Genomic DNA, 54701 nt, shown 5'->3' on the forward strand with positions numbered 1-54701 from the left:
ACGTCGTCCTGCTGCGGTGGGATCTCGCCGCCGTCCGCGACACCGTGGCGGGGCTCCCGGACCGGGGCGGCTGCGAGGTCACCTTTGACGCGCTGGGCGCCTTCCGGCGGGGCCGGATCTGCCTCGTTCCCGCCGTGCCGGCAGAACTCATCGCGCGGCAGCAGGGCGTGGTCGAGGCGGTCCGTGCCACGGGTGCGCTGGTGCACGCACACTATGAGATCGACGCGTGGCTGCCACACTGCTCGATCGCCCCACGCGCCCGGTCCGAGCAGTTGCCCATTGTCGCCACTACCGTTTACGGCTTCCTCCCTCTCACCGCCCGGATCACCCGCGCTGCGCTCATCGACAGCGCAACCGGGCAGCTGTGGCCGCTGCCGAACGTGCCCTGACCGCCCAGACGGATCGTACGATTGCCTGGGCAGCCGGGTGCGTCAGCAGGTTACCGACACTGTGAGCGCGGCGGCCGGCCTCGACGCCGTCGTAACAGCGTGACGTAGGCGGCCCACTCATCTCCTTGAATACCCTCACTGGGCATCGCTCCACACCCCGAAGGTTGCACCGGCCAACGTACGAAGCCGACACAGGGCGCGGCACCGGTTTCAGGCGTCTTTCCGGCGGACGGGACGTTGCATCGTCTGGAGATTGGGCTTCAAGCAATCCAGCTTTCGCCATATCACGCGGGTCCCCCAACGCACCGCCCCAAACGCCTGGGCACAGCCGCTGGTTTCCTGGCATGCTCTTGTCCCCACTAGCCTTTCGGCCTCAGGTAAGCCATCAGACCCAGGAACCTCCCTCCGAATTCCTCCCAGCTGAACTGGGGATACAGCAAGGCGCCTCGTGGCGCACTACGTCTCGTCGACGTACCACCTGTCGCCGGGTGCGTGCCGGCAGAACCGGGCCGCGTCGGCCAGTAGCGGCGTGAAGCGTTGCACCCAACGGAAGACGGTGACGTGGTCGACCTCGACACCACGCTCGAGCAGCAACTCCTCGACGTCGCGGTAGGACAGGTTGTACCGCAGGTACAGCCGGACCGCGACCACTATCACGTCCGGCGGGAACCGGAACCCGCAGAACGCCGACCGTACCGACAGGGCAGGACGCCAGCGGTTGGAGACCTTCACGACTCAAGCGTGCCCGACCAGGGCAACGCTCAACGCAACGGAGCCGCATCGATGGATCACTTTCAAACAGGGGTGAATCAAGCACCGTCGATGCTTCCCCCATCTGAGCCGAACCCCGCACACGTTCTCGGCGTGTCGCCCCGGCAACCCACCACCAAGATCACAAAAAGTGCGAAACACGAGGGATCATCGGGCTCGGCCTGTCCACCGCGGCGGTCGGGGCGCTGCTGCAGACCCGCCGGCGCTGCAGGTCGTGCTCGGCGGGGTCGGGCTGTTCGGGGTGAGCCTGCCGTGGATCGTCGTCGGCTTCACCACCCTGCTCCAGCGGGTCACGCCGGCCCACCTGCAGGGCCGGGTCTACGCCGCGGCGAGCACCATGATCACCGTGCCGCAGACGATCTCGATCGCGCGTGGGGCGGGCCTCGTCACGGCGCTCGGGTACCGCATCCTGCTCACCACCGCGGCCGTGGTCACCGCGCTGGCGTCCGGCTATCTGCTGCGACCGTCAGCGGATCGCGAGCGGGTTGATCGGGGAGCCCACGCCACCGACGAGGGGTAGCGGCAGGGCCACGAACATGAACTCCCACACGCCGTCCGCGGCGCACGCCTCGGCCAGGTCGTCCAGGCAGAGCAGCTCGGCCAGCAGCAGCCCGAGGTCGCGCAGCGCGGCCAGGTGCAGCGGGATGCGCCACGAGCCGGCGGTGGCGTCGAGCGCCTCGACCGCCGAGTTGTCGGCGCCGACGAGGCTCACGTCGTGGCGGGCCAGCCACGGCACGCACGACACATCGAGGCCGGCCTGCGGTGCGGTGACGAGGCTGCCGGCCACACCGTCCCAGCTGCCGAGCACGCCGGTGCGCACGAGCAGCACGTCGCCCGGGCCCACTGTGGTACCGGTGGCGCGCAGGACGGCGTCGAGCAGCGCCGGGCCGATGACCGTGCCGGGCGGCACCACGGGCACGCCGAGGTGGCGGGCGACGTCGACGAGCACGCCGCGCCCGACGATGCCGTCGATGAGATGGTGGATGCCGAGCCGCCGGGCGCCCTCGGCCGCGGTGACGAGGCCGGCCCAGTAGCCGTTGTAGAGGGTGTCGCGGTCGGCGACGTGGGCCAGCCCGTCGAGCTGGGTGTAGGTCTGGGTGCCCATGACCAGCAGGTCGTCGGAGTACGCGGGGTGCGCCGCGGTCCGGGCGACCACACCGTCGGCCGTGGTGGACGTGCGCACCACCATGGCGCGCGGGACGGCACCGGTGGGTGGGCCGCCGATGGGGAGTCCCAGGGAGTACCGCCGGCCCGTGCGCACGGCCGCGGCGGCCGCACGGACGGTGTCGTCGGTGATGAGATTGGCGGTACCGCACTGGTCCGCCGCGCCCCAGCGGCCCCAGTTGTTGGCGCGGCGAGGCCGGGCGCCGCTCACCTTGCCGTGCCGGTCGACGGTGTACGACGGCGGCCGCCACGGCGACAGCGGCGGTTCGGGCACGTCCTGCGGGTTCACGGCGCCTCCTCCAGCACACGGATCGGTTGCCCGGCCAGGAACGCCGCGACGTCCTCGACGAGCTGCGGGAAGTACTGCGCGTACGACTCGCGGGTGACGTAGCCGACGTGCGGCGAGAGCACCACGTTCGGCGCCGTGCGCAGCGGGTCGCCGGGTGGCGGCGGCTCGGTGTCGAAGACGTCGAGGGCCGCGCCGGCCAGCCGCCCGGCCCGCAGCGCCGCCACGAGCGCGGCGGTGTCCACGATCGGGCCGCGGGAGGTGTTCACCAGCAGCGCGGAGGGTTTCAGCAGCGCGAGCTCGGCGGCGCCAATGTAGTGGCGGGTCGACGGCGCCAGCTTGATGTGGACGCTGAGCACGTCGGCGCCGGCGAAGAACGCCTCCTTGCCCGGCGCGTCGACGCCTGCTGGAACCGCGGCCAGGCGGCGGCTCCACGCGGTGACCCGCATCCCGAGGGCGTGCGCCACCGGGATCAGGCCGCGGCCGATGTTGCCGAGGCCGACGATGCCGAGCGTCCTGCCATGCAGTGTGGTGCCGAGGCCGTCCTGCCACCCGCCGGCGCGCACGAGCGCGTCGTGCCGCGGGACCCGGCGGGCCAGTGCGAGGATGAGCGCCCACGTGTGTTCGATCGTGGCGACCGCGCCGGCCATGCCGGTCGTGCCGCAGACGGTGATCCCGCACCCGGCCGCCGCCCGCAGGTCGATGGCCGCGTTCGCCATACCGGTTGTCGCAATGAGGCGCAGCCGGGGCAAAGCGCGCAGCACATCGCCGGGCAACGCTGTGCGTTCGCGCATGGCGACGATCGCGTCGAACGGTTCGAGCGCGCGGGTGACATCGGCCGGTGAACCGAGTGGGGCTCGGAAGACGGTGATCTGTACCGGCAGCGACGACCAGTCGGCGAACTCCCCGGAGACGCCCTGGTAGTCGTCCAGAACGGCTAGGCGGAATGGGCCCATTGCCGCCTGCCGCTGCCGTCGACCACGATCCGGCCGGGGCGCAGGCCCGGGAAGTGCGCGCCGACGACCGGCGTGCCGTCGCGGATGAACTCGTTCACCAGCCGGACCTGGGTGTCGCGCGCCTGCTGCTCGTCGACGTCGACGACCCGGGCCCAGGCGTCGTCGAGCAGCTGCACCGGGTGGTGCACGACGTCGCCGATGAGCACGGTCCGCTCACCGCGGGAGCTGAGCACCACGGTCGTGCAGCCGGGCGTGTGTCCGGCCGCCACGACGGCGTCGACGCCGGGCGCGAGGGTCTCGTCGCCGCTCCAGGTGGTGAACCGGTCCGCGATCGGTGCCAGGGTGGCGGCGGCGACCTCGCGATAGCGGGCGTCCTGCGTCCCGCTGGTCTCCACGAAGTACCGCCAGTCGGCTGTATGGCAGCGATAGACCGCGTTCGGGAACGTCGCGACGCCGTCGACCGCCGACCAGCCGATGTGGTCCATGTGCAGGTGGGTGAGCACGACGTCGGTCACGTCCTGCGGGCCGACGCTGGCGCTCGCCAGGTTGTCCATCAGCCGGGTGCCGCTGACCGACGCGGGGGCCTGCGGCCCGTACCCGGCGTCGACCAGCAGCACGCGCTCGCCGGTGCGGATGAGGAACGTGCCGACGGGCATCTCCAGGCGGCCGTCGGGCAGGCACAGGTCGCGGTGCTCGGCCCAGTCCTCGTCGCGCCCGCCCTTGCCGAGCTCCTCGGGCCGCTTGCCGCCGGCGAGGTACAGCTCGGTCGGCCGGACATGGCCGATGCCGTCGGGCACGCCGACGACGTCGAGGTCACCGACCTTCATACGCACCGCTCCCGGGGAACACCTGCCGGTAGGTCTGCACGTGCGCGGCGATCGCGTCGCCGAGCCGCTCGCGCAGCGGCGTCCGCTTTCCCGCGGCCTTGAATTCGGCGGTACCGACGACATCGAGCGACGCCAGTTCGTACACCGCGAGGTAGGGATGGTCGGCCTGGGCCGGGTGCACGCCGAACCCGGCGTCGTCGTCGATGGCGCGGAACCGCCGCGCGCCGAGCACACCGGGCACCGCGAGCATCGCCGGGAGGTGCTCGTCGTCGTACCAGCGGGTGAAGTCGTCCTCGACGGCCGCGTCGGCCCGCATGAGCACGTGGAAGAGCGCCGGCCCGGCCGGGTGCTCCGGCTCCGCCTCGACCGGCCGGATCTGCTGGAACACGGTCCGGCCGAGGTCCAGGCCCATGGCCGCCTCGAGGGTCCACGGGCTGGGGTCGGTGGAGAGGCGGTTGTACTCGTCGCTGCGCAGCGGTTCGTCGCCGGCCAGCTGGTACAGCGTGAGGAAGTTGAACTCGCTGGGTGACGAGTAGGCGTTCTCGACGCGGGCGAAGCGGCGCCCGCCGAGGATGCCCGGCACGTCCACCATGTCGGCCAGGTGCTCCTCGTCGTACCACGCCTCAAAGCCGGGGACGCGGTCGTCGGGGACGGTCCAGCGCAGGTGCAGCAAGACGTCGCCGATGGCTTGTCCGGTCACGTTCACGCTCCTTCCTTTGCGTGTTCGCGTGTGCTGTTGCGGTTGTTCGACCAGTTGCGCATCGCGTGCAGCGGACGGTGGGCGGTCGTGCCGGCGTCGGCGACGATTGATTGGCCGGTGATGCAACGGGACTCGCCGCCGGCCAGCCACGCCACGACCGCGGCGATGTCCTCGGGCCCGGCGGCGTAGGGCAGCAGCCGCTCGGCGGCGAACTCGTCGAGGTGGTGCTCGCTGAGCGCGGCGAGCGCGGTGCCGGTCAGGATGAGTCCCGGCGTGACGGCGTTGCAGCGGATGCCGTCACGGCCGTACATGGTGGCCACGTAGCGGGTCAGGGCGAGCACCGCGGCCTTCGACGAGCCGTACGCGGCGCGCACGTCGTCGCCGACGAGCGCCGAGACGGAGGCGACGTTCACGATCGCGCCGCCGCCGCGGGCCCGCAGCGCCGGCACGGCGTGCTTGCACGCCAGGTACGTGCCGCCGGCGTTGACGGCCATCGTCCGCTCCCACACGTCCAGGTCGAGGCCGACGAGGTCGCCGTCGCGGCGGTGCAGCTCGGGCTGGAGCGCGGCGGCGTTGTTGACGAGGATGTCGAGACCGCCGAAGGCGCCGACGGCCGCGGCCACCATCGCGGCCACCGACGCCTCGTCACTCACGTCGACGGCAACCGCGACCGCGACGTCCTTGCCGGCACCGCCGGCCGCCGCGGCGATCTCGGCCGCGGCCGCAGCGTTGATCTCGGCCGCGGCCGCGGCGGCACGCTGGCCGTCGATGTCCGCGATCACCACGCGCACCATCGCGGGCCAGCCGAGCCGCGCAGGCCCGCGCGCCGCCGGCGGCCCCGGTGACGATGGCGACGCGGCCGGCGAACGGGCCGGTGACCGCGCCCGCGGGCGAGACTGCCGGCACCTCAGACACCGATGCCGGTCTTTCGCTGGCCGAGGTACGAGGCCAGCAGCGTGTCACGGTCGTGCAGCTCGTCGACCGGGGCCTGCATGACGATCGCGCCACCGTTGAGCACCGCGGCCCGCTGGCAGACGCGCACCGCGACGTGCACGTTCTGCTCGATGACGAGCAGCGCGACGCGCGAACGGACGGCGACGAGCGTCTCGGCGACCGCCTCGACGACGACCGGGGCCAGGCCCAGGGACGGCTCGTCGATGAGCATCATCCGGGGCGCGGCGACCAGGCCCCGGCCGATGGCGGTCATCTGCTGCTCGCCGCCCGAGAGCGCGAAGCCCAGCCGCCTGCGCAGCGGCACCAGAGCCGGGAACAGGTCGTACACCTCGTCGAGGCTGAAGCCGCCGGCCCGGCCCTGCCGCGCGGTCATCCCGAGCAGCAGGTTCTCGTGGACGGTCAGGTCGACGAAGACCCGCCGGCCCTCGGGCACATGGATCAGGCCGCGGCGGGCGACCTGCTCCGCGGCCAGGCCGGTGAGGTCCTCGCCGTCGAAGCGCAGCGCGCCGGTGGCCGCGGTCAGCCGGCTGATCGCCCGCAGCGTCGAGGTCTTGCCTGCGCCGTTCGGGCCGAGCAGGGCGACGGCCTCGCCGGCGCCGACGGTCAGCGACACCCCGCGCACGGCGTGGGTCGTGCCGTAGCGGACGTGCAGCTCTTCCACCTCAAGCATTGCCGGCCACCCCCAGGTAGGCGTTGATGACCTGCTGGTGCCGCCAGACCTCGTCCGGCGGGCCCTGCGCGATCACCTTGCCGAGCTCCAGCACGACCAGCCGGTCGCACAGCGAGTCCAAGAAGTCGATCTTGTGATCGACGACGACCACCGCGAGCCCCGCATCGCGCGTTTCGCGCAGCAACTGCGCGAGTTGCGCGGATTCGGCGTCGTTGAGCCCGGCGCTGGGCTCGTCGAGCAGCAGCACCTTCGGCTCCGCGGCCAGCGCCCGCGCAAGTTCGAGCAGCCGGCGCTGTCCGTAGCTGAGCGTTTTCGACGACGTGGACGCGTACTCGGCCAGGCCGACCGTCGTCAGCGCGCGCAGCGCGGCCGCTTCGCGGCGGTGCTCCCGGCGGTGCATCGCCGGTCGGGCCAGTACCGCGCCGACCAGCCCGACCAGGCGCCCGTCGGGGCTGGACAGCAGCACGTTCTCCAGGCACGACAGCTCGTCGAAGATCTGCGGTGCCTGGAAGACCCGGGCGATGCCGGCCGCGCGGGTCGCGGCGGGGCGGCTCAGCCGGACCCGTCGCCCGTCGACGGTCAGCGCACCCCGGGCCGCCACGACCCCGCAGACCGCGTTGAGCAGCGTGGTCTTGCCGCTGCCGTTCGGGCCGACCAGGCCCAGCATCTCCTTCGCGCCGACCTCCAGGTCGACGCCCGCGACGGCGCGCACGCCGCCGAAGTCGACGGTGATCCGCTCAGCCCGCAGCATCGGTGCTCCTCCCCGACGGGACCGGCGAGACCCGCGAGACCCGCGAGACCCATTTCAGCAACTGCCGGACGCTCTCGGCGATCCCGTTCGGCAGCGCCAGCACGACGGCCAGCAGCAGCACGCCGTACACGATGCTGCCGAAGCGCTCGATGTCGGAGAGCAGCTTGGGCAGCGCGACGAACACCGCCGACCCGATCACCGGCCCCCACAGCGAGTCGGACCCGCCGAGCAGCAGGATGAGGAACAGCCCGATGGTGAGGTCGATGCCGAACGAGTCGGAGCCCATCACGCCCTGCCAGTGTCCGATCATCGCGCCGGACAGCCCGCCGAGCGCCGAACCGAGCATGAACAGCACGATGTGCACCCGGTTCGCGCGCACGCCGGCCAGGTGGGCGACGGTGAAGTTGTCCCGGGCCGAGATCGCCTCGCGGCGCATCGGCGAGCGCTCGATGAGCGCGCCGACCACCAGGCACGCCGCGAGCGCCCCGAGGAACAGCCAGAACACCTCGGCGTCGCGGCGGAACACGTAGCCGAACAGCTCGGGCGCGCCGATGCCGACGGTCTGGCCGTTGGGTCCGGTGAAGCCGTCAGCCCGGGCGAACACGATGATGCCGACCTGGGTCACGGCGAACGTCGCGATGGCGAAGTAGAAGTGCTGCGCCTTGCGCACGAGCGTGCCGACGATGCCGGCCGCCATGGCGGTGGTCGCCATCGCCACGCCGATGCCGGCGATGAACGGATAGCCCTCCCTGGTCACCCACGCCGACAGATAGCCGCCGAACGCCATCATGAACGTCTGGCAGAACGCGAACCGGCCGGCCAGGCCGAAGATCCAGTAGAAGCCGATGGCGGCGACGGAGTACATCATCCAGAGGTTGACCAGGAACTGGTTGGCTCTGGAGGTACCGCCGATGGCCGGGCCCGCCAGCGCCACCACGACCACGAAGGCCGCGATGGCGAGCAGGTGGCGGCGGCGGTCGTGCGGCTGCGGCCGCAGGAACCACAGCGGCGGCCGGGGCGCCGGCCGGACGGCCGACGCCTCGGGGTCGATCTGCACGGTGCTCACAGCCGGCTCCTGGTGACGTTGACGAGACCCTGTGGGCGGAACACGATGACCAGGAACAGCACGATCGGCGCGAGCATCGTGGAGTACGACGGGAAGAGAAGCCCGCCGACCAGCTGCTCGATGAGTCCGATCGCGAGCGCTCCCAGCACGACGCCGGTGAGGCTGCCGAAGCCGCCGAGCACCGCCGCCGCGAAGGCCGTGATCATCAGGCCGAAGCCGAGGTTGAGGTCGACCGCGCCGAGCGGGGCAACCAGCAGCCCGGCCAGCCCAGCCAGCACCGACGAGATGACGAACGCCGCCATGCCGATCGCCTTCGTCCGCACGCCCTGGAGGCGCGCGGTGTCCGGGTCGGTCGCCAGGGCCCGGACCTGGCGACCGAACGACGTGCGGCCGAACAGCAGCAGTAGTGCCACCACCGCCACCACCGCGACCGCGACGATGAGCAGCCGCTGATGGGCGATGGAGGCGCCCGCGATCCGTAGCGCGCCGTCGCCGGCCGGGCTGGGCAGGGTCTTCGGGGTCGAGCCCTGCCACACGGCGATCAGGCCGCGGATCACGGTCGCCGCCGCGAGGGTCGCGATGACCACCACGATGAGCGGCTTCTTGCGCAGCGGCGCGAACGCGGTCCGCTCGATGAGCAGGCCGACGGCCGCCATCACCAGCAGCGCCAGCAGGTAGCCGGGCAGTACTGGCAGCCCCAGGTCGGTGGTGGCCCACACACCCAGGTAGGCGCCGAGCGTGATGAGGTCGCCGTGGGCGAAGTTGACCACGCCGGTGGCGTTGTGCAGCACCAGGAAACCGAGCGCGGCGATCGCCAGGACGGCGCCCGAGGCGATCCCGCTCGCGGTCAGCGCGATGACGTTGTCCACAATGGCCTGCCTTCCCGCAGTACCGCTAGCTCGTGGCGGCCGGCAGCTCTTCGAAGGTGTACCGCTTGATTTCCTTGGACGAGCCGTCCGCCGCGTACTGCACGATGGCCATGTCGCGGTTCATCATGTGGGCGGCGTCGGCCTTGTAGCTGCCGGAGCAGATGACGTTGCCGGTCACGCTGATCTCGCTCATCGCCTTCTTGATGGCGGCGGGATCGGTACCGCCGGCCTTCTCGATGGCGGCCTTGGCGATCCAGACGGCGTCGTATGAGCCGGCCGCCAGGCTGGTGGCCACCTCGTTGAACTTCGTCTTGTACTTCTCGCCGAAGGCCTTCACCTTGGCGTCGGTGGAGCTGGCCGGGTCGCACGGGACGACCGCGTGCAGGTTCTTCAGCGGCTCACCGGTGAGCAGCTTGTTGTTCACCGCGAGCGTCGCCGAGCTGCTGGAGAAGACCGGCACGTCGATGCCGTTCTGCAGGAACTGCTTCATCTCGATGGCCAGCGGGTTGGGGAAGGTGAAGCTGATGACCGCGTCGGCGCCCTTCATGGCCAGCACGTGCTGGGTCAGGTCGGTCGCGGTCGCGTCGTAGGTGCGGCTGGCGAAGGGCGTGAGGCCCTTGGCCTGCAGCAGGGCGGTCTGGCTCTTGATGTTCGTCGTGCCGTAGGCCTCGTTGGTGCCCATCAGGCCGACCTTGGTCGCCTTGAGGTCCTCGAGGATGTACCGCACGGCGGTCTGGTTCTTGAACTCGTCGTAGGGCTGCACGTACCAGGCCCACTCGCTCGCGCCCGCGCTGCCGAACCGCAGTGCGGTGCTGGCGCTCGCGGTGGCGATGAGCGGGATGCCGCTGCGGTCGATCTGCCCCTTGGCGGAGATCAGGGCGGTGGCGGACGGGAAGCCGATGAGCATGTCGGGGTCTTTGTCGACCGCCTCCAGGAACTGGGCGGTGGCCTTCTGCGGGTTGAGCGGGTCGATCGCGACCCGGTCGAGCACCACCTTGCGGCCCATGATGCCGCCGGCGGCGTTGATGTCCTCGACCGCGAGGGCCGCACCGTCGTGGTAGTCGTTGATGGCGGCGGCGCTCTCTCCCTTGATCTCCCAGAGCCCCACCAGTTTGATCGTTTGTTCGGTTGCTCCGCCTTCGTCACCCGAATCACCTCGGCGGAGGAAGATGATCACCTCGCTCGCCAGCGAGGTGTGAGGCGTATCATCAACCAAGCGTTTGCTCGGTGTCAACGCGATCAGCCAGTTCTCCGCGTGATCCGGGCCAGCTCGACCAAACGTTCGCCCAAACGTTCCAGTGATGAACGGTCGCAGCGGTGCTGCGGCACGGCGATCACCACGACCGTCGCCGAGCCGTCGGGCGCCACCGGCAGATGCGTGGCGACCGCCCACAGCGGGCTCGCCGGGTGGAGCTGCATCGCATAGCCCCGGCGCTCGTAGTCGGCCCGCCGTGGCAACCAGGCCTGCGCCGGCTCGTCGCCGAGCAGCTCGGCGACCTCGGGGTCGCCCATCCCGGCCAGCAGCGCCTCCCCCGCCGCCGTCTCCAGGTCGATCGTCGTGCTGGTGCCGACCGGGAACGTGACCTTCAGCGGCTGGGTGCTCTCGACCGCGTCGACGACGAGCAGCCGGTCGCCGTCACGGACCGACAGCAGCACTGTCTCGCCGCTCTCGGCGCTGAGCTGCCGCAGCAGCTGGTGGGCCTGCTCGCGGGCGGCCGCCTCGGCGGCGAACGCGCTGCCCACCGACAGCGCCCGGCCGGTGACCACCCAGCGCACGGCCGGCGGCTCGCCGAACTGGCGGATCCAGCCCTCCTCACCCAGCGTGATCAGGGCGCGGTGCACCACGCTCTTGTGCAGCCCCATGAGCCGGGCCACCTCGCTCGCACCGACCGGCTGGTGCCGCGAGACGAGCTCGAGGACGCGCAACCCGGTCGCCAGCGACTGGACTCCCTTGACAGCCATGAAATCCGACGCCTACCGTCCCGAGCACAATAGAGAGACGGCGTCTCTCTAGGAGAGACAATTTAGCCTCATGAGGTGAGGTCGTCAATGACCCTGACCGCCGCCGCCACCGCCGAGGACTACGACGTCACGTCGGACTGGCATGTCAGCAACCCGTATCCCTTCCTGCGGCGCCTGCGACAGTCGCGCCCGCTCTACTACAGCGACAATCTCGGCGCCTGGGTGCTCACGCGTTACGACGACGTGCGCGCCGCCCTCGCCGACAACGAACGGTTCTCCTCCGACGGCATCCTCACCGCGGCCCACCGGCTCGAGGACGACGTCCGCGAGATGCTCGGCTCCCAGGAGGCGTTCCTGGGCCGGTTTGTCGCCAACGTCGACCCGCCGACGCACACCCGGCTGCGCGGGGCGGTCGCGCGGGCGTTCACGCCCCGCGCGGTCGCCAAGCTCGGCGACCGGTACCGCGAGCTGATGCACGAGTCCGTCGACCTCGTCGTCGCCGACGGCCGGGCCGACCTCGTCGCCCACTTCGCGACGTTCGCCCCGGCCCGGCTCATGGGCATCTTCATCGGCCTGCCCCGCGAGGACGAGCCGCAGGTCCATGCCTGGGTGCACGCCTGGTTCCAGCTGTTCCTCGCCCGGCACGACCCGGCGATCTCCCGGACGCTCGCGCAGAGCTTCCTGGAGTACCTCGCCTACGTCGACCGGCTGATCACCGCCCGCATCGCCGAGCCGCGCGACGACTTCGCCGGCCTCATGGGCCGCCTCGTCGACGGCACCCCGCAGGGCCTGGACCGCCTCGACGTGGTCGAGCAGATCAGCGCCCTGCTGCTCGGCGGCAACGACACCGTGCCCAACGGCGTCGGCAGCTCGATCTACCGGCTGCTCGACGGCGGCCACTGGCCGGCCGTCGCCGCCGACCCGCGGCGCATCCCCGGTGCCATCGAGGAGGCGCTGCGCTACGACGGCGCGGCGACCGGCATCTTCCGCCGCGCGGCCCGCGACGTCGAACTGCACGGCACGACGATCCCGGCCGGTGCGTTCGTCTTCGTCAGCCAGGACTCCGCCGGGCACGACGAGACGGTGTTCACCGACCCGGAGACCTTCGACCCTTCGCGCGCGAACGCCGGGCAGCACATGGCGTTCGGCCACGGCATCCACCACTGCGTCGGCGCGGCCCTCACCCGGCTGGAGATGAGTATCTCGATCGAGGTCTTGTCGAGCCGGCTGCCGAGCCTGCGCATCGCCCCGGACCAGGAGGTCCGCCACCGCCGCAGCGTCACCGGCCGCGGCCTGGAGCGGCTCATGGTGGAGTGGGATGAGCGGGATTGAGGTGGACCGGGCCCGGTGCGACCTCTACGGCACGTGTGCGGAGACCGCCCCCGACCTGTTCCGCCTCGACGAAACCGACGACGAGCTGGTCCTCCTTGCGTCAGTGGTACCGCCGGAGCAGCTCGATGCCGCCCGGCGCGCGATCGACGCCTGTCCGAAGACGGCGCTGCGGCTGGTGCCCGCATGAAGTTCGCCGTCGCCCCGCCGTATGACCGCGGCGCCCCGGCCGATCCCCGGTTCATGACCGGGCTGGCCGAGACCGCGGACCGGCTCGGGTTCGAGTCGCTGTACCTCTCCGAGCACATCGTCGTCGTGTCCGACTACGAGCGGCTGCACCACTACACACCGGACGGCGACATCGGGCTGCCCGACGACACCCCGTTCCCCGACCCGCTCGCCGTGCTCGGCCACGTCGCGGCCCGCACCGAGCGGCTGCGGCTGGCCACCAGCGTGCTCATCCTGCCGGAGCACCATCCGGTACAGCTGGCCAAGCGGCTCGCCACGATGGACGTGCTGTCCGGCGGCCGGTTGCGGATCGGTGTCGGCGTCGGCTGGATGCGCGAGGAGATGGCGGCGCTCGGCGTCGACTACTCCTCGCGCGGACGGCGCACCGACGAGGCGATCCGCGTCCTGCGGACGCTGTGGAGCACCGACCCGAGCGACTTCGCGGGCGAGTTCTTCGCGTTCCGCGGCGCGCGCTGCTTCCCCAAGCCGGTCCAGCCGGGCGGGGTGCCGATCCACGTCGGCGGGCACAGCGAGGCGGCGGCCCGGCGGGCCGGGCGGCTCGGCGACGGGTTCCACCCGCTCGGCGTCGACCTCTCCGCGTTGCCGGAGCTCACCGGCGTGGTACGCCACCACGCTACGTTGGCTGGGCGGGACCCGGATGCGATCGAGGTCACGTTGACCGTGTCACTGACCGCGACCGACCCTTCGTTCGTCCGGCGCGCCACAGCTGCCGGCGTCGACCGCCTCGTGCTGTCGTGCCGGTCGCTCGGGCTGCCGGAGATCCGGGCCGAGATGGAGAGGATCGCGACCGAGCATGGACTCTGACGCGGTGCGCCGGTTGGCGCTGGAGTATGCCCGGGGCTGCGACCGCCGCGACGCGGACGGCGTGGCCGCCCTGTTCACGCCGGACGGGCGGCTGGCCCGGGAGCCCGACCTGGACGTCCGTGGCCGGGCCGCGATCGCCGAGCGGATCGCGGCCCTGGCCCGGTATCGGACGACCACCCACTTCGTCGGCAACCACCTCGTAGAAGGCGACCGGGGTGAGGTCTACTGCGTGGCCTACCACCTCTACGACGACCGCGTCTTCGTGATGTCGATCCGCTACCAGGACCGCTACGTCCAGACCGACGAGGGATGGCGGTTCGGCGAGCGGGTCCTGATCGTCGACTGGACCGAGGACCGGCCGCTCGGTCAGGCCCCCGCGTAGGCGGCCCGGACCGCCTCGGCCAGGACCGCACCGAGGCGTCGCAGCTCCGGCTCGCCGCCCCGGCTCTGCGGCACACCGATGACGACCGCCGCTGGAAGGGCACCGGGCTCGCGGGGCAGGGCGACCGCGGCCGCCCACAACGGCACCTCGCCGGCCATCTGGACGGCGAAACCGTCCAGATGTGCCTTCGCCAACCGTGTGCGGGCCTCGGGTGACAGCCCTGCGGCGCCGTCGTGGCTCGCCGCGCCGCCGTGGCCGGGCGCGTCGTGCGCTTCCTGAGCCAGGATCGCCACGCCGCCCGCCGTGTCGGGGCCGAACGGCCCCGTGTAGCCGATCGGGAACGTCACCCGCAGCACGTGCGTGCTGGCGATCTCGTCCACCACGATGAGGCTGCCACCGTCGGCCACGGCGAGCCACACCGTCTCCCCGGTCGCGGCGTGCACCTCGCGCAGCACCCGCCGGGCGCGGGCCCGCAGGTCCTCCCCCGCCGCGAACCGCCCGCCGACCGCGAGGGCCCGGCCCGTCAGCGTCCAGCCACCCTGGCCCGCGGCGTCGGGCCGGATCCAGCCGTCCGCGTGCAGCGTGGCAACGATGCGCTGCACCGCGCTCTTGTCCAGGTCGAGCTCGCGCGCGAGCGCGCCCAGGCTGGCCGGCTGATGCAGCGACACCTGCTCCAGCACCGCCAGGGCACGGCTGACCACGTCGATCGTCTTGACAGCCACGATCGGCCCTCTCTACCGTCGTCGTATCGATTCTTCGATATCCTATATCACTGAGTGATACCCCTTTGGAAGGACCCCCGCCATGGCCCGAATCCGGCCCGCGGCCGGCCACGCCGTCATCGACCCGGCCGCCGCGACCCAGCGCGAGCAGATCGAGCAGGTCCACGCCTCGATCCTCGCCCACCGCCCGAAGACCGCCGCCGCCGTCAACGACGCCTACCGTCAGGCGCTCGCCGAGGAGGGCACCCTCCCGCCCCGGCTCGTCGAGCTCATCCGCATCCGGCTCGCGTTCCACAACCAGTGCCGCAGCTGCATGGCCGTGCGGTACCAGTCGGGCATCGACGCCGGCGTCGACGAGGACCTCGTCTGCTCGCTCGCCAAGCCGGCCGAGGCGCCCGACCTGACCCCGGCCGAGCGGGCCGCGCTGCGCTTCGCCGACCTCCTCGCGACCGACCACCTGCGCATCGACGAGCGCGTCTACGACGGGCTGCGCGAGCACTTCGACGAGGGCGAGATCGTCGAGCTCGGGCTGCGCTGCGCCCGCACCATCGGCTTCGGCCGGCTCAACGCCACCTGGATGAACGTCGAGCACCTGCCGGAGCGGTTCAAGGACACCCAGGGCATCCTGACACCCTGGGGCGGCGAGGCCATCGCGTGGTGAGGCCGACGGCGCTGGTCCTCACCGACTACGGCCGCCTGGAACGTCAGGAGTTCCAGGACCCGGACGTCGGCGACGACGACGCGCTGCTGCGGGTCGAGGCCTGCGGCATGTGCGGCAGCGACCACGAGGTCTTCACCGGCCGCATGCGCTGGCCGCTGGGCTTCATCCCGGGCCACGAGACGGTCGGCGTCATCGAGCGGATCGGCCCGGCCGCGTCCGCCCGCTGGGGCGTGCGGGAGGGTGACCGGGTAGCGGTGAGCAATCGCCGCGCCTGCCGGACCTGCGACCGTTGCGCGGCGGGCGACCTCGCCAACTGCGTCCACTTCGGCCCGATGACCTCGTACGGCATGGTGCCGACGTCGGTACCGCCGAGCCTGTGGGGCGGCTACGCCACCCACCACTATCTGGCTCCTGAGTCAGTCGTCCACCGCGTGCCCGCTGCACTGGACCCGGTGTCGGCAACGCTGTTCAACCCCCTGGCCGGCGCGGTGACCTGGGCCGTCGAGGCGCCGGCCCTGCGGGAGGGCGAGGTGGTGGCGATCCTCGGCCCGGGCATCCGCGGCATCTGCGCGGCCGCCGCAGCCAAGGCGGCGGGCGCGGCGTTCGTGCTCGTGACCGGCGCCGGCCCGCACGACGCCGAGCGGCTGGCGACGGCCCGTCAGGTCGGCGCCGACCTGACGGTGGACGTGACCCGCGACGATCCGGTCGAAGCCCTGCGCTCAGCCGCAGGCCGCCTCGCAGACGTGGTCGTCGACATCACCGCCCACGCACCCGCCGCCTTCGGTCAGGCCATGGAGCTGGCGGCACTACGGGCGAGGGTGGTCTACGCGGGCAGCCGCGGTGACGGGGTGACCGCGGTGTGCCGCCCGGACCTCATCACGACCCGCGAGCTCCGCCTGACCGGCGTCCGCGGCGTCTCGACGTCCGCCCCGGCGGAGGCACTGCGCCTGCTGGGCGAGCACCGCTTCCCGTTCGAACACATCGCCCGCACGGTGGCCGGCTTCGACACCGTCCCCGACCTCCTGCTGACCATGTCGGGCGACACCGACCGCCGCCCGCCCCTGCACGCCGTCTTCTCCCCGCTGGAGGGCTTGTCGTGACCGACGCTCACGAGATCGAGCAGCTGCTGTACCGCTACGCGACCGCCATCGACACCCGGAACTGGGACCTGCTCGACTCCTGCTTCACGCCGGACGCGGCCATCGTGATGAGCGTGGCGGGCCGCTACCCGACTCCGGCCCACTACCGCGACAAGGCCAAGGTGGTGCTGGCCGAGCTGGACGCGACGCACCACGTCTTCAGCTCGGTCACGGTCCAGGTGGACAGCGACCGCGCGACCGCACACAGCTACTACCAGGCCCAGCACTGCCGCAACGCCCTGGCCCCGCGCTCCCTGTTCCTGATCGGCGGCTGGGTCGACGACGAGCTGACCCGGGTGGACGGCCGCTGGCTGATCAGCGCCAGGCGGGGCACGGCCGTCTGGTTCGACGGCAACTCCGCCGTCCTCGACATGGACATACAGCCGGGCGCCAACCCAGCCCTGCACCCCTGAGCTTTGATGCGCGGCACGGCGCTCGCTCATCTCGGCACCGTGCGCTCGACGTGGCGCGGGCCCGGCATTGCGCCCCTCAGCACGGCGCTCTCAGAACTGCGCGTGCTCGACGGCGCCGCGGTCGGCGTCCAGCGAACCCGTCGGGTGCATGATCACGAAGAAAGACCTGTGGCTGTCGAACGCCATGATCGCGAAGCGTTTTCGTCGCCCCCGGCGGTGCAGGAAACTCTTCGCGATCATGGCGGAGACCGGGCTGGCGCAAACCGGGGATCACGGTGGGTGCCATAGGCTTTCGTGATCAAAAGCTGGTCGTTGCGGCACGACACCGTACGGGGGCAGAGGGCCTGCCTTGTGCTCCCGCACCGGCCGTTTGCCGTCGCTGTCAGGCTCGGGTCAGCGCCTGGCGGCGGAGGGCCGACTTGTCGACCTTGCCGTTTGCCGTCAGGGGCAGGGTGTCGACCACGTGGACGTGGCGGGGGACCTTGTAGTTCGACATCTTCTCGCGTGACCACGCGATCAGGTCCTGCGGCTTCAGATCCGCGCTGGGCAACGGGACCACGAAGGCGCAGCCGGCCTCCCCCGACACCGGGTCGGGGACGCCGACCACGGCGGCGACGGCGATGCCCGGGTGGCGGCCCAGGAGGTTCTCGATCTCGGCCGGGTAGGCGTTGAAGCCGCCGACGATGAACATCTCCTTCTTGCGGTCCACGATGCGCAGGTTGCCCTGCTCGTCGAGCACGCCGATGTCGCCCGTGTGGAGCCAGCCCTCGGCGTCGACCGCCTCGCGGGTCAGGTCCGCGGCGGCCCAGTAGCCGACCATCACGCCGTAGCCGCGGACCAGCACCTCGCCCGCCGTGCCCGCGGCCACCGGGGTGCCCGCGTCGTCGACCACCGAGACCTCCTGGCCCGGGACGGCGCGCCCGGCCGTCGAGGCCACGATCTCGTCGGGGTCGTCGGGGCGGGTCATGGTGACGACCGAGCCCTCGATCAGCCCGTACGCGTTGACGATGCGCTCGATGCCCAGCACCGAGCGCATGCGGTGGATCAGCTCGGTCGGCACGGCGGCGGCGCCGACGACCGCGGAGCGCAGGCTGGTGATGTCGCGGTCGGGCAGGTCCGGGCGGGACAGCAGCCGGTCGAACAGGGCCGGCGGGCCGGCCAGCAGGGTCAGCCGCTCCCGCTCGACGAGCTCCAGCGCCGTGTCGGGGTCGAAGATCGCGATCGGGTGCATCCGGGCGCCGCGCATGACGCAGGCCAGCAGGCCGGCATTGATGCCGAACCCGTGCGCGAACGGGCTGACGACCGGGTAGCGGTCGCCCTCGCGCAGGCCGACGAGCTCGCTCCAGTCCCAGTAGGCGCGCATCATCTGCGGGCCTGCCAGCACGACGCCCTTGGGTTCGCCCGTGGTGCCGGAGGTGGCGAGGATCTCGATCGGGTCCTCCGGGCGGACCTCCAGCGCCCGCTGCCGCGCCGACGCGACGTCCACCGGCAGGTCGGCGAGGGTCCGCACGCCCGGGCGGGGGTCAACCGGCCGGTCGGTGAGCAGCACGACGTCACGCAGCGCGGGCAGTCCCGCGAACGGGCCGCCGGCGGACGCCGGGCCGTGCTCGGCCCTCAGCAGGTCGACGTAGTCGACGCCCAGGAAGCCGTCGGCCGCGACCAGGAGCCTTGCCCCGGTGCGGTCAAGGAGCTGGCCGGCCTCGATCGCCTTGGCCCGCGTCGAGACCGGCACGATGACGGCGCCGGTGTACCAGATACCCAGGGCGGCGACGGCCCATCGCCAGGTGTTGGGCGCCCAGACGGCGACCCGGTCGCCGCGCTCGACGCCCAGGCCGATGAGCGCGCCGGCGAACCGCTCGGTCGCGGCCAGCAGCTCCCCCATGGTCAGGCGGACGTCGCCGTCGACGACGGCGACGTCCGACGGCGCCTGCGCGGCCCGATCGAGCAGCATGCGGGGCAGCGTCGCCCAGTCCGGCATCGGCGGGAGCGCGTCAGCGCCCATGGCGGTCCGAGCCGAGGTGGTGGCCGCGGCGGTCGTCGATCACCGGCGGCGCGCTGGTCTCTGACACTTCGGGCAACACCTCGACCTGGATCGTCACCGGCGTCACGGCCGCGACCGCCTGCCGGACGCGCCCGTGCCACATGGGGTTCTTCAGCAGCGACTGCCGCGCGAACGCGACCTTCAGCGTAGCGACGTCGAGCGTACCGTCCCGGCGGATCTCCAGCGTCCACTGCGCGATGCCGTCGATCTTCGCCAGCACCGCCCGCAGCCTGGGCAGCGACAGCCACCGGCCGCGGATGAGGACGTGGTTGCCGACGGTGTGGGTGGGCGCGGGGATGCCGGCGGACTCACCGTCGAGGTCGACGACCTCGCCGGTGCGGATCGTGGCCCCGCCCAGCGTCGAGTGCCACACCGGCGTCAGCACCAGTTCCGCGGACTTGCCGGGCGCTGCCTGCAGTACCGTGTCCGCGGAGATCGAGGCAAGCGCCAGGACGTCGTCGCGGACCGGGTGCAGCCCGTCCCGCGAGTCCGACGCGTCGCGCCAGGCGAGGGCGGCGCCGAAGACCGGGTCGGCGTAGACCCAGACCACGCGTGCGCCGAACTCGGTGGCGAGGTGGCGGCAGGTGCGCTGCTCGGTGATCTCGCCGACCAGCACCAGCGTCCGCAGCCCCAGGTCGAGCGGGTCGACCAGAAACTCCATGTGCAGCCGGGCCAGCAGGTCGGCCGCGCCGGTCGGGGTGATGACGAGCGCGGTGGCACCGACCGCCTCCAGGGCGGCCAGCAAGCGCATCCGCCCGCGCGGGCCGACGGAAGCGGTCGCGCCGGCGAGCCCCGTCAGCGCCTGGGTCAGCAGCGCGCCGGCGAGATCACCGTCGCTGTTGAGCGCGACGACGACCCGGTCCTCGGCGGTGATGCCGGCCGCGGCGAACGTCTCCCTGCTCAGCTCGACGGTGGCGGCAAGGTCCGCGGGTGACAGTGGCACGGCGACGTCGGCGCCCGGCGAGAGGCGCAGGAAACCGGTCCCCGCGGGAACGGTGTCCCGAGACAGCCAGGTCACAGCTCCGCCACCTCCTTCGCGAAGAGCGAGATCGACGACATCACGTGCTCGTTGGCGAGGCCGCCGACCTGGAACTGCAGGATGAGGTCGGTGATGCCGGCCGCCTCCAGGCGCTCGAGGGCCTTGCGCGAGCCGGCCACGTCGTCCAGCACGATCATGTGGTGCTCGCGGAGGGTCTCGACCGCCTCCTCGGGCGCCTGGCCGGCCGCCAGCTGACCGAGCACCCGGTAGGTCGCGTGCCGCGCGTCCATGTAGTCCGAGGGGGTCACCAGGTTCACCTGGCGGCGGATGTACCACAGCACGGCGTCCGCCGCGTTGGCGTACGCCTGCTCACGCGTCGGCGCGACGTGCCACGGGATCATCAGCGCGATCCGCCGCGTCGCCGGGTCGTGGCCGTGCTTGGCCAGCTCGGCCTTGTACGCGGCGATGTCCTCGGCGACCGCGTCGAGCCCCTTGAGCATCGTCATGCCGAGCAGGTGGTAGCCGCCCTGCGCCGCCGAGAGGTACCCCTCCAGGCTCGTCGATGCGACCCAGATCGGCGGGTGCGGCTTCTGCACCGGCCGCGGGTACACGCCGACGTCGGGCACCAGCCAGTGCTCGCTCTCGGCGTAAACGGGCTCGCCGTCGGCCTCGAAGATCCGCGTGACCATGTCGAGGTTGGTCTCCCACAGCTGCCGCGACTGCTCGAACGGCATGCCGAACGCCTGGTACTCCAGCGGCGAGGCGCCCCGCCCGGTGCCGAACTCGACCCGGCCGCGGCTGAGGATGTCGAGCGTCGCGACGCGCTCGGCGGTGCGGATCGGGTGGGAGAACGGCAGCAGGACCACGCCGAGCCCGAGCCGCAGCCGCTCGGTCTTCTGGGACAGCGCCGACAGCACCAGGTCGGGCGCGGCGGAGTGGGAGAAGCCCCGGGTGAAGTGGTGCTCGACCATCCAGAGGGCCTCGTAGCCGAGGCGGTCGGCGAGGACACCTTGTTCAAGGAGATTCTCGAAGGCCTGCTGCTCCACTTCGCTGGTGCGCCCCCGGACCTCGAGCTCGTAGCCCAGACCCACGCGCAGGGATGTCATCGCCGCCTCCTGGTGTTGCTCGTTGCTGTTATGAACAAGCGTTTGGTTGGTACCGTAACAGCGGTGCGTGTGGCTGCCAATATCCCGGGACGCCACTTGGTCGTTTGTTCAAGAGATCGGAAGAGATCAGGAGCGGGTGGCGGTGCCTTCCCCGGTCACGAGGACGCCGTAGGCCAGCTCGGCGGCCACCGCCGTGACGCGGCCGTCCTCCACGTCCCGCGCCACCGCGGCCAGGTCGCGCTCCCGCGGGTCGCCCAGGCCGCCGCCGCCCGTGGTCTCGACGATGAACGCCTCGCCCGCGCGGAACACCGCGTTGTTGTTCTTCGCCGGCAGGCGCTCCAGCCGGCCGTCCTGCGTGCGGCGGTAGAAGCCGCCCGGCCGGCCCGGGCCGCCGCCGGAGCGACCCGGTGGCGCGGTGCTCAGCCGGTCGCCCCGCGTCGTGATGTCGGCGTCGGCCAGCAGGCGGAACGTGGTTCGCGTGCCGAGGCCGCCCCGCCAGCGACCGGGGCCGCCCGAGTCCGGGATGAACTCGACCTGCTCGACGATGAGCGGGCAGCGGGTCTCCACCGGCTCCGCCTGCGGTATCGAGTTGCGGCCGACGCCGAAGTGCACGCCCGTGGCGTCGGGGCCGTCGCGGCCCGACCGCGCGCCGACGCCGCCGAAGTCGTAGGCGAGGTGGATCCAGTACGGCGCGGAGCGGGACGCGATCGAGAACGGCTGGAGGATGCCCGAGGCGGCGATCGCCCGCGACGGGGTCGCCTCCGACAGGGCCTGCAGAATGGCCTCGATAGCCGCGTACACGGGCAGGAAGCGGCCGCCGCAGGGGTACGGGGACTGCGCGTTGAGCAGCGAGCCCGGCGGGAAGTGCAGGGTGAACGGCCGCAGGCCACCCGCGTTCATCGGCAGCGTCGGGTCGACGAAGCAGCGCAGCGCGAACACCGCGCCGGCGAGCGACTGCGACAGGCTGGAGTTGACGGCCGCCGGCACCTGGCGGTCGGTGCCGGTGAAGTCCACGCCGACGCCGTCGGTGCCGACCGTCACGGCGACCCGGACGACGAGCGGGGGCGCGTCGAGGTGGATGCCGTCGTCGTCGATGGCGTACTCGGCGCGGTAGGTGCCCGGCCGCAGGGACTGCAGGGCGAGCCGCGTGCGGGCCTCGGTGTAGTCGAGGTAGTCATTGATGCGCTGGCGCAACTCAAGCGCGCCGTACTGGTCGACCAGCTCGTCCACGCGCCGGGCGGCCGCGTTGGCGCCGGCGATGAGCGCGCGGACGTCGCCGACGACCGAGTCGGGCGTGCGGCTGTTGAGCCGCAGCAGGCGCTCGATCGCCGGATCCAGGCCCGCCTCCGTGGCGATGCGCACGGGCGGCAACTGCAGGCCCTCGGCGAAAATGTCGGTGGCGAGCGCGGCCATCCCGCCGGCCGACGTGCCGCCCAGGTCGGAGACGTGGATGAGGGTGCCGGCGAAGTACTCGACGGTGTCGCCGACGAAGACCGGCCGGAACACCAGGATGTCGTTGGTGTGGATGCCGCCGCGGTACGCGTCGTTGAGGGCGAACACGTCCCCCGGGCGCATGTCCACCAGCGGGAAGTCGGCCAGCACCGACGGCAGCGCCACGGACAGCGCCATGCTGTTCATGAGCGTCGTCGCCACCGACTGGGAGATCAGCCGGCCGTCGCGGTCGAGGATCGCGGCCGAGGCGTCGGAGCCCTCCACGATGAACGTCGAGTACGCCGATCGGATCACCACGATGCTGGCCTCCTCGGCGGCCACCAGCAGCGCGTTGCGCAGGACGTCGGCGGTGAGGTCGTCGGTCACGACCGGTCCTCCAAGCTGATGTTGGTCGGGGCCTGTCGGCTCTGGACCCGGTCCAAACGGGTCAGGACGATGGTGTCGGTGGCGTCCACCAGCAGGGACCAGCCAGGCGGTACCACCACGGTCGACTCGGCGTCCTCGACGACGAGCGGGCCGGGCACCGGCGGCCGGTCGCGGCGGGTCGCGCGCCGGTAGATCGGGGTGTCGACGAAGGCGCCGTCGAACCAGGCCGGCCGCGACCCCTCGGGTGCCCCGTCGCCCTCGGCTGCGACCTCGACGAACGGCACCGCCGGCACCCGGTGGACCACCCGCACGCGATAGCTCACGAGCTCGACCGGGTCGCGCGGCGCGATGCCGTACGCCTGTCGATACTGCGCGTAGAAGCGCTCGACGACCTCGTCCAGCACCGCCTTGGTGAGCTCCCCGTCCGGCAGCGGGATGGTGAGGTCGTGCGCCTGGCCCCGGTACCGCACGTCGACCGAGCGCGCCACCTCCGCGTCCGTGAGGCCCAGGTCCTCGAGGGCCGCGGTGGTGAGGCTGAGATAGATGCCGGCGAGTTCGTCGACATCGACGTCGGTCATGAGCCGGGTCGCCACCCGGTCGGTCGACAGGTCGGTGACGAGGAGGCCGGCCGCCGAGCCGACGCCACAGGCCGGCGGCACGACGATGGTGGCGATGCCGAACCGCTCGGCGACCCGGGCCGCGTGCATCGGGCCGGCTCCGCCGAACGCGACGAGCGCGTAGCCGCGCGGGTCGATGCCCCGCTGCACGGTGACGACGTGCACGGCGGAGGCCATGACGGCGTTGGCGATGTCGTGGACGGCCGCGGCGGCCGCCGCCGGGCTGACGCCGAGCGGCCCGGCGAGCCGGGTGCGGATCGCGGTCGCGCCGCGCGCCGGGTCCAGCCGCATGGTGCCGCCGGCGAACGTGGCCGGGTCGAGGTACCCCAGCAGCAGGTTGGCGTCCGTGACCGTCGGCTCCGCGCCACCGAGGCCGTAGCAGGCCGGGCCGGGCTGGGAGCCGGCCGAGCGGGGGCCGACCCGCAGCGCGCCGCCGTCGTCGACCCAGGCGATGCTGCCGCCGCCGGCGCCGACCTCGGCGAGGTCGATCGCGGCGACCTTGATGGGCACGCCGGTGCCGGCCCGGCGGCCACCGTAGCTGCCCTTGCCGCCGACGTGGAACTCGCGGGTGACGTCGGGGACGCCGCCGCGGATCGCGCACGCCTTGGCGGTGGTGCCGCCCATGTCGAACGAGATGACGTCGGCGCGGCCCAGCCGGGCCCCGGTCGCCTGGGCGGCGATCACCCCGGCCGCCGGGCCGGACTCGATGGTCGCCACCGCGCGGCGCCCGGCGAGCTCGGCTGACATGACGCCGCCGCTCGACTCCATCACCTGCACCCTGGCATCGACGCCGATCGAGCGCAGCCGCTCCTCCAAGGCACCGAGGTACCGCACCATCACCGGCCCGACATAGGCCGACATGAGTGTCGTGGTGGCCCGCTCGTACTCGCGCAGCTCGGGGAAGATCTCCGCGGAGAGCACGACGGTGACGCCGGACGGCAGCTCCGCGGCGAGGATCTCGGCGAACCGGCGCTCGTGCACCGGGTTCGCGTAGGAGTGCAGCAGCGACACGGCGACGGCGTCGACCCGCAGCGCGGCGATGCGCCGGGCGACGTCGCGCGCCTGCGCCTCGTCGAGCGGGACGAGTACCGCACCGCGCGCGTCGACCCGTTCGGTCACCTCGAAGCAGCGCGACCGCGGTACCGGGGGTGGGGGCGGCTCGAAGAGGAGGTCGAAGCGGTCCTCCTCGACCCGCGCGTAACGCCCGAGCGTCAGCAGGTCGCGGAATCCGCGGGTGGTGACGAACGCGACGTCGGCACCGGTGCGTTCAAGAATGGCGTTGGTCGCCAAGGTGGTCGCGTGAACGAACCGGCCGACCTCGGCCGGGTCCGTTCCCGACGCGTCGAGGACCCCTCGGACACCCGCGAGAATACCCCGAGTCGGGTCGTCCGGCGTGCTCAGCGTCTTGACGACGGTCATGGTTCCGTCCGGCCCGGCCAGCACGACGTCGGTGAACGTGCCACCGACATCGGCCGCTATGACATGTCGACCCATGGCCAGTCACGGTAATAACCAAGCAAGCGCTTGTCTACGTGATGTCTTGTGCAACCGTGTCGTACCCGCCTATCGTACCAAACGAGCGCTTGGTCGAATCTTCTGAGGTGGTCCCATGAAGTTCTCGTCGTTCCTGCTCTTCCACCGCTTCGACGACCGTCCGGTGCGGGAGGTCTACGAGTACAACCTCGCCGTCGCCGAGCTGTTGGAAGAGGTCGGCTTCGACGGCGTGTGGATCAGTGAGCATCACTTCCGCGACTACGGCACGGTCCCCGACCTGCTCAACATGCTCAGCTACCTGGCCGGGCGCACCGAGCGGCTGCGGCTGGGCACCGGCGTCGTGGTCCTGCCGCTGCACAACCCGTTGCGCGTCGCGGAGTCCGCGGCCCAACTGGACCTGCTCTCCGGCGGCCGGCTCGACTTCGGCGTCGGGCGCGGCTACCAGAGCATCGAGTTCGACGGCTTCGGCATCGACCTCGCCGAGGCCCGCGACCGCTTCGACGAGTCGCTGGAGATCCTGCGTGGCGCGTGGACCACCGACAACTTCCGCCACGAGGGCACGTTCTACTCGACCGGCGAGGTCAACCTGATGCCGCGCCCGCTGCAGCGGCCACACCCGCCGATCTACGTGGCCGCGGTGAGCCCGGAGACCGTCACCCGCTACGCCGGTCAGGGCATCCCGATCCTCGCCGACCCGGCCGCCCCGTTCCACCGGGTGGAGCGCGCGGCCCAGAAGTGGCGCGAGGTGGCCGGGGCCGCCGGGCACGACACCGAGGCGGCCGACCTGGTGGTGAGCCGGTCGGTGTACGTGGCGCCGACCGTCGAGCAGGCCCGCGCCGACCAGGACCGCTTCGAGAAGGCGTTCGACCGCGCGCGCATCTTCAACGAGAAGAGCGCGCCGATCGACAGCAAGACCCAGCAGTTCGCCAAGGGCTTCGAGTACTGGCAGGACCGCTACCTCAAGGGCGGCGACGTCGGCACCGACTTCCGCTGGGAGCAGCTGGAGGTCATCGGCGACCCCGAGCGGGTCATCGCACAGATCAAGATGCTCGAGGAGTTCGGCTTCCGCAACCTGATGTGCGACTTTGGCAGCACCCGCGCCATGCCGCTGGACGACATGCTCAGCACGATCCGCTTCTTCGCCAAGGAAGTCATGCCCGCCTTCCGATAAGGACCGCCATGTACGCCAACCTCGGATTCGCCCTGCTCACCGCGCAGGCCCGCCGGGCTCCCGACGCCGTCGCGGTGACCCACCAGGGCCACGGCTACACGTACGACGAGCTCGACCGCCGGGTCAACCGCCGCGCCAACGCCCTCGCCGCCGCCGGCGTCGCACCCGGCACGCGGGTGGCGAGCCTGCTCGGCGACCCGCTCGCCATCACCGAGCTGTACCTCGCCCAGGCCAAGCTCGGCGCCGTGCTCGTCGCGCTCAACCCCTACTGGACCGATGACGTCCTGGTCGCCGTCGTCGAGTCGAGCGGCTCACCGGTGGTGCTCTACGACGCGGTGTCCGCACCGGTGATCAAGCGGATCCGCGACCGGCTCAGCGGCGTTCGCACGTGGCTGCGGGCCGAGGAGCTGTCTTCCGACTCGGATGCGCCGCCGCCCATCGGCGCAAGCGGTGACGACGTGTTCGCGCTGTTCTTCACCTCCGGTACCACTGGACTGCCGAAACCGGTCACATACACGCACTCGATCGCGCTCGCCGCCGCCAACCTGTGGACCGACGTGCCGCGTCCGCCGGGTTCGGCGTTCGGCACCGGCCCGATCATCTGGGGCGTCGGCTTCGTCGCCATCGCCTGCCCGGCCCTGCTGGGCGGGGTCCGCCTGGTGCTGGAGAGCGACTTCGGCCCGGCCGGCTTCCTGGCCACCGTGCCTCGCGAGCGCATCACCCACGTCAGCGTGATCCCGAGCTTCTTCGCCCAGCTGCTGAGCACCGACGCGCACGAGGGCGTCGACCTCGACTCGATCCGGATCATCATGCTCGGCGCCGAGCCGCTGCCCCGGCCGCTGCTGGAGCGCATCCGCACCCGGCTGCCGAACGCGCTCATCTACTCGTACTACGGGCAGACCGAGGCGCCGTACAGCTGCTGGGCCCGCCAGGACGACGGCAGCGTGCCGCTGTCGAGCTCCGGCCGCGCCCGCACGCTCGGCGCGGCCCGCGTGGTCGACGCCGAGGGTCGCCGGCTCGTCGGCGAGGTCGGCGAGATCCAGCTGTCCGGCCCGCACATCATGGCCGGCTACGACGGGCTGCCCGAGGCGACCGCCGCGGCGCTGCGCGACGGCTGGTTCGTCGGCGGCGACGTCGGCGTCTTGGACGAGACCGGCGTGCTGACCGTCCTCGGCCGGCGGGAGGACGCGATCCGCAAGAAGGGCGCGCTGACGCTCCCGTCGACGATCGAGGATGCGGTACTGGCGATGCCCGGTGTGGCGGAGGCCGGCGTCGTCGGGGTCCCGGAACACGGCGAACAGAAGGTGCTGGTGGCGGTCGTGCCGCGCCAGGGGGTCGAGCTGACCCCCGAGGCGGTGACCGCGCACCTGACGTCGCTGCCGCCGGCCGCGTGGCCGGACCTGATCGTCATCGCCGACGAGCTGCCGCACGCCAACGACGCCTCCGGCGGGCGCGGCAAGCTGCTGCGGCGCGAGATCCGGACCCGCTGGGGCGGGCCGCTCTCGCCGTGATCAGGTGTTCAAACCGTGCAGCAGGAGCGTGAGGTACCGCTTGGCGACGTCGGCGATCGTCAGCTCGCCGTCGTCGCGGTACCAGCGGGCGACGGCGGAGATGCAGTCGCGGGCGTGCCGGTAGACGATGCCGGGCTCGGGGTAGCGGCGGAACACGCCCTCCTCGACGCCCTGGCGGATGACGTCGGTCCAGATCCGCTCCACCTCCGCCTCGCGCTGGGCGAGGTAGGCGAACCGGGGGAACCGCGACAGCTGCAGCTGCTCGTGCTGGAGCACGATCACGGCCGCGCGGTGGTCGACGAGCGACTCGAACGCGGCGATGATCAGCCGGCTCAGCGTCAGGTCGCTCGGCGTCGGCTCGGCGATGATCTTCTGGTAGGTCGCCACGAGCTGGTCCAGGTAGCTGGACAGCAGCTCGTCGACGATCGCCTCCTTGGAGTCGAAGTGGTGGTAGAGGCTGCCCGGCAGCACACCCGCAGCGTCGGCGATCTCGCGCACCGTCGTGGCGCTGAAGCCGTTGTCGGCGAACAGGCCGGCCGCGGTCGCCAGCAGGGACTGCCGCCGCTCCGAGCCCTCCGGCCCCGAGCCGCCGCGGCGGGGCCGCGCCGACTTGCGCCCCTCAGTCGTGGTCATGCCGCCGAGTATGCCTGATCGAACAAGCGTTACATCAAGCGGATGTGACGCGTTGACCGTCCCCGCAACACAACCCTACGATAACCAAACAAGCGCTCGGTCAACCTTGAGCGCATTCGGTACCGCCAGGAGTGCGACATGCAGCCAGGTCAGGCCCGCGTTGGCAACGTTCTCTACCCCACCGGCGATTTGAGCAGCTCGGTCGCGTTCTACCGCGACGGGCTCGGCCTCCCCCTCAAGTTCGCCGACGGCGACCGGTTCGCGGCGCTGGACGGCGGTGGGGTCACGTTCGCGCTCGCGGGCGGCGACGAGGCCCTCGGTACGACACCTATGGCCTCGTTCAAGGTGACCGACGTGCCCTCGTCCGTGGCGCGGCTCACGGCGCTCGGCGCCTCGCTGGTGAGCGGCCCGTCGCGTGGTCCCCACGAGGTGCGGGCCGTCCTGCACGACCCGGCCGGCAACCCGTTCGTCCTCTACGCGTCCGCATGACGATACGAGACCGGGTCGCCATCGCGGGCGTCGGGCGGACGGAGCTGTCGAAGAACTCCGGCGTCAGCACGCTCACGCTCGCGCTGCGGGCGGTCCGCGCCGCGCTCGACGACGCCGGCCTGCATGTCCGTGACGTCGACGGGGTGGCGACGCACGGCGTCGGCGACTCCGCCCCGGCGCCGGTCGTGGCGGCGGCACTCGGCATCCGCGACGTGGCGTTCCTGCTCAACCAGTCCGGCGGTGGCGGGCTGTCGGCGACGGTGGTCGGCTACGCCGCCGCGGCCATCGCCACCGGGCAGGCGTCGGTGGTGGTGTGCTGGCGGGCCATCAACGCCCGGTCGGAGTTCCGGATGGGCGGCACCGGGCGCGACGCGCCGCCGCTCGCCGAGTTCCAGTACCAGGTGCCCTACGGCTACCTGGCGCCGCCGCAGCAGTTCGCGATGCTCGCCCGCGAACTGCTCGACGGCGGCGCCCTCGACGAGCGCGTGCTCGGCACGGTGTCGGTCACCCAGCGTTCGCACGCTGCCCGCAACCCGCGGGCGATGCTGCGCACTCCCCTGTCGCTGGACGACTATCTCGCGTCCCCGTGGGTGGTCGAGCCGCTGCGGCTGCTGGACTGCTGCCTGGAGACGGATGCCGCCGTCGCCGTGGTCCTCACGTCGGCCTCACGCGCCCGGGACCTGGCTCGTCCGCCCGTGCACCTTCGCGCGTTCGCGACCGGCGGGGGCGACACGCTGTACTCGACGGGCCGCTCGACGCTTGCCCCCAGCGCCGCCGCACTGATGGCGCCGCGACTGTTCCGCGCGGCCGGGCTGGCCCCGTCGGACATCGACGTCGCCGAGCTGTACGACGCGTTCACCCCGCTCGTGCCCCTGCAACTGGAGGACTACGGCTTCTGCCCGCCGGGTGGCGCGGCCGAGTTCATCCTGGCCGGCGAGACGGCGATCGGCGGCACGCTGCCGGTCAACACGCACGGCGGTCACCTCTCCGAGGGGTACGTGCACGGCCTGAACCACGTCGCCGAGGCCGTCGACCAGCTCCGCGGCGACGCGGGCGACCGCCAGGTGGCCGGCGCCCGCACCGCTTTGGTGAGCGCCCAGCCCGGCTACGTCGGCGGCGTCACGTCGGCCCTGATCCTGGGCGGCCCGCAATGAACTGGCGGCAACCACGGACCGACCGGGACTCGGCCGAGTGGTGGGCGGCGGTCGCTCGGCACGAGCTGGTGCTGCAGTGCTGCGACGGCTGCGGCGAACTGCGCTGGCCGCCGCGCGCGATGTGCGCCGGGTGCGGCGGCTTCGGCTGGACCTGGCGACCCAGCGCCGGTGACGGCACGGTCGCGAGCTGGATCCGCAGCCACCGGCCCTTCGCGCCCGGTCTGCCGCTGCCCCACGTCACCGTCCTCGTACGCCTGGCCGACCAGCCCGACCTGCTGCTGCCCGGCGGCTGGACCGGCACCGGCGAGCCCCGCACCGGCGACCCGGTGCGGCTGCGCTTCGCCGACATCGAGCCGGGCCTGTCGCTGCTGAGCTGGGAGGCCGCCCCATGACCGTCGTCGTCCCCGAGCCCGAGGTGAAGGCCCTCCTGCGCCGCTTCGGCGTGCAGGTCCCCAACGGCGTGGTCGGCACCGACGCCGCCGGGCTCACGCCGCCGCTGGTGCTCAAGGCATTCGGCCCCGACATCATCCACAAGTCCGACATCGGCGCCGTCGAGCTCGGCCACGACGCCACCACCGTCGCCGCCGCCGCGGACCGCATGCGTGAGCGGATCCCCTCCCTCGCCGGCTTCCTCGTCGAGGAGCAGCTACCGATCGGCCTCGAGCTCATCGTCGGCGTCGTGCACCGGCCGCCGTTCGGCCACCTGGTCCTCCTCGGCCTCGGCGGCACCCTCGCCGAGGTCATCGACCGCACTGTCTCCCGCCTCGCCCCGCTCACGCCCGCGGACGCCGAGGAGATGATCGCCGCCTTCCCGGGCGCGGCCCTGCTCGACGGCGTCCGCGGCGGCCCGCCGCTGGACCGCGCCGCCCTCGCCGCCCTCCTCGTCGCCGTGTCGGGGCCCCTGGTCGACCACTTCGGCGACCGGCTCGCCGAGTTCGAGTGCAACCCGGTCGCCCTCGGCCCGTCGGGCGCCGTCGCCCTCGACGCCCGCCTGTTGCTGCGAACCACGATCGAACCTCCCCCGCCCGAACCGTCGGGCACCGACTTCGGACCGCTCTTCAGCCCGCGCACGGTGGCCGTCGCCGGTGCCTCGGCGACCAGACAAGGCTTCGGCAATCGTTTCCTCCAGGCGTACCGCGCGGCCGGGTGGACGGACGGCACCCTGTTCGCGATCCACCCGTCCGCCGACCGCATCGACGGCGTGCCGGCGGTGCCCTCCGTCGCCGACATCCCCGGCGGCGTCGACTACCTGCTCGTCACCGTCCCCGCCGCGCAGGCGCCGGCGCTCGTCGCCGGCACCGCCGGGGCGGCCCGGTTCGTGCAGGTGGTCAGCGGCGGCTTCGGCGAGACCGGCGCCGGCGGTGCCGACCGGGAGCGGGAGCTCCTGGGCGCGCTGCGCTCGGCGAAGACCCGCCTGCTCGGGCCCAACTGCCTCGGCACGTACGCGCCCCGCGGCCGCCAGGTTTTCACGTTCGGGCAGAGCCTGGAGCCCGGCCCGGTCAGCGTCCTGTCCCAGAGCGGCGGACTGGCCGGCGACATCACCACCGCCGGCGGCCGGCGCGGGATCCGGTTCGCCCGGGTGGTGAGCCTCGGCAACGGGATCGACGTCGCCGCGGGCGAGCTCCTCGAATGGCTGGTCGACGACCCCGAGACCGGGGTCGTCGGCTGCTACCTGGAGGGCCCCCGCGACGGCGCCCGGCTGGTGCGGGCGCTGCGCCGCGCCCGCAAGCCGGTGGTGCTCCTGCCCGGCGGCCTGAGCCGCCAGGGCACCGACGCGGTCGCCTCGCACACCGGCTCGCTCGCCGGCGACGACCGGCTGTGGGACGCGATCACCGTCGGCACCGGCGCGATCCGGGTGTCCACGCTGGAGGACTTCCTGGGCGTGCTGCGGATGCTCCAGGTGTACGCGCACCGTCCCGCCGTTCCCGGCACCGACGTGCTGGTCGTGGGCCCCGGCGGGGGCGCCTCGGTGCTGGCGACCGACGCCTGCGACCGGGCCGGCCTGACCCTCGCCCCGATCGTGGCGGCGACCCGACAGGCGTTGCGGGACAACGGCTTCGGCGCGGGAACGAGCGTGACCAACCCGGTCGAGGTACCGATCGGACCGGCCTCCCCGCTGGACCTGGCGGCCCGCGTGCTCGGCCCCGTCCTGGCCGGCCAGGCCTATCCGGACATCCTGCTGCACGTCAACGTCCAGAGCTACTTCAGCTACGGCACCGGCGACCTCGCCCCGCTGGTCGACCTGCTCGGCCTGCTCCCCGAACTGGCCGGGGCGGCGCGGGTGACCGTCGCCGCCCGCAACCTCGACACCGCCCCCGGCGACGCGGCCGACCGCATCGGCGCCGCCGCCGTCGCCGCCGGCGTCCCCCTCTACGGCACGCTCGACGCCGCCGCGACCGCGATCGCGGCGGTCAAGCGGTGGACCGGCGTTCACGCGATGGAAGGCAGGAACCCATGACCCGCCGGGAGTTCAGGTTCGGGGCCGTCGTCCGGCTGGCCGACTCGGCCAAGGCATGGGCCGAGAAGGCCCGCATGCTGGAGGACTCGGGCTTCGACATCCTCTTCGTCCCCGACCACTTCGTCGGCCCGCGCTTCGCCCCGATGCCGGCGCTGACCGCCGCCGCGTGCGCCACGACCCGGCTGCGGCTGGGCACGATGGTGCTCTCCAACGACTACCGGCACCCCGTGGCCCTGGCCAAGGAGGCGGCCACCGTCGACCTGCTCTCCGAGGGCCGGCTCGAGCTCGGCATCGGCACGGGCTGGATGCGGATGGAGTACGACAAGGCGGGGCTCACGTTCGACCCGCCGGCCGTGCGGGTGGCCCGCCTGGCCGAGGCGCTGACCGTCCTCAAGGGACTGTGGCGCGGTGGCCCGTTCTCGTACGTGGGCGAGCACTACCGCATCGACGAGCTGGCCATGGAGCCGCTGCCGAAGCAGCGCCCGCACCCGCGGATCCTGCTCGGCGGCGGCGGACCGGCGATGCTGCGCCTGGCCGCCCGCGAGGCCGACGCGATCAACCTGGCCGTCCAGGTGCGCGCCGACGGCAGCGCGCCGTCGGAGGCCGACGCCGGGGTCGCGGCCTTCATCCGCAAGATCGACCTGGTTCGCGAGGCGGCCGGCGAGCGGTGGGCCACGCTCGACGTCGGCACAAGCGTGCAGCAGATCGGCGCGGCGAGCCGGCTCGGCGAGTGGAGCGCGGCCAACGTCGGCCCACAGGCCGAGACGCCGCAGGTGCTGCTGGGCAGCGTCGAGGAGCGCGTCGACAAGCTGCGGCACTGGCGCGACGAGCACGGCCTGAACTACTTCGTCCTGCACAACGACCGCGACCTCGACGACTTCCTGCCGGTCGTCAAGGCTCTCGCCGGCACCTGACGTCAATGTCGTCAACGTTGCAGGACCAGGTCCACGATCGCCGTCGCGAGGTCCGGCCGGTCGCCGCCGCGGAAGACCAGGTGGAACACGACCGCGCCGACCAGCACGTCGAAGAGCAGGTCGGGGTCGGTCGACGCCGGCGTCTCGCCGCGCGCGACCGCGCCCTCGACCACAGCCCTGAACTGGCCGCGGGCGGCCGCCTCCAGCGGGTCTCGGGCGTGCTCACGCAGCTCCGAGCCGCGCTCGAACAGCGGCAGCAGGCCGGGCAGCGCGGCGCGGGTCTCGGGCCGCGAGTAGGAGCGCACCGCCGCCTCGACCAGGCGCAGCACGTCCCGGCGGAAGTCGCCGCTGTCGCTGATCGGCGCGATGTCGTCGGCCGGGAACGCCGCGTCGTACACCAGCAGCGCCTTCGACGGCCAGCGCCGGTACACCGTCGGCCGGGTCACGCCGGCCCGCTGCGCCACCAGCTCGTAGCTCAGCCGCTCGTAGCCGACCTCGGTGAGCAGCTCGCGCGTCGCCTGCAGCACCGCGGTATCGGTGCTCGCGACCCGGGGACGGCCCCGCTCCCTTGACATCGCACTCCTTCCGCTGCTTTGCTTTACGTATCGCATTGTAAACATATTCGAGGGAGGACGTCATGACCGACCCCGTCCGCCGCCTCAGCGAGGAAGAGGTTGCGTTCTACACCGAGCACGGCTGGCTGCACGCGCCGGGGCTCGTCTCCGGTGAACTGGTCGAGCGCCTGTCCGCCAAGGCGCACGAGCTGCACCACCCCAGCGGCGCCGTGTCCGTGTCGGCCGTGGCCCAGGCCTTCGGGCAGAACCGCGGCCTCGCCGAGGTCGACGCCGACTTCGCGCAGCCGGTGTTCTCGCCCGTCATGGCCGACAACGCGGCGCGGCTCATGCCGGGTCACCCGCAGGTCCGGCTGCAGATCAACAACCTGCTCATCAAGGAGCCCGCCGGCGGCACCCACGGTGCCACGATGTTCCACCAGGACTTCCCCTGGTTCCCCATGGACCGGGCGGTCATGCTCACCGTCTGGATGGCGCTGGTCGACACCCCGGCCGACATGGGCTCGCTGCGCTTCTACGATCGCTCGCACCGCTACGGCCCGCTCGGGCGCTCGTTCGTCCGCGACGGCGACGCCATGGTCGAGCAGCACCCGTGGCTGGCCGAGCTGGAGCTCTCGCCGCCGCTGCATCTCAAGCCCGGCGACGCGACCATCCACACCGCGCTGACCGTCCACGGCGCCGCGCCCAACGTCCACTCCAGCCCGCGCCTGTCGTTCGCCTGGACCTACTTCGATGCGAGCACCCTCTACACCGGCTCGCCGTTCAAGCAGACCGACGACCTCGGCCTGAAGATCAACGAGGTCTTCGATCACGCCGACTTCCCGATCGTCTCCCGCGCATGAGCGTCCCCACCGTCCGCGGACCCGTGCCGGCCGGCACGCTGGGCACGACACTCATGCACGAGCACGTCTTCGGCCTCTCCCCCGAGATCCTGTGGAACTGGCCCGACATCCCCGAGGGCTGGGACGAGCTGTCCCGGGCCCAGGAGGCCGCGGACAAGCTCAACGCGCTCAAGCGGGCCGGTATCGACACGATCGTCGACCTCACGGTGATCGGCCTCGGCCGGTTCGTGCCCGCCGTCCAGCGGGTCGCCGAGCTGACCGACGTCAACATCATCGTCGCGACGGGCGTGTACACGTACGACACCCTGCCCGGGTACTTCGCCCACCGCGGGCCCGGCACCATCTTCGGCGGCGCGGACCGCATGGTGGAGTTCTTCGTCCGCGACATCACCGAGGGCATCGGCCGGACCGGCGTGCGCGCCGGCATCCTCAAGTGCGCCACCGACCACCAGGGCGTCACCCCCGGCGTCGAGCGCGTGCTGCGGGCGGTCGCCCAGGCCCACCGGGAGACCGGCGCGCCGATCTCGACCCACACCGAGTCGAGCACCCGGCGCGGCCTCGACCAGCAGCGCATCTTCGCCGAGGAGGGCGTCGACCTGACCCGGGTCGTCATCGGCCACGCCGGCGACTCCACCGACATCGCGTACCTCGAGGAGCTCATCGCCGCCGGCTCGTACCTCGGCATGGACCGCTTCGGCATCGACAGCATCTGCCCGTTCGAGACCCGGGTGGCCACGGTCGCGACGCTCTGCGAGCGGGGCCACGCCGACCGGATGGTGCTCTCCCACGACGCGTTCTGCTTCAGCGACCGCATCGACGCCGTCAAGCAGCGCCAGATGTTCCCCAACTACCACATGCTGCACATCTCCCAGGACGTCCTGCCGGCACTGCGCGCCCGCGGGGTCACCGAGGAGCAGATCACCACGATGATGGTCGACAACCCGCGGCGGATCTTCGCGCGGCAGGGCGCCTACTAGGAGGTACACATGGATACGCTCCACCGGCTCACGCTGGGCGACCTGGCACGCGAGCACCGCCGCAGCCGCCCGGGGGTGACCGCGGCGGTGGACGGCGCCGAGCGGCTGTCCTATGTGGAGCTCGACGACCGCGCCAACCGGGTCGCGAGCGCGCTCGCCGTGGCCGGCGTCGAGGCCGGCGACCGGGTGCTGTGGCTCGGGCAGACCTCGGCCCGGGTGCTCGAACTGCTGCTCGGCTGCGCCAAGCTGGGCGCCGTGCTCTGCCCCGCCAACGCCCGGCAGTCGGCCGACGAGCTGCGGTTCGTGCTGCGCGACCTCGACCCGCGGGTCGTCGTCTGGCAGCCGGCGCTGGGCGACGCGGCCCGCGAGTCCCAGGACGCGGCGCCGGACGCGCGATGGGTCGAGGACGGCGACGACTACCGGCGGTGGCTCGACGACGCTCCCCCGGAAGACGACGAGCGGTCCGTCGACCCCGGCCTGCCCGTCCTCGCCCTCTACACCGCCGCCTTCGACGGCCGGCCGAGCGCCGCGCTGCTGTCGCACACCGCGCTGCTCACCCACAGCGTGTCGATCGGCTGGATCCGCCAGATCGAGCCCGGATTCACGTACCTCAACTCCGGCCCGCTGTTCCACGTCGGTACGATGATGTTCTGCCTCGCCACGCTCCACCTGGGCGGCACCAACGTGTTCACGCCGGGGTTCGTGCCGGCCGAGGTCTGCCGCCTCGTCGAGCAGGAGCGCTGCACGTCGGCGTTCCTCTACGGCCCGATGCTCGACCAGCTGGTCGAGGCGAACACCGGCGAGGACGGCAAGCCCCGGCACGACCTGTCCAGCCTGCACTTCAGCGCCGGCAGCGACGTCTGGAACGCGATGATCACCGTCGACGAGAGCCCGTGGGGCCGCGCCCTCGGCGGCTACGGCCAGTCCGAGGTGGCCGGGATGCTCACCTTCACCGGCCTGGGCCTCGGCGCGCTCGGCTCGCACGGCCGGCCGTCGCCGTTCGCCCAGGTCCGCATCGTCGACGCCGGGGGCGCCGAGCTGCCGGCCGGCGAGGTCGGCGAGATGGTCGCCCGGGGGCCGATCATGTTCAGCGGGTACTGGAACCGGCCCGAGCTCAACGCGGCGAAGCGAGCCGGCGGCTGGCACCACACCGGCGACCTCGCCCGCCGCGAGACCGACGGCACGATCACGTTCATCGGCCCGAAGCTGCGCATGATCAAGTCGGGCGGCGAGAACGTCTACCCGGCCGAGGTGGAGCGCGCGCTCGCGACCCACCCCGGCATCAAGGAGGCGGCCGTCATCGGCGTGCCCGACGAGCGGTGGGGCCAGACCGTCAAGGCCATCGTGGTCGCGACCGACCCGGCGCTCACCGCCGACGACGTGGTGGCGCATGTACGCGATCAGATCGCCTCGTACAAGAAGCCGGGCCACGTCGTCTTCGCCGAGTCACTGCCGCGGCGTGGCTTCACCCCCGACTACGACGCCCTCGACGAGGCGTACGGCGGCGGCGGGTACCCGATCGTGTAGCCGGCGGGCCAGCAGGCGGGAGACGCCTTCCGCGGTCATGGGCTGGGCCAGGTGGTACCCCTGGCCCAGCGTGTAGCCGAGCTCCCGGAGCACGGCCGCCTGCTCCGGGCTCTCCACGCCCTCGGCGACGGTTTCGAGCCCGAGCGCGTCGGCGAGCAGGATGACTGCGCGGGCCACCGCCCGCCGGGTGTCGACGGTGGCACGAGGCCGTCGGGGGTCAGGAAGAACTTGATCCGCTCACCGAACGAGAAGTAGACCCGGCCGGAGAACCCGCGCGGGAACCGGATCGTCGTGCTGCCGCCGTTGCCGGGCCCGGCGATGGAGACGTCGGGGGCGGGCGCGGGCGGGATGGCGCCGCCGCTCCAGGCGGTGAAGGTGCCTGCACCCGGTCAACCTATCGCCTATCCGCTCGGCGGTCTGCCTACAGAACGGCCAGGGGGTTGACGGGGCTTGCCGTGCCACCCTCGATGGTCAGCGGGGCCAACGTGAACAGGAAGTCGGTTGCGGCCAGCGTGTGCAGCTCCTCCAGCCAGAGCATCTCCAGCAGGTGGATGCCGTGGCGCCAGAGGAACAGCAGGTGCAGGTCCTCCTCCAGGGGCTCGGCGCAGCGGCCGTGGTCGTCCAGGGCCGCGATCGCGGCGTTGTCCATGGCGACCAGGGCCACGTCGCGCTCGGCCAGCCACAGGCCGGCCTCGTAGGACAGGCCGGGCTGCGGGTGGGCGTAGCGGGACGGGTCCGAGGCGTGCACCAGCGGCCAGCCGGTGCGGATGACCACCGCGTCGCCCGGGCGGACGTCCACGCCGCACGCTTCGAGCTGGTCGGGACCGATGCGGACACCGCCGTCCAGGTGCAGCACGCCTCCCTGCGCGGCCACGTCCAGGAAGACGCCTCGGGTGACCACGCCGCCCGTCTTGTCGATGCCGCAGCGCGTCGCGCCGTAGCTGCGGACCCGGGCCGCGTCGTGGCCGTTGTAGAGCTTGTCGCCCGTCCACATGTGACACAGTGCGTCGAGGTGCGTCGTGGTGCCGTGCGGGGAGACCACCAACGCGTCGTCGCAGACGCACAGGCCGGGGCCGATCGGGCGGGTGCCGGCCGCGTAGTCGCCGCCGTCCACCGACATGAAGTGCTGCGGCAGTGGGCGGCCCGGGAGGTGGGGCACGCCCAGGCGGGCCGGGCTCGACGTCGAGCCGCGGATCGGCAGGGCCAGGCTCACCACCCGGCCCTGGCGGACGCTGCCCAGCGCGGCCAGCACGACCTCCGGGGTCAGCAGGTTGAGCGTGCCGCGCTCGTCGTCGGCTCCCCACCGGTTCCAGTTGTGCGGCTCGATCACGACGGCTCCCCTCGGTGCAGTGCGGCTCGGAGCACGGACACGTACTCGGCCACCGCGGCTCGGCTGACCCGGGCCTTGGGCGCCACCGCGCCGAAGCCGTGCGGCACGCCCGGAGCGACGTGCAGCTCAACCGGGACGCCGTCGCGCTGCATGGCGAGGGCGTATGCGATCGCCTCGTCGCGCAGGCAGTCCAGGCCGGCAGCGAGGACGTACGCGGGGGCGACCCCGGACAGGTCCGTGGCCCGAAGCGGCGCGGCGTACACCGGTACCGGTGCGCCGTCCAGGCCGCGGAGATAGTGGGACCAGCAGGTCGCCGCGTCGAAACGGTTGAACACGGCGGCGTCGGCACCGGCCCGCATCGACGCCGTGCCGAGCCGGTCGTCCAGCAACGGCTGGCTCAGCAGCTGGAACACCACTGACGGGCCGCCCCGGTCGCGGGCCAGCAGGGCGAGCGCGGCGGCGAGCCCGCCACCGGCGCTGGCGCCCGCGACCGCGATTCGCGCAGGGTCGGCGCCCGGCAGGCCGCCATCGGCCAGCCAGGTGAGCACGGTGTAGCCGTCGTCGAGCGCGGCCGGGTAAGGGTGCTCGGGCGCGAGCCGGTAGTCGACGGCGACCACGATCGCGTCGGCGCCGGTCGCGAGCCGCGCGCAGAGCGGGTCGTCGTCGGCGGCCGAGCCGATGCAGAAGCCGCCGGCGTGGCACCAGACGACCACGGGCAGGTCGCCGCCGGCGCCGGCCGGCCGGTGGACGCGCACGCCGGGACCGACGTCAAGGACGGCCACCCCATCGCGAGCGGCCGGAGCCGGCCACCGCAACACAGCGGGATTCGTGAAGTCCAGCCGGCCGAAGGCGAGTGCCGCCGGAAGCACCTCCGGGTCCATCATCGGACGCCGTACCGGTCGGCGAACTCGGTCAGCTGGCGCACGGCGTCGCGCGAGCGCACGGCCGGGCGCACGATCAGGCGGTGCACGCCCAGGGCGGCGAAGCGCTCGATCTCCGCCGGCGGGGCCCCGAACGCGCTGACCGTGGTCTGGAACTCGGCCGGATCGCGCCCCGCCAACTCCAGCTGCTCGTGGAGCGCCTCGATCTGCGGCGTGGCGCTCTCCAACGTGTGCGGCATGCTGATCCAGCCGTCGCACAGCCGCACCGCCCGGCGCAGCGACGCAGCCCCCTCGCCGCCGGCGAGCAGCGGCGGGTGCGGCTGCGCGACCGGCTTCGGCGCGAACACCACATTGTCGAACGAGTAGAAGCGCCCGTGGTGGTCGACGACCGGCTCGGTCCAAAGCCGCTTGGCCACCTCGATCGCCTCGTCGAGGCGCTTGCCGCGGCTGCCGAACTCCAGCTCCACGGCCCGCCACTCGGCGGCGAGCCAGCCCGCGCCGACCCCGACCAGGGCCCGGCCGCCGGAGATCCAGTCCAGGGTACCGAACGCGCGGGCCGCGATGATCGGATGGCGCAGGCCGAAGAGGTAGACGTACGTGCCGAGCTTGATCCGGTGGGTCCGGGCGGCGATGGCGGCCAGGAACGTCGGCGCGTCGAACAGCGGGGTGTCCGGCGGCACGGGCGGGGCACCGTCGGCCGCGCCCGGGTACGCCGAGTCGGCCATGTCGGTGGTGAAGACGAGGTGCTCGGGGATCCAGACCGACTCGAAGCCGAGCTCGTCGGCGGCGACGGCGACGTCGCTCCAGACGGCGGGGTGCAGCAGACCGAGGTTGACGCCGAACCGCATGCGGTGATCCTACCAAACGCTTGGTTGGGCGTTGACCCCCAATTTCCCAGGTTTTAGGGTTGAGCCAATCAAGCGCTAGGTCAAGGAGGATCCGCCGTGCACCGGGGTATCTACCTGCTCGAAGAGGTCTATTTCCATCCCATGCACTCACAGCGCCCGTTGGACTATCTGAGCTGGCTGACCGGCTACAAGCGGGCCGACGAGGACCGCGCGATCGGGGACGCCGAGCTCACCAGCGGCCTGTCGGTCCGCTCCCACGACATCGACCTGGTCGGCGCGTTCTACGCCGTCGGCATCACCGGGCACGTGCAGTTCAAGGCAGTGACGCTGTGGGACTGCATCGGCGGCTGGGACGGCGGCTGGCGGCAGATGCTCGACATCTACGACAACGTCGACCCGCGGCTGTTCCTGTCGAACATCGACGGCATGCGCCACCACGCGTACTCCCGGCCGATGGGCGGGGTGCCCGGCACCCCGGACCTGCAGGCGCTGCGCACCGAGGGGTACACGGCGCCGTTCTTCCTCTACGACGTGGCGACCGTGCGCCCGGGCGCGGCCCTGGACTACCTCGCCGCGGTCCGTGAGCAGCGGGCCCCGATCCTGGCCGACTACAACCACCGCCTGGTCGGCCTCTACGAGGTGCTGCTCAGCGACTCCGAGGTCGTCACGTTCTGGGGCACGGACATGGACTCACATTTAGCGGTACAGCGGGCATACGACGCGACGCTCGGCCTCGACGACGGGGTGCCGGGCGACGAGCGGCTCCTGACGTGGCGGCGCACGGCCCGGAAGTTCCTCACCGGGCCGTGGCAGGAGGGGCTGCTGGCGCCCTTCCCCGGCTCGCGGTTGTCGAACCAGCCGCCCCGCTGAGCGAGAACGCCGACGTTGGTCGATCTACCACCGTAGATCGACCAACGTCTGTCAAGCAGCGACCGGGCGACGGCCGCCGAGTGCCACGGTCACGGCGTCCGCGGCCAGCAGCATCCGGTCGCGGTACCGGTACACGTCGTCGAGGGCCGACTCGTGCGGCAGCCGGTAGATGCTCAGCAGCAGTACCACGTCGCCGGCCGGCCCGAAGACCGGCACGTTGACGTTGCGCACCTGGTAGGCCGCCCGGGCACCGAGGTCCTCGGGCTCGTACTCCCCGCCGAGCCGGTCGACGACCCGCCGCACGTGCTGCCACTCCCGCTCCCGCGGCCCCCGCAGCGGCAGCAGGGCCAGCGCCACCTCGAGCTCCCGGTGCGACGCGCTGCCCAGGCCGAGCGACCAGCCGCGCTCCTGCACCCGGGCGAGCACCTCGCGGTGGCGCCGCACGTCGTCCGGCGCGGCGCCGGGCCCGAGCCGGGCCAGCCACTCGGCCACCGCGGCCTCACCGGCCCAGGCGACGAACGGCCCACCGAGCGGCGGGACGAACGGGATCCGCTGGCCGACCCGGGTCGGCACCGAACGGCCGTTCGGTCGCCCCGTGCAGGCCAGGATCGCCAGCTCGCCGCCGACCAGCGCGGTGGCCAGGCACTCCACCCCGAGGTCGGCGGCGACCTCCTCCATCGTGGGCCGGGCCAGGTCGACCTGCCACAGCAGCTCGGCCAGGTCGGGCTCGGCGGGCGCGGTCAGCGACATCGGGGCGAACCGTCCGTAGCCGCCCTGGAAGAACACCAGCGGCAGCGAGGGCCGCGCGACGTCGAGCCCGCACACGCGCCCCACGGCGATGTAGTGGTCGCCGGCCTCGTGCAGCACGTCCAGCTCGCAGTCGATCCAGGCGACGGCGCCGTCGAGGACGGGGGCGCCGGACGGCAGCCGCCGCCAGGCGATCCCGGCGAACTTGTCGGCGCCCTTGGCGGCCATCGCCCGGCAGACGTGCTCCTGGTCGGCAGCGAGCACGTTGACGCAGAAGGCGCCGGCGTCGCGGATCTTCGGGAACGTCGTGGAGCTCTTGTCCGGGAAGAACGCGACCAGCGGCGGATCGAGGGACACCGAGGTGAACGAGCCGACCGCCATGCCGACCGGCACGCCGTCGTCGCCACACGCCGTGATGACGGTGACCCCCGTCGGGTAGTGCCCCAGCACCTGCCGGAACTGTTTCGGGTCGAACGTTGACATGTGCTCACTGTATTAAACAAGCGATTGCTTGACTAGGAGTCGGCGGAAGGCCGTTGAACCGCCTCCCGCCGCAGGCAGAGCACGTCGAGTGTGCCCGTCACGGCCGTCAAGCCCCGCTCGACCACCTCGATCGCATAGTCAAACGCGACGCGCCCCGTGCCGGGCCGCCGCGACGGCGTCAGGGTGCGCACCGTGAGGCGCACCCGCAGCGTGTCGCCGACCACCACGGCAGCCGCGAACGTGATCGTCTGGCCGAGCATCGCCTGGCCCGTCCCGGCGAAGATGCCGAGGCGTTCCTGCAGGCCGGAGGCGATCGCGACGGCCAGCAGGCCCTGCGGTACCACCGTGCCGAACGGACTGTGCTCGCGCGCGAAGGCGCTGTCGACGTGGATCGGATTGAAGTCCCCGGTGAACATCGACCAGAACGTGAGGTCGGTCTGGGTCACCGTACGGCCCTGCGTGAAGAACTCCTCGTCAACGGTGAAGTCCTCGAAGAACCGGGCCGCCGGCCCGACTGGCGTCTGCATCGCTCCAGCGTCGCCGGATCCCGGTGATCAAACAAGCGCTTGACCAAGAGGGTGCCCGCTGATAGGAACGAGGCGGCCCCTTGTGTCCCCGCCGCCCCAGGAGACCGCCATGCCGCGTAGGTCCGTTCTTTCCGCCGCGACCGTCCTCACCGCCCTGCTGTTGTCCTCGGCCTGCAACGGCGGTGGCGGCACCCCCGTCGCCGAGTCAACCGTCGCGGGCAGCCCGTGCGGCACCGGGGGCAAGTCTGACCCGGCCAACCGCGACGCGAAGCGCCCGGTCGCCCGCTGCGACAAGGGCCTGCCCGGCCCCCGGCCGCTGCCGCAGACAGCCAAGCTGCGCTTCGCCACCGCAGTCAAGGCCGAGTTCATCGCGCCGCTGCTGCTCGCCCAGAGCAAGGGCGAGTTCCAGAAGGAGAACCTCGACGTCGAGATCGTCGTGCTGCCGTTCGCCGACGCGGTGCCGCAGGTGCTGTCCGGCAACCTCGACGGCACCACCGGCTCGCTCGAAGCCGGCTTCTTCAACGCCGTGAACAAGGACATCGACCTCACCTGGGTCGCCGGGAACTTCTACCCGCCCGACGCGGCCGACCCGGCGAAGGCGCAGACCGGGCTGTGGGCCCGCAAGAGCCTGTTCACCGACCCGGCCAAGCCCGACCTCGCCCAGCTCAAGGGCAAGAAGCTGGCCAGCAACGTCGGCTTCACCAGCTCCACGACGTACCCGATGGCCGAGGCCTTCAAGAGCAGCGGCATCTCGGTCAACGACGTCGAGATCGTGAAGATCCCCAGCGCCGACCAGGTGACCGCGCTGAAGAACGGCGCCGCCGACATGGCCTGGCTCGTCGACCCGTACTGGCTGCCGATCGCCAACGACAGCAACTACGTCCTCGTCGCCACCCAGCCGGCCGGCGAGCCGCTCGGCGGGTTCTTCTTCGGCCCGGCCCTCGCCAAGGAGAAACGGGCCGCCGGCGTCGCGTTCGTGCGGGCCCTGGCTCGGACCATCAACACGTACCTGGCCGGCGACTACCAGAGCGACCCCGCCGCCGTCCAGGCCATCGCCGAGGCGACCGGCGCCACCCCGGAGGCGATCAAGGGCACGCCGTCGCTGGTCTTCGACTGGGAGATCCGGGCCGGCACCACCCAGCGCGAGCAGGACTGGTTCCTCCAGCTCGGCCGGGTCGACTACAAGACGGCGATCGCCGAGTCCGAGCTGGTCGACCGCTCGTTCTACACCGACGCGGTCGAGGGACGCTGACATGCGAACCGGAACCGCCGCCATCCTGGCCGAGGGCGTCCGGCGCGACTTCGGCGCCGTCTCCGGCCTCGGCCCGCTCGACCTCACGATCGACGACGGCGAGTTCGTCTGCGTCGTCGGCCCCTCCGGCTGCGGCAAGTCCACGTTCCTGCGCATCGTCGCCGGGATCCTGCGGCCCACCGCCGGCGAGGTCACCATCGCCACCCGGGGCGACGGCAAGGTACCGCTGTCGATGGTCTTCCAGGACCACGGCATCTACCCCTGGAAGACCGTCGAGCAGAACGTCCGCTTCGCCCTGGAGGTCAACGGGTTCGGCCGGGCGGAGGCCCGCCGCCGCACCGACCACTGGCTCGGCCAGCTCGGCCTCGCCGAGTTCCGCACGGCGTACCCCAGCACCCTCTCCGGCGGCATGCGCCAGCGGGTCGGCATCGCCCGGGCGTTCGCGCTCGACCCGGAGATCCTGCTCATGGACGAGCCGTTCGCGGCGCTCGACGCCCAGCTGCGCCAGGTGCTCCAGGAGGAGCTGCTCGGGCTGTGGCAGCGGGACCGGCGCACGGTGGTGTTCGTGACGCACAGCCTGGAGGAGGCGATCCTGCTCGGCGACCGGGTCGTGGTGATGAGCGCCCGGCCCGGCCGGGTGGTGCGCTCGACGGAGGTGCCGTTCGAGCGGCCCCGGGCCGCCGCGGTCCGCGACTCGGCCGCGTTCGCCGACCTGAAGGCGCAGCTGTGGGACTGCCTGCGGCACGAGGTCGACGCCTACCTGGCGACTGTGACCGGAGGTACCGATGCCTAGCCAGACCCTGACCCGGGCCGAGACCCGCCGGATCCTGCGGGCGCCGGGCCGCCACGAGCTCGCCCCGGAGCGCTGGGCCCGCCTGCTGCGGCTGCGCGACCTGGCGCTCGGCGCCGGCGTGCCGCTGCTGCTCGCCGTGCTGTGGCAGGTCGCCTGCGACGCCGGCTGGATCGACCGGCGGCTCTACCCGTCGCCGGTCGACATCGGCCGCTCGGCCTGGGACATGTGGCAGCGCGACTCGCTGTGGCCGGACCTGCTGGCCAGCCTGCGCCGCACCGGGCTCGGCTACGTCATCGGGTCGGCCGCCGGCGCGCTCTTCGGGGTGGCGATGGGGCTGTGGCGGCCGATCCGCGCAGCGCTCGACCCGCTGCTCAACGCGCTGTACACGGTACCGAAGCTGGCCCTGCTGCCGGTGTTCCTCACCGTCTTCGGCTTCGGCGAGCTGCCGGTCGTGGCCCTGATCGCGGTCACCGTCTTCTTCTTCATCTGGATCTCCACCATGTCGGCCATGGTCGCGGTGCCGGCGGGCTACCGGGAGGCGGGCGTCACGCTCAACCTGTCGACCTGGCAGATGTTCCGGCACGTGATGCTGCCGGCCGCCCTGCCGGAGATCTTCGTGGGCCTGCGGATCGCGGCCGGCGTGTCGGTGCTCATCCTGGTCGGCGTCGAGTTCGTCCTCGGCGGCAACGGCCTCGGCCACGTCATCGAGCAGGGCCGCGCGACGCTCGTGCTCGGCCAGACGTACGTCGGCATCGTCGTGGTCGCCCTCGTCGGTCTGGTGTTCTCCATGGTGGTCCAGCTCATCGGCCGGCTGCTGATGCCCTGGAACCGCTCCGGCTCGGTCATCCGGCAGCTGTGATGACGCCCCCGGCCCCTGTCGTCAGCGACCTGGCCGCGCCCTACTGGGCGGCGGCACAGGAGCGCCGGCTCGCGCTGCAGCGCTGCGACCGCTGCGACCGCTGGCACCACTTCCCGATCGACCGGTGCCCCTCGTGCGGTCTGTCCGATTCGCTCGTCTGGCGGGAGGTGAGCGGCGCCGGCACCGTGTACACGTTCAGCGTCGTGCACAAGGCCGCCGCGCCCGGCTTCGCCGAGGCCACCCCGTACGTGATCGCCTGGATCGACCTCGCGGAAGGCGCCCGGGCGTTCGGCAACGTCCTGGCCTGCGACCCGAACGACGTGCACATCGGCATGCCGGTCCGGGTGGTCTTCGAAGAGCGCGAAGGATTCGGGCTTGTTCCGAACTTTGGAGTCGCCGCATGAGTTTCCTTCGTCCCAACGGCATCGCCGTCGTCGGCGCATCGGAGGGTTCGGTCTGGACCCGGTCGCTGCTGCACAACCTCGACACCGTCGGGGGCGGCCCGGTCCATCTGGTCAACCCGAAGGGCGGCTGGCAGTTCGGCCGCCCGGTGGCCCGCAGCCTGACCGAGCTCTCCGATGTGGACACCGCGTTCGTGGTGCTGAACGCCCAGCGGGTGCTGCCGGCGCTGCGCGAGGCGACCGGCATCGGCGTGCGCAACGCGGTCGTGCTCGCCTCCGGGTTCGCCGAGGCCGGCACCGACGGGCAGCAGCGGCAGGCCGAGCTCGCCGCGCTGGCCGCGGAGACGGGCCTGCGCGTGCTCGGCCCCAACAGCCTCGGGCTGCTCAACCTGTGCGACGGCGTCGGGATGCTCGCCTCCGGGCTGGAGCTGCCGGCGGTGGGCACGGTCGCCGTCGTCAGCCAGAGCGGCGGGCTGTCGCGTGCGATACTGCGGCTGGCCAACGCCCACGGGGTCGGCATCAGCCACGTGGTCACCACCGGCAACGAGAGCGTCGTCGACTGCGCCGACGTCATCGACGCGCTGCTCGACGACGGCCGCAGCCGGTGCATCGCCGTGTTCGCCGAGTCGGTGCGCCGGCCCCGGGCCTTCCTCGACGCCGCCACCCGCGCCCTGGCCGCCGGCGTGCCCGTCGTGCTGCTCAAGGTCGGGCGCACCGACGCCGGCCAGCGGGTGAGCGCCGCCCACACCGGCGGGCTGGCCAACGACCACGCGATCCTGGCCGGGCTGCTGCGCCAGCACGGAGTCGTCGAGGTCGACTCGCTCGAGGACCTCGTCATCGTCGCCGGGCTCCTCGCCCGGACCGGCCGGCTGCCCGGACCGCGGGTCGCGGTGCTCTCCCCCTCCGGCGGCCGCTGCACGCTCATCGCCGACGAGGCGCACGCCGCCGGGCTCGACCTGCCGGCACTGCGGCCGGCGACCCGCGCGCGGATCGACGAGGTGCTCCAGACCGAGGTGGCCGTCTCGAACCCGCTCGACGTCACCGGCGCGTTCGTCACCGACCCGACGGTGTTCCGCCGGCTGCTCGACGCCCTGGCTGCCGACGGCGGGCTCGACCTCGTCGTCGTCGCGCTCGACCTGCCCGACCCAGGCACTCCGGCGGCGCGGGTGCTGGAGCGGCTCTTCGCGGACCTGAGCGAGGTGTCCTCGTCGGGGCCGCTGCCGGTACTGCTGCTGGAAACGGCCTATGCCGAGCTGAATCCGGGCCGCTCCGCGCTGTTGCTGGAGCTCGGCGTCGAGTGGAGCCTGCCGGGCGTCCACCACGGCCTGCACGCGCTTGCGCGGGCCCTGTGGTGGTCACAGGTGACGGTTCCCTCTTTGGTCGACTCGCCTCCCGCAGCCTCCATTCCCGACTCGATGTCCGAGCACGTCGCCCGGGAGGTGCTGGGGCGCTTCGGCGTGCCGCTCGTCCCCGCGGCCCTGGCGACGACCGCCGACGACGCGGTAGCCGCCGCCTTCCGCCTCGGCTTCCCCGTCGCGGTCAAGGTGAGCAGCCCCTCGCTGGCCCACAAGTCCGACATCGGCGGGGTGGTCCTCGACGTGCGCGACGCCTCGGCCGTCGCGGCCGCCTTCACGCGGGTCGTCTCCGTCGCCGGGGATGTCGACGGCGTCCTGGTCTCCCCCATGCGTACCGAAGGGGTCGAGCTCATCGTGGGGGTCCTCGACCATCCGCAGTGGGGTCCGCTCCTCGCAGTCGGCCTGGGCGGGGTGCTGGCCGAGGCGCTGCGCGACACGGTGTGGCGCGGCCTGCCGGTGTCCGACGACGAGATCGGCCGCATGCTCGGCGAGCTCCGCGGCGGCGCGCTGCTCGACGGCGTGCGCGGGATACCGCCCGCCGACCGGGAACGGCTGGTCGCCGCGATCGCCGCGATGGCCCGGGCCGGCGGCGGGCTGCGCGGGCAGTACCAGGCCTTGGAGGTCAACCCGCTCTACGTCCGCGGCGATGTCGTCGAGGCCCTCGACGCGCTCATCGTGCGGGACGCGGCATGACCCGGGCCGTTGTCGCCGGCATCGGGGCGACGCCGCTGTACCGCGCGTCCGACCGGACCGTGCTGGACATGGCCCTCGAAGCGGTCCGCGCCGCCGTCGCCGACGCCGGCCTCGAGGTGCCCGAGGTGGACGGCGTGCTGACGTACGGGCTGAACGACACCATCGCCGTGCAGTACCTCATCGAGGGCCTCGGCCTGCCGAGCGTCCGCTGGCACAACGACATCGCCGGCGGCGGCTCGCAGAGCGCGTCGATCCTCGGCGACGCGGCCCGCGCCATCGAGGCCGGCGCCGCCCGCACGGTCGTGGTGTTCCGGTCGCTCAACGGGCGCACCGGCAAGCGGCTCGGGCAGAGCGCGCTGCGGGTCGGCGCCGGCGCCGAGGAGGAGTTCGTCGCGCCGTACGGCATGCGGGGCCCGGTCCACCTGTTCGCGATGGTGGCGCGCCGCTTCCTCTACGAGCACGGGCTGGACGAGCAGGACACGGCGGCAGTGGTACTGCGGTCGCGCGCGAACGCGGCCCTGAACGAACGCGCGACGAGGCGCGACCCGATGACGCTGGACGAGTACCTGGCGAGCCCGTTCGTGGCGTCCCCGCTGCGGCTGGTCGACTGCTGCCAGGAGAACGACGGCGCCGCCGCGCTGGTCGTGACGTCAATCGATCGCGCCCGCTCCTGCGGCCACGCCCCGGTCCTGATCCGCGCCGCCGAACGGGCCGGCGGCCCCGGCTCGTCGAACATCGCCCGCGCGGCGGACGGCGCCCGCCTCTTCTCCCACTACGTGGCGCCTCAGGTCTACGCCGCGGCTCAGGTGCGACCGTCCGATGTGGACGTGTCGCTGCTGTACGACGCCTACGCGCCGCTCCAGCTCCAGCAGATGGAGGACTTCGGCCTGTGCGCTCCGGGCGAGTCCGGCGAGCTGGTGCGGTCGGGTGAGACGGCCCCGGCGGGCGCGGTACCGGTGAACCCGCACGGCGGCCTGCTGTCGGAGGGCTCCCTGCACGGCTTCAACAACGTCCTGGAAGCGGTGCGCCAGCTGCGCGGCGAGGCCCCGGCGAACCAGGTCCCAGGCGCGCGCACGGCGCTGGTCGCGGGCTTCGGCGGCAGCTACGGCAGTGCCGCCGTCCTGCAGACCGCGTAGGCCGTCAGCCCCGCAGGCCGTCCAGGAGCAGGGCCAGGAACTGCCCGGCGAGCTCCGTCGCCGGGCAGGACCAGCGGGCGGCGGCGCAGACGCCGTCGCGGACGAAGCGGTACGTCAGGCGCCCGTCGATGTCTGGGCGCAGCTCGCCGCTCGTCTTGCCGCGCTCGATCACCGCCGACCAGATGTGCTCGATCTCGGCCTCGCGCTCGACCAAGTGGGCGAACCGGGGCAGCCGGTCCAGGTGGTGGCGCTCGCTGTGCAGGACCAGGCCCGCCGCGCGGTGCCGGTCGAGCGCGCCGAAGGCGCCCGCGACCAGGCGGGCCAGCGTCGACTGGGCGTCGCCGCCCTCCGCGACGACTCCGCGGTACACGAGGATCAGCTCATCGAGATAGCTCGACAGTATCTCGTCGATGAGCGTCTCTTTGGAGTCGAAGTAGTGGTACAGGCTGCCGGAGAGGACACCCGACGCGTCGGCGATGTCGCGGACTGTCGTGGCCCGGTAGCCGCGCTCGGCGAAGAGGTCGCGGGCCACCGCCAGCACGACCTCGCGGCGCGCGTGGTACGTCGCCTTCTCGCGGTTGCGCATCTCACGACATCGTCATGCCACCGCTGGCGCTGAAGACCTGCCCGGTGAGATAGCCCGCGCGCGGCGTGCACAGGAAGGCGACCAGGCCGGACACGTCCTCGGGTGCGCCGATGCGGCGCTGCGGTACCAGGCGGACCATCGTCTCCAGCAGTGCCGGCTTCTCCTTCGCCACCGAGCGCAGCAGCGGGGTGTCGACCATGCCGGGGCACACGACGTTGGAGGTCACGCCGAACCGGGCGGTCTCCCGCGCGAGGGACTTGGCCAGGCCGAGCAGGCCGGCCTTGACGCTGGAGTACACCACCTCGCCGCCGGCGCCGACCCGCGCGCTGTCGGACGAGATGAACACCGCGCGGCCCCAGTTCCGCTCCACCATGGCCGGCACGAGCAGGCGGCTGAGCAGCATCGGCCCGCGCAGGTTGATCCGCCAGAGGCGGTCCCACTGGGCGTGGTCGCTCTCGGCGAACCGCTCGACCCTGGTCACGCCGCCGTTGTTGACGAGGATGTCGACTTGGCCGACGTCCCCGACGCAGCGTTCGATCGACGCGGCGTCGTCGAGGTCGACCCCGACGGCGGCCGCGTCGGGCAGCCGGGCGGCGAGCTCCTTCGCACCGTCGACGTCGATGTCGGCGACGACCACGCGTGCGCCGCATTCGGCCAGGTCACGGCAGATGGCCGCGCCGATCCCCCCGGCACCTCCGGTGACGAGCGCCGTCCGGCCGGCAAGTGACAACCCATGCATGGACGTATCTTAGGTTGAACCAAACGCTTGTTCAAGAGTGATGGTCATCTCGGCCCGTTTCACGCCTTTAGACTCGAACGGGGCGTCAGCGCGTCGAACCTCACCTCCGCCCGGTCCCGCCGCGCGGCGAGGTCCCACGCGGCATCGGCGATCACGGCCGAATCGAGCGTCGGGTAGCCGTCGCCCGCGTGCCGGTGGATGTCGGCGCCCGCGATGAGGCCGCCGATGACGAGCGCGCCGGCGTACTGTGCCCATCCTCGGTGGGATCGTCATGCAGATTATCGGCTGGGCGATGGCGACGCTTCTATCGCCAGCTTCACCGGCGTCATCCGACTATCTGAGCTGACGGCCGGGCCCAGTAGCGCCAGCCTCGTCAACCGCCACCAACACCTCACATGGTCCGACTAACCCACGACGAGGTGTGTGGTGGCGGACCATCGGATGGCTTCCGGGTCTACCGCGCGGCGGGCGAAGGGCTGGCCCGGCCGGAGTGAATACGGACATGCCGCTTGACCTGCCAGGACGGCATTTCCGGCACCTACAGTATCGAGGGCATCGGTGGCGCGCCTGTCGTGCCTCCTGGAGTCAGGCGGGTTCGTAGACGAGGTGGAGCACGCCGGTGTCGAAGGCGGTGGACCGGATCAGGTTCAACGGCCGGTGCTTGCCGCCGTTGTCGAATAGGCGCGCGCCGTGACCCACCACCAGCGGGTGTACGAGCAGCTCCAACTCGTCGAGCAGATCGTGGTCCAGCAGCGAACGTACCAGGGTGGCGCTGCCGCTGACGGTGATGTGCCTGTCGGGGGCGCTCCTAACCGCCGCGAGCTGTCCGATGTCGCGGATCAGGGTCGAGTTCTGCCACTCGACGGTGTTCAAGGTGGTGGAAACGACCAGCTTCGGCAGGCTGTTGAGCCGTTTCGCGAACAGCACATCGTTGCCCTGGTGAGGCCAGTGACCGGCGAACACCTCGTAGGTCGCACGCCCGAGCAGCAGCGTGTCCGCCTGGTGTAGTTGCGCGGCGACCACCGACTCCATGGCGGTGTCATAGTAGGGAAAGTGCCATTGCTCGGGCGACTCGACGACGCCGTCCACGGATATGAAGCACTGAGCGACGATCTTGGTCAAGACAGCTCCTCGGAGATGATGGGTGCGGATAGTGCCGATGCCCGCGACAGCGGCGTTGGCGGGCGGGCGCCGATGCTCCGTCGACCGGCGCCCGCCCGGACGGCTACGCGCCGAAGAACTCGGCGAGTGCGGGTGCGATGGCGGCCGCGTCCACGTTGTGCGGCTGGCCGGGCAAGGTGCGGCGGTGCGCGTTCGGCAGGGCCGCCGCGAGGGCCGCGGCGGTGCTGCTGAGCCACGGCGTGGTGCCACCGTCGACGACGAGGGTCGGCATCGTGACGGCGGCCAGCTGATCGATCGGCAGGGAGAAGTCACCGGTGACGGTCGCGTCGTAGACGAGTGTGTGCGCGGTCTTCTCCATCGCCGGCCAGAACGGCGACTGCCGCATCGGGGCGACGAATTCGACAGGAAGGTTGACGGCCTTGACGAAGAACAGCTCAAGCATGTCGCCGCGGCGTCCCTCGGACAACAGCTCGATCAGTTGCTCGCGGTAGTCGGCGGGCACGGCCGGGCGGCTGTCGTCGACGATGTAGGGGGTCTCCCACACGGCCAGTCTGGTGATGGAGAGGCCGTGCGCGGCCGCCCTCAGGGCCAGGATCCCGCCGCCGGAAGTGCCGTAGACGTGTGCGGATCCGCCGGCCTCGGCGATGATCGCGCCCAGGTCCTCGTACTCGCGGACGACGGCATACGGAGCCGTGTCCGCGCTGTCACCACGGCCACGCCGGTCGTAGTTGTAGACGGTGAAGAACGGTGCGAGCGCATCGACCACCGATGCGTTGCTCGATCGGTCGGTCGGCCCGCCGCCGACCAGGATGACCGCCGGACCCGCACCGGCCCGGTCGTACGCGATGGCGGTGCCGTCGCGGGAGATCACGGTGTTCAAGGTGAATCGCCTCCTCAGCAAGTTGTCGAACTCGGCAAGCAGCATCCGCCGACGACGGGCGTCCCGGCATCCGTGCAACCACGGAGCCGACCACCGAGTCCGTCACGGAGAAGGCCCCAGATAAGATCCGTGACGACAGCGACGGCGGGATGACGATGATCGGAACCAACGAGATCTCAAAGCGGGAAGCCGAGGTTCTCGACGCGTTGGCCGCACGGATGTCGAACGCTGAGATCGCGGACAAGCTCTACATCTCGGTCCGCACCGTGGAAAGCCACGTGTCGTCGTTGCTGCGGAAGTTCGGGGTCACCGACCGCCGAGCGCTCGCCGACCGCGTCATTCCGTCGGAGGCCGGCGCGTCGCCGGTCGGCCGGATCGTGGGTCTGCCGGCGGCCTGGACGACGTTCATCGGTCGGGACCGCGAGCACGACGCCGTCATCGCGGCCCTGGCCAGCACCCGACTGGTGACGCTGCTGGGACCGGGCGGCGTCGGCAAGACGCGACTCGCGGTGGTGCTGGCCGATGCCTCCGCGTCGACGTTCCCCAACGGTGGCGCGTTCGTCGATCTGGTTCCGGTGCGTGACGCCTTCGTGGCCCAAGCCGTGGCGTCGGTGCTCGGTGTGGCGGAGAGCCCTCAACGCCAGCTGGAGGAGGCCATCGCCGACCGTCTGAGTGCGAGCCGGTCGATGCTGATCCTGGACAACTGTGAGCACGTCCTCGACGCGGCGGCCGGGTTCGTCGAACGACTGCTGGGCGCCTGTCCCGGCATACGGGTGCTGGTGACCAGCCGAGCCCGCCTCGGCCTGCCGGGCGAACGGTTGGTCGTCGTGGAGCCGCTGCCGCTGGCCTCCGACGCGGAAGCACTCTTCCGTGACCGCGCGATCGCGGCCGATCCGGAGTTCACCGCCGATCCGGATGTGATCGCCGACCTCTGCGCCCGGCTCGACGGCATGCCGTTGGCGATCGAGTTGGCTGCGGCCCGGGCCGCCTCGCTGGGTGCACACGGTCTGCTGGCCGCCCTTGACGACGCACTCCGCCTGCTGGTCGGCGGTCGCCGGCAGGACGTGCGGCACCGATCACTGCGCACGGTCATCAGTTGGAGCTACGACCTCCTCGACGAGGAGGAGCGTACGTTGTTCCGTCACCTCGCCGTGTTCGTCGGCAGCTTCGACCTGGACGCCGTGCTGGCGGTGACCCACATCGGTGACCGGGCCGCCGTCGCCGACGTGCTCGGCCGTCTGGTCGACAAGAGCCTAGTCGTCCACCAGCGGACCACGGGCAGGTGGCGGCTGTTCGAAACCGTCCGGGCCTTCGCCCTGGACCAACTGAAGGCGGACGACGACCGCACCGGCGTTCAGGACCGGTATCTGTGTTGGGCCGCGACGCGCGCGACAGCGTTGGAGGCTCGGCTCGACGGCCCATGGCACGAGGCGTTCGACGCGGTCGTCGATGACCTCCGGGCGGCACTCACGAACGCAGCGCCCGGACCGGGCCGGGTGCCTCACCAGCTGGCACGCTCGCTGGGCCACCTCACCTTCGCCCGGCGCTTCCTGAAAGAATCACTCGGTCATTTCCAGCAGGCGGCGACGCGCGCCACCGAGCCGGCGGCGGCGGCACACGACCTGCACACCGCGGCGGACTGTGCCCATGCGAGCAACATGTCCGGTCTCCACGTTTATGAGCTGCTGCTGTCCGCCGCGCGGGAGGCGCGGGCCGCAGGCGACGGTAATGCTCAGGCAAAGGCCCTGTCCCACGCTGCGGAGCTGGCCTGCCGGTTCCCAGCCAGGTTTCCTGTCGAGATCCCGTACGAGCGGCTGCGTCGGTTGGTCGAC

The 54701-nt window shown here is 72.2% G+C and carries 57 protein-coding genes and 2 pseudogenes (2 of these 59 only partly in view); 27 read left to right on the top strand and 32 right to left on the bottom strand.

Features of this window, described 5'->3' with window-relative positions:
* Positions 1-389, top strand: partial view of a 2'-5' RNA ligase family protein gene (locus tag OHA72_RS46990; protein ID WP_327002599.1) — the 3' portion only. It extends 136 nt beyond the left edge of the window; the window shows 389 of its 525 coding nt (coding positions 137-525); its start codon lies beyond the left edge, outside the window; its stop codon occupies positions 387-389.
* 459 nt (positions 390-848) lie between these two features.
* Here OHA72_RS46990 and OHA72_RS46995 read toward each other — a convergent pair.
* Positions 849-1091 (bottom strand): annotated as a pseudogene (locus OHA72_RS46995) (IS6 family transposase); the annotation flags it as partial.
* A 283-nt stretch (positions 1092-1374) separates the two neighbouring features.
* Between OHA72_RS46995 and OHA72_RS47000 the strand changes: the two are divergent.
* Positions 1375-1680 (top strand): MFS transporter, encoded by a 306-nt coding sequence (locus tag OHA72_RS47000; RefSeq protein WP_327002600.1) that lies wholly within the window; start codon positions 1375-1377, stop codon positions 1678-1680.
* On the opposite strand, the gene OHA72_RS47005 is transcribed toward OHA72_RS47000, so the two are convergent.
* The 11 genes from OHA72_RS47005 to OHA72_RS47055 all read right to left on the bottom strand — a co-directional run bounded on the left by OHA72_RS47005 (position 1627) and on the right by OHA72_RS47055 (position 11365).
* The gene (locus OHA72_RS47005) at positions 1627-2613 is read right to left on the bottom strand and encodes a cyclase family protein (protein WP_327002601.1); all 987 of its coding nucleotides are present in this window, start codon (positions 2611-2613) and stop codon (positions 1627-1629) included. The two genes, OHA72_RS47000 and OHA72_RS47005, sit on opposite strands and share 54 nt — an antisense overlap.
* Complete coding sequence (locus OHA72_RS47010; protein WP_327002602.1) at positions 2610-3566, bottom strand: D-2-hydroxyacid dehydrogenase family protein; 957 nt, start codon at positions 3564-3566, stop codon at positions 2610-2612. The genes OHA72_RS47005 and OHA72_RS47010 overlap by 4 nt, the downstream gene beginning before the upstream one ends.
* Complete coding sequence (locus OHA72_RS47015) at positions 3548-4393, bottom strand: MBL fold metallo-hydrolase (protein WP_327002603.1); 846 nt, start codon at positions 4391-4393, stop codon at positions 3548-3550. Before OHA72_RS47015 ends, OHA72_RS47010 begins: the two co-directional genes overlap by 19 nt.
* Positions 4380-5093: a hypothetical protein gene (locus OHA72_RS47020; protein WP_327002604.1), complete on the bottom strand. Its 714-nt coding sequence runs from the start codon at positions 5091-5093 to the stop codon at positions 4380-4382. The genes OHA72_RS47015 and OHA72_RS47020 overlap by 14 nt, the downstream gene beginning before the upstream one ends.
* Positions 5094-5095: 2 nt before the next feature.
* Entirely contained in the window at positions 5096-5875 is a 780-nt protein-coding gene (locus tag OHA72_RS47025) for an SDR family NAD(P)-dependent oxidoreductase (RefSeq protein WP_327002605.1), read from the bottom strand.
* A 125-nt stretch (positions 5876-6000) separates the two neighbouring features.
* Positions 6001-6717 carry an ABC transporter ATP-binding protein gene (locus OHA72_RS47030; RefSeq protein ID WP_327002606.1) on the bottom strand — a complete coding sequence of 239 codons (717 nt, stop codon included), beginning with the start codon at positions 6715-6717 and terminating at the stop codon, positions 6001-6003.
* On the bottom strand, positions 6710-7468 hold the full coding sequence (locus tag OHA72_RS47035; protein ID WP_327002607.1) for an ABC transporter ATP-binding protein: 759 nt from the start codon (positions 7466-7468) through the stop codon (positions 6710-6712). The genes OHA72_RS47030 and OHA72_RS47035 overlap by 8 nt, the downstream gene beginning before the upstream one ends.
* Positions 7455-8534, bottom strand: a complete 1080-nt coding sequence (locus tag OHA72_RS47040) for a branched-chain amino acid ABC transporter permease (RefSeq protein WP_327002608.1) — start codon at positions 8532-8534, stop codon at positions 7455-7457. Before OHA72_RS47040 ends, OHA72_RS47035 begins: the two co-directional genes overlap by 14 nt.
* On the bottom strand, positions 8531-9403 hold the full coding sequence (locus OHA72_RS47045; protein WP_327002609.1) for a branched-chain amino acid ABC transporter permease: 873 nt from the start codon (positions 9401-9403) through the stop codon (positions 8531-8533). Before OHA72_RS47045 ends, OHA72_RS47040 begins: the two co-directional genes overlap by 4 nt.
* Positions 9404-9428: 25 nt before the next feature.
* Positions 9429-10511, bottom strand: a complete 1083-nt coding sequence (locus OHA72_RS47050) for an ABC transporter substrate-binding protein (RefSeq protein WP_327002610.1) — start codon at positions 10509-10511, stop codon at positions 9429-9431.
* A 131-nt stretch (positions 10512-10642) separates the two neighbouring features.
* Complete coding sequence (locus tag OHA72_RS47055; RefSeq protein ID WP_327002611.1) at positions 10643-11365, bottom strand: IclR family transcriptional regulator; 723 nt, start codon at positions 11363-11365, stop codon at positions 10643-10645.
* A gap of 87 nt (positions 11366-11452) precedes the next feature.
* Here OHA72_RS47055 and OHA72_RS47060 point away from each other — a divergent pair, with 87 nt between their 5' ends.
* From OHA72_RS47060 to OHA72_RS47075, 4 genes are read left to right on the top strand one after another with little or no spacing between them, the layout of a single operon-like run.
* Positions 11453-12697 (top strand): cytochrome P450, encoded by a 1245-nt coding sequence (locus OHA72_RS47060; RefSeq protein ID WP_327002612.1) that lies wholly within the window; start codon positions 11453-11455, stop codon positions 12695-12697.
* Entirely contained in the window at positions 12684-12884 is a 201-nt protein-coding gene (locus OHA72_RS47065) for a ferredoxin (RefSeq protein WP_327002613.1), read from the top strand. The genes OHA72_RS47060 and OHA72_RS47065 overlap by 14 nt, the downstream gene beginning before the upstream one ends.
* Complete coding sequence (locus OHA72_RS47070) at positions 12881-13747, top strand: LLM class F420-dependent oxidoreductase (protein WP_327002614.1); 867 nt, start codon at positions 12881-12883, stop codon at positions 13745-13747. Before OHA72_RS47065 ends, OHA72_RS47070 begins: the two co-directional genes overlap by 4 nt.
* On the top strand, positions 13737-14129 hold the full coding sequence (locus OHA72_RS47075) for a nuclear transport factor 2 family protein (protein WP_327002615.1): 393 nt from the start codon (positions 13737-13739) through the stop codon (positions 14127-14129). Before OHA72_RS47070 ends, OHA72_RS47075 begins: the two co-directional genes overlap by 11 nt.
* Here the strand turns inward: OHA72_RS47075 and OHA72_RS47080 are convergent.
* Entirely contained in the window at positions 14114-14851 is a 738-nt protein-coding gene (locus OHA72_RS47080; RefSeq protein ID WP_327002616.1) for an IclR family transcriptional regulator, read from the bottom strand. The genes OHA72_RS47075 and OHA72_RS47080 overlap by 16 nt on opposite strands.
* An 82-nt stretch (positions 14852-14933) precedes the next feature.
* On the opposite strand from OHA72_RS47080, the gene OHA72_RS47085 reads away from it, so the two are divergent.
* Genes OHA72_RS47085 through OHA72_RS47095 form a run of 3 tightly spaced genes read left to right on the top strand, consistent with a single transcriptional unit; the run spans position 14934 to position 17064 of the window.
* Positions 14934-15512 carry a carboxymuconolactone decarboxylase family protein gene (locus OHA72_RS47085; RefSeq protein ID WP_327002617.1) on the top strand — a complete coding sequence of 193 codons (579 nt, stop codon included), beginning with the start codon at positions 14934-14936 and terminating at the stop codon, positions 15510-15512.
* Entirely contained in the window at positions 15506-16612 is a 1107-nt protein-coding gene (locus OHA72_RS47090) for a zinc-dependent alcohol dehydrogenase (RefSeq protein ID WP_327002618.1), read from the top strand. The genes OHA72_RS47085 and OHA72_RS47090 overlap by 7 nt, the downstream gene beginning before the upstream one ends.
* Positions 16609-17064: a nuclear transport factor 2 family protein gene (locus OHA72_RS47095; protein WP_327002619.1), complete on the top strand. Its 456-nt coding sequence runs from the start codon at positions 16609-16611 to the stop codon at positions 17062-17064. Before OHA72_RS47090 ends, OHA72_RS47095 begins: the two co-directional genes overlap by 4 nt.
* 90 nt (positions 17065-17154) lie before the next feature.
* Here OHA72_RS47095 and OHA72_RS47100 read toward each other — a convergent pair whose 3' ends face one another.
* From OHA72_RS47100 to OHA72_RS47125, 6 genes are all read right to left on the bottom strand, one after another.
* A complete protein-coding gene (locus tag OHA72_RS47100; RefSeq protein WP_327002620.1) occupies positions 17155-17304 on the bottom strand; it encodes a hypothetical protein in 150 nt (49 codons plus the stop codon).
* A gap of 142 nt (positions 17305-17446) precedes the next feature.
* Positions 17447-19015, bottom strand: a complete 1569-nt coding sequence (locus OHA72_RS47105) for an AMP-binding protein (RefSeq protein ID WP_327002621.1) — start codon at positions 19013-19015, stop codon at positions 17447-17449.
* A gap of 40 nt (positions 19016-19055) precedes the next feature.
* Entirely contained in the window at positions 19056-20123 is a 1068-nt protein-coding gene (locus OHA72_RS47110) for a phenylacetate--CoA ligase family protein (protein ID WP_327002622.1), read from the bottom strand.
* Positions 20120-21190 carry an LLM class flavin-dependent oxidoreductase gene (locus OHA72_RS47115; protein WP_327002623.1) on the bottom strand — a complete coding sequence of 357 codons (1071 nt, stop codon included), beginning with the start codon at positions 21188-21190 and terminating at the stop codon, positions 20120-20122. The genes OHA72_RS47110 and OHA72_RS47115 overlap by 4 nt, the downstream gene beginning before the upstream one ends.
* Positions 21191-21316: 126 nt before the next feature.
* Positions 21317-23008, bottom strand: a complete 1692-nt coding sequence (locus tag OHA72_RS47120) for a hydantoinase B/oxoprolinase family protein (protein WP_327002624.1) — start codon at positions 23006-23008, stop codon at positions 21317-21319.
* Positions 23005-25119, bottom strand: a complete 2115-nt coding sequence (locus tag OHA72_RS47125; protein ID WP_327002625.1) for a hydantoinase/oxoprolinase family protein — start codon at positions 25117-25119, stop codon at positions 23005-23007. Before OHA72_RS47125 ends, OHA72_RS47120 begins: the two co-directional genes overlap by 4 nt.
* Before the next feature lie 115 nt (positions 25120-25234).
* Here OHA72_RS47125 and OHA72_RS47130 point away from each other — a divergent pair, with 115 nt between their 5' ends.
* Positions 25235-26290, top strand: coding sequence for an LLM class flavin-dependent oxidoreductase (locus tag OHA72_RS47130; RefSeq protein WP_327002626.1), 1056 nt, complete (start codon positions 25235-25237; stop codon positions 26288-26290).
* An 8-nt stretch (positions 26291-26298) separates the two neighbouring features.
* Complete coding sequence (locus OHA72_RS47135) at positions 26299-27801, top strand: class I adenylate-forming enzyme family protein (protein ID WP_327002627.1); 1503 nt, start codon at positions 26299-26301, stop codon at positions 27799-27801.
* Here the strand turns inward: OHA72_RS47135 and OHA72_RS47140 are convergent, their stop codons facing one another.
* On the bottom strand, positions 27802-28434 hold the full coding sequence (locus tag OHA72_RS47140) for a TetR/AcrR family transcriptional regulator (RefSeq protein WP_327002628.1): 633 nt from the start codon (positions 28432-28434) through the stop codon (positions 27802-27804).
* Between the two features lie 138 nt (positions 28435-28572).
* On the opposite strand from OHA72_RS47140, the gene OHA72_RS47145 reads away from it, so the two are divergent.
* The 5 genes from OHA72_RS47145 to OHA72_RS47165 are packed head-to-tail and all read left to right on the top strand — an operon-like array spanning position 28573 to position 33449.
* Positions 28573-28923: a VOC family protein gene (locus OHA72_RS47145; RefSeq protein WP_327002629.1), complete on the top strand. Its 351-nt coding sequence runs from the start codon at positions 28573-28575 to the stop codon at positions 28921-28923.
* Positions 28920-30077, top strand: a complete 1158-nt coding sequence (locus OHA72_RS47150) for a thiolase C-terminal domain-containing protein (RefSeq protein ID WP_327002630.1) — start codon at positions 28920-28922, stop codon at positions 30075-30077. The genes OHA72_RS47145 and OHA72_RS47150 overlap by 4 nt, the downstream gene beginning before the upstream one ends.
* The gene (locus OHA72_RS47155; RefSeq protein ID WP_327002631.1) at positions 30074-30469 is read left to right on the top strand and encodes a Zn-ribbon domain-containing OB-fold protein; all 396 of its coding nucleotides are present in this window, start codon (positions 30074-30076) and stop codon (positions 30467-30469) included. Before OHA72_RS47150 ends, OHA72_RS47155 begins: the two co-directional genes overlap by 4 nt.
* Positions 30466-32535 carry an acetate--CoA ligase family protein gene (locus tag OHA72_RS47160; RefSeq protein WP_327002632.1) on the top strand — a complete coding sequence of 690 codons (2070 nt, stop codon included), beginning with the start codon at positions 30466-30468 and terminating at the stop codon, positions 32533-32535. The genes OHA72_RS47155 and OHA72_RS47160 overlap by 4 nt, the downstream gene beginning before the upstream one ends.
* Positions 32532-33449, top strand: coding sequence for a TIGR03621 family F420-dependent LLM class oxidoreductase (locus OHA72_RS47165; protein ID WP_327002633.1), 918 nt, complete (start codon positions 32532-32534; stop codon positions 33447-33449). Before OHA72_RS47160 ends, OHA72_RS47165 begins: the two co-directional genes overlap by 4 nt.
* An 11-nt stretch (positions 33450-33460) precedes the next feature.
* Here OHA72_RS47165 and OHA72_RS47170 read toward each other — a convergent pair whose 3' ends face one another.
* Positions 33461-34024, bottom strand: a complete 564-nt coding sequence (locus OHA72_RS47170; RefSeq protein ID WP_327002634.1) for a TetR/AcrR family transcriptional regulator — start codon at positions 34022-34024, stop codon at positions 33461-33463.
* 62 nt (positions 34025-34086) lie between these two features.
* On the opposite strand from OHA72_RS47170, the gene OHA72_RS47175 reads away from it, so the two are divergent.
* The 3 genes from OHA72_RS47175 to OHA72_RS47185 are packed head-to-tail and all read left to right on the top strand — an operon-like array spanning position 34087 to position 37367.
* Positions 34087-34863 carry a phytanoyl-CoA dioxygenase family protein gene (locus OHA72_RS47175; RefSeq protein WP_327002635.1) on the top strand — a complete coding sequence of 259 codons (777 nt, stop codon included), beginning with the start codon at positions 34087-34089 and terminating at the stop codon, positions 34861-34863.
* On the top strand, positions 34860-35840 hold the full coding sequence (locus tag OHA72_RS47180) for a phosphotriesterase family protein (protein WP_327002636.1): 981 nt from the start codon (positions 34860-34862) through the stop codon (positions 35838-35840). The genes OHA72_RS47175 and OHA72_RS47180 overlap by 4 nt, the downstream gene beginning before the upstream one ends.
* Positions 35841-35849: 9 nt before the next feature.
* Positions 35850-37367: an AMP-binding protein gene (locus tag OHA72_RS47185; protein WP_327002637.1), complete on the top strand. Its 1518-nt coding sequence runs from the start codon at positions 35850-35852 to the stop codon at positions 37365-37367.
* Here the strand turns inward: OHA72_RS47185 and OHA72_RS47190 are convergent.
* From OHA72_RS47190 to OHA72_RS47210, 5 genes and pseudogenes are all read right to left on the bottom strand, one after another.
* The gene (locus tag OHA72_RS47190; RefSeq protein WP_327002638.1) at positions 37287-37544 is read right to left on the bottom strand and encodes an EAL domain-containing protein; all 258 of its coding nucleotides are present in this window, start codon (positions 37542-37544) and stop codon (positions 37287-37289) included. The two genes, OHA72_RS47185 and OHA72_RS47190, sit on opposite strands and share 81 nt — an antisense overlap.
* 71 nt (positions 37545-37615) lie before the next feature.
* Positions 37616-37717: pseudogene (locus OHA72_RS65185) on the bottom strand (hypothetical protein); the annotation flags it as partial.
* 71 nt (positions 37718-37788) lie between these two features.
* Positions 37789-38697 (bottom strand): cyclase family protein, encoded by a 909-nt coding sequence (locus OHA72_RS47200; RefSeq protein WP_327002639.1) that lies wholly within the window; start codon positions 38695-38697, stop codon positions 37789-37791.
* Complete coding sequence (locus tag OHA72_RS47205) at positions 38694-39452, bottom strand: alpha/beta hydrolase (protein ID WP_327002640.1); 759 nt, start codon at positions 39450-39452, stop codon at positions 38694-38696. The genes OHA72_RS47200 and OHA72_RS47205 overlap by 4 nt, the downstream gene beginning before the upstream one ends.
* A gap of 125 nt (positions 39453-39577) precedes the next feature.
* Positions 39578-40426: a TIGR03619 family F420-dependent LLM class oxidoreductase gene (locus tag OHA72_RS47210; protein WP_327002641.1), complete on the bottom strand. Its 849-nt coding sequence runs from the start codon at positions 40424-40426 to the stop codon at positions 39578-39580.
* Positions 40427-40522: 96 nt separating this feature from the next.
* Between OHA72_RS47210 and OHA72_RS47215 the strand changes: the two genes are divergently transcribed.
* Positions 40523-41296, top strand: coding sequence for a hypothetical protein (locus OHA72_RS47215; protein ID WP_327002642.1), 774 nt, complete (start codon positions 40523-40525; stop codon positions 41294-41296).
* Between the two features lie 51 nt (positions 41297-41347).
* Here OHA72_RS47215 and OHA72_RS47220 read toward each other — a convergent pair whose 3' ends face one another.
* A complete protein-coding gene (locus OHA72_RS47220) occupies positions 41348-42526 on the bottom strand; it encodes a flavin reductase (RefSeq protein ID WP_327002643.1) in 1179 nt (392 codons plus the stop codon).
* Between the two features lie 32 nt (positions 42527-42558).
* Complete coding sequence (locus tag OHA72_RS47225; RefSeq protein ID WP_327002644.1) at positions 42559-42972, bottom strand: MaoC/PaaZ C-terminal domain-containing protein; 414 nt, start codon at positions 42970-42972, stop codon at positions 42559-42561.
* Positions 42973-43162: 190 nt separating this feature from the next.
* Here OHA72_RS47225 and OHA72_RS47230 point away from each other — a divergent pair, with 190 nt between their 5' ends.
* The 6 genes from OHA72_RS47230 to OHA72_RS47255 are packed head-to-tail and all read left to right on the top strand — an operon-like array spanning position 43163 to position 49542.
* A complete protein-coding gene (locus tag OHA72_RS47230) occupies positions 43163-44305 on the top strand; it encodes an ABC transporter substrate-binding protein (protein ID WP_327002645.1) in 1143 nt (380 codons plus the stop codon).
* Position 44306: 1 nt separating this feature from the next.
* Complete coding sequence (locus OHA72_RS47235) at positions 44307-45098, top strand: ABC transporter ATP-binding protein (protein ID WP_327002646.1); 792 nt, start codon at positions 44307-44309, stop codon at positions 45096-45098.
* Positions 45091-45957, top strand: coding sequence for an ABC transporter permease (locus OHA72_RS47240; RefSeq protein ID WP_327002647.1), 867 nt, complete (start codon positions 45091-45093; stop codon positions 45955-45957). The genes OHA72_RS47235 and OHA72_RS47240 overlap by 8 nt, the downstream gene beginning before the upstream one ends.
* Complete coding sequence (locus OHA72_RS47245) at positions 45957-46361, top strand: Zn-ribbon domain-containing OB-fold protein (protein WP_327002648.1); 405 nt, start codon at positions 45957-45959, stop codon at positions 46359-46361. Before OHA72_RS47240 ends, OHA72_RS47245 begins: the two co-directional genes overlap by 1 nt.
* Positions 46358-48406, top strand: coding sequence for an acetate--CoA ligase family protein (locus OHA72_RS47250; RefSeq protein WP_327002649.1), 2049 nt, complete (start codon positions 46358-46360; stop codon positions 48404-48406). The genes OHA72_RS47245 and OHA72_RS47250 overlap by 4 nt, the downstream gene beginning before the upstream one ends.
* On the top strand, positions 48403-49542 hold the full coding sequence (locus OHA72_RS47255; protein WP_327002650.1) for a thiolase C-terminal domain-containing protein: 1140 nt from the start codon (positions 48403-48405) through the stop codon (positions 49540-49542). Before OHA72_RS47250 ends, OHA72_RS47255 begins: the two co-directional genes overlap by 4 nt.
* A 4-nt stretch (positions 49543-49546) precedes the next feature.
* Here the strand turns inward: OHA72_RS47255 and OHA72_RS47260 are convergent, their stop codons facing one another.
* The 4 genes from OHA72_RS47260 to OHA72_RS47275 form a co-directional block, all read right to left on the bottom strand.
* Positions 49547-50128 carry a TetR/AcrR family transcriptional regulator gene (locus OHA72_RS47260; protein ID WP_327002651.1) on the bottom strand — a complete coding sequence of 194 codons (582 nt, stop codon included), beginning with the start codon at positions 50126-50128 and terminating at the stop codon, positions 49547-49549.
* A gap of 1 nt (position 50129) precedes the next feature.
* Positions 50130-50867, bottom strand: a complete 738-nt coding sequence (locus tag OHA72_RS47265) for an SDR family NAD(P)-dependent oxidoreductase (protein WP_327002652.1) — start codon at positions 50865-50867, stop codon at positions 50130-50132.
* Positions 50868-51452: 585 nt separating this feature from the next.
* The gene (locus OHA72_RS47270) at positions 51453-51989 is read right to left on the bottom strand and encodes a dihydrofolate reductase family protein (RefSeq protein ID WP_327002653.1); all 537 of its coding nucleotides are present in this window, start codon (positions 51987-51989) and stop codon (positions 51453-51455) included.
* A 103-nt stretch (positions 51990-52092) separates the two neighbouring features.
* Positions 52093-52860, bottom strand: a complete 768-nt coding sequence (locus OHA72_RS47275; protein ID WP_327011797.1) for an alpha/beta fold hydrolase — start codon at positions 52858-52860, stop codon at positions 52093-52095.
* A 158-nt stretch (positions 52861-53018) separates the two neighbouring features.
* Here OHA72_RS47275 and OHA72_RS47280 point away from each other — a divergent pair, with 158 nt between their 5' ends.
* A protein-coding gene (locus OHA72_RS47280) for an ATP-binding protein (protein ID WP_327002654.1) crosses the window boundary here: on the top strand, positions 53019-54701 show its 5' portion. The gene runs 1068 nt beyond the window's last position; only the first 1683 of its 2751 coding nucleotides appear in the window; it begins with the start codon at positions 53019-53021; the stop codon falls past the right edge of the window.

The organism is Dactylosporangium sp. NBC_01737, from assembly GCF_035963215.1.
In the GTDB taxonomy this organism is placed as follows: Bacteria; Actinomycetota; Actinomycetes; order Mycobacteriales; family Micromonosporaceae; genus Dactylosporangium.

What these genes read in the sequence shown, in the direction of transcription:
- OHA72_RS47115 (WP_327002623.1), bottom strand. Translation starts at nt 21,190, where the DNA reads ATGACATCCCTGCGCGTGGGTCTGGGCTACGAGCTCGAGGTCCGGGGG.
- OHA72_RS47135 (WP_327002627.1), top strand. Translation starts at nt 26,299, where the DNA reads ATGTACGCCAACCTCGGATTCGCCCTGCTCACCGCGCAGGCCCGCCGG.
- OHA72_RS47060 (WP_327002612.1), top strand. Translation starts at nt 11,453, where the DNA reads ATGACCCTGACCGCCGCCGCCACCGCCGAGGACTACGACGTCACGTCG.
- OHA72_RS47240 (WP_327002647.1), top strand. Translation starts at nt 45,091, where the DNA reads ATGCCTAGCCAGACCCTGACCCGGGCCGAGACCCGCCGGATCCTGCGG.
- OHA72_RS47165 (WP_327002633.1), top strand. Translation starts at nt 32,532, where the DNA reads ATGACCCGCCGGGAGTTCAGGTTCGGGGCCGTCGTCCGGCTGGCCGAC.
- OHA72_RS47160 (WP_327002632.1), top strand. Translation starts at nt 30,466, where the DNA reads ATGACCGTCGTCGTCCCCGAGCCCGAGGTGAAGGCCCTCCTGCGCCGC.
- OHA72_RS47210 (WP_327002641.1), bottom strand. Translation starts at nt 40,426, where the DNA reads ATGCGGTTCGGCGTCAACCTCGGTCTGCTGCACCCCGCCGTCTGGAGC.
- OHA72_RS47070 (WP_327002614.1), top strand. Translation starts at nt 12,881, where the DNA reads ATGAAGTTCGCCGTCGCCCCGCCGTATGACCGCGGCGCCCCGGCCGAT.
- OHA72_RS47015 (WP_327002603.1), bottom strand. Translation starts at nt 4,393, where the DNA reads ATGAAGGTCGGTGACCTCGACGTCGTCGGCGTGCCCGACGGCATCGGC.
- OHA72_RS47140 (WP_327002628.1), bottom strand. Translation starts at nt 28,434, where the DNA reads ATGACCACGACTGAGGGGCGCAAGTCGGCGCGGCCCCGCCGCGGCGGC.
- OHA72_RS47030 (WP_327002606.1), bottom strand. Translation starts at nt 6,717, where the DNA reads ATGCTTGAGGTGGAAGAGCTGCACGTCCGCTACGGCACGACCCACGCC.
- OHA72_RS47065 (WP_327002613.1), top strand. Translation starts at nt 12,684, where the DNA reads ATGAGCGGGATTGAGGTGGACCGGGCCCGGTGCGACCTCTACGGCACG.
- OHA72_RS47075 (WP_327002615.1), top strand. Translation starts at nt 13,737, where the DNA reads ATGGACTCTGACGCGGTGCGCCGGTTGGCGCTGGAGTATGCCCGGGGC.
- OHA72_RS47085 (WP_327002617.1), top strand. Translation starts at nt 14,934, where the DNA reads ATGGCCCGAATCCGGCCCGCGGCCGGCCACGCCGTCATCGACCCGGCC.
- OHA72_RS47265 (WP_327002652.1), bottom strand. Translation starts at nt 50,867, where the DNA reads ATGCATGGGTTGTCACTTGCCGGCCGGACGGCGCTCGTCACCGGAGGT.
- OHA72_RS47010 (WP_327002602.1), bottom strand. Translation starts at nt 3,566, where the DNA reads ATGGGCCCATTCCGCCTAGCCGTTCTGGACGACTACCAGGGCGTCTCC.
- OHA72_RS47100 (WP_327002620.1), bottom strand. Translation starts at nt 17,304, where the DNA reads ATGATCGCGAAGAGTTTCCTGCACCGCCGGGGGCGACGAAAACGCTTC.
- OHA72_RS47230 (WP_327002645.1), top strand. Translation starts at nt 43,163, where the DNA reads ATGCCGCGTAGGTCCGTTCTTTCCGCCGCGACCGTCCTCACCGCCCTG.
- OHA72_RS47235 (WP_327002646.1), top strand. Translation starts at nt 44,307, where the DNA reads ATGCGAACCGGAACCGCCGCCATCCTGGCCGAGGGCGTCCGGCGCGAC.
- OHA72_RS47260 (WP_327002651.1), bottom strand. Translation starts at nt 50,128, where the DNA reads ATGCGCAACCGCGAGAAGGCGACGTACCACGCGCGCCGCGAGGTCGTG.
- OHA72_RS47105 (WP_327002621.1), bottom strand. Translation starts at nt 19,015, where the DNA reads ATGCTGCTCGATCGGGCCGCGCAGGCGCCGTCGGACGTCGCCGTCGTC.
- OHA72_RS47035 (WP_327002607.1), bottom strand. Translation starts at nt 7,468, where the DNA reads ATGCTGCGGGCTGAGCGGATCACCGTCGACTTCGGCGGCGTGCGCGCC.
- OHA72_RS47145 (WP_327002629.1), top strand. Translation starts at nt 28,573, where the DNA reads ATGCAGCCAGGTCAGGCCCGCGTTGGCAACGTTCTCTACCCCACCGGC.
- OHA72_RS47130 (WP_327002626.1), top strand. Translation starts at nt 25,235, where the DNA reads ATGAAGTTCTCGTCGTTCCTGCTCTTCCACCGCTTCGACGACCGTCCG.
- OHA72_RS47185 (WP_327002637.1), top strand. Translation starts at nt 35,850, where the DNA reads ATGGATACGCTCCACCGGCTCACGCTGGGCGACCTGGCACGCGAGCAC.
- OHA72_RS47180 (WP_327002636.1), top strand. Translation starts at nt 34,860, where the DNA reads ATGAGCGTCCCCACCGTCCGCGGACCCGTGCCGGCCGGCACGCTGGGC.
- OHA72_RS47175 (WP_327002635.1), top strand. Translation starts at nt 34,087, where the DNA reads ATGACCGACCCCGTCCGCCGCCTCAGCGAGGAAGAGGTTGCGTTCTAC.
- OHA72_RS47155 (WP_327002631.1), top strand. Translation starts at nt 30,074, where the DNA reads ATGAACTGGCGGCAACCACGGACCGACCGGGACTCGGCCGAGTGGTGG.
- OHA72_RS47245 (WP_327002648.1), top strand. Translation starts at nt 45,957, where the DNA reads ATGACGCCCCCGGCCCCTGTCGTCAGCGACCTGGCCGCGCCCTACTGG.
- OHA72_RS47250 (WP_327002649.1), top strand. Translation starts at nt 46,358, where the DNA reads ATGAGTTTCCTTCGTCCCAACGGCATCGCCGTCGTCGGCGCATCGGAG.
- OHA72_RS47055 (WP_327002611.1), bottom strand. Translation starts at nt 11,365, where the DNA reads ATGGCTGTCAAGGGAGTCCAGTCGCTGGCGACCGGGTTGCGCGTCCTC.
- OHA72_RS47125 (WP_327002625.1), bottom strand. Translation starts at nt 25,119, where the DNA reads ATGGGTCGACATGTCATAGCGGCCGATGTCGGTGGCACGTTCACCGAC.
- OHA72_RS47150 (WP_327002630.1), top strand. Translation starts at nt 28,920, where the DNA reads ATGACGATACGAGACCGGGTCGCCATCGCGGGCGTCGGGCGGACGGAG.
- OHA72_RS47255 (WP_327002650.1), top strand. Translation starts at nt 48,403, where the DNA reads ATGACCCGGGCCGTTGTCGCCGGCATCGGGGCGACGCCGCTGTACCGC.
- OHA72_RS47220 (WP_327002643.1), bottom strand. Translation starts at nt 42,526, where the DNA reads ATGTCAACGTTCGACCCGAAACAGTTCCGGCAGGTGCTGGGGCACTAC.
- OHA72_RS47170 (WP_327002634.1), bottom strand. Translation starts at nt 34,024, where the DNA reads ATGTCAAGGGAGCGGGGCCGTCCCCGGGTCGCGAGCACCGATACCGCG.